Source organism: Agrobacterium sp. ST15.13.013, from assembly GCF_027956525.1.
GTDB lineage: Bacteria > Pseudomonadota > Alphaproteobacteria > Rhizobiales > Rhizobiaceae > Agrobacterium > Agrobacterium salinitolerans.
Genome location: NZ_JAQKGP010000003.1, coordinates 286,944 through 343,423 on the forward strand (window position 1 = coordinate 286,944; position 56,480 = coordinate 343,423).

55 protein-coding genes (1 of these 55 only partly in view) are annotated in these 56,480 nt (G+C 60.0%); 28 read left to right on the plus strand and 27 right to left on the minus strand.

Annotation, left to right across the window (positions count from 1 at the left end; all coding sequences use genetic code 11):
* Positions 1-450, plus strand: partial view of a winged helix-turn-helix domain-containing protein gene (locus PL597_RS05025; RefSeq protein ID WP_271364694.1) — the 3' portion only. Its footprint begins 744 nt before the window's first position; only the last 450 of its 1,194 coding nucleotides appear in the window; its start codon lies beyond the left edge, outside the window; its stop codon occupies positions 448-450.
* A gap of 275 nt (positions 451-725) precedes the next feature.
* Here PL597_RS05025 and ribB read toward each other — a convergent pair whose 3' ends face one another.
* On the minus strand, positions 726-1,826 hold the full coding sequence (ribB, locus tag PL597_RS05030; RefSeq protein WP_077982825.1) for a 3,4-dihydroxy-2-butanone-4-phosphate synthase: 1,101 nt from the start codon (positions 1,824-1,826) through the stop codon (positions 726-728).
* An 11-nt stretch (positions 1,827-1,837) separates the two neighbouring features.
* Positions 1,838-2,935 carry a chorismate synthase gene (aroC, locus tag PL597_RS05035; protein ID WP_271364695.1) on the minus strand — a complete coding sequence of 366 codons (1,098 nt, stop codon included), beginning with the start codon at positions 2,933-2,935 and terminating at the stop codon, positions 1,838-1,840.
* Between the two features lie 436 nt (positions 2,936-3,371).
* Here aroC and PL597_RS05040 point away from each other — a divergent pair, with 436 nt between their 5' ends.
* The gene (locus tag PL597_RS05040) at positions 3,372-3,632 is read left to right on the plus strand and encodes a DUF1344 domain-containing protein (RefSeq protein ID WP_162520615.1); all 261 of its coding nucleotides are present in this window, start codon (positions 3,372-3,374) and stop codon (positions 3,630-3,632) included.
* 218 nt (positions 3,633-3,850) lie between these two features.
* Here PL597_RS05040 and PL597_RS05045 read toward each other — a convergent pair whose 3' ends face one another.
* The 4 genes from PL597_RS05045 to PL597_RS05060 form a co-directional block, all read right to left on the minus strand.
* Positions 3,851-4,444: a histidine phosphatase family protein gene (locus tag PL597_RS05045; RefSeq protein WP_271364696.1), complete on the minus strand. Its 594-nt coding sequence runs from the start codon at positions 4,442-4,444 to the stop codon at positions 3,851-3,853.
* 30 nt (positions 4,445-4,474) lie between these two features.
* Positions 4,475-5,293: an enoyl-ACP reductase FabI gene (gene fabI / locus PL597_RS05050; protein WP_077982821.1), complete on the minus strand. Its 819-nt coding sequence runs from the start codon at positions 5,291-5,293 to the stop codon at positions 4,475-4,477.
* A 131-nt stretch (positions 5,294-5,424) separates the two neighbouring features.
* Positions 5,425-6,525, minus strand: a complete 1,101-nt coding sequence (locus tag PL597_RS05055; protein WP_271364697.1) for a DnaJ C-terminal domain-containing protein — start codon at positions 6,523-6,525, stop codon at positions 5,425-5,427.
* Between the two features lie 212 nt (positions 6,526-6,737).
* Positions 6,738-7,187, minus strand: coding sequence for an RT0821/Lpp0805 family surface protein (locus PL597_RS05060; protein WP_077982819.1), 450 nt, complete (start codon positions 7,185-7,187; stop codon positions 6,738-6,740).
* Between the two features lie 56 nt (positions 7,188-7,243).
* On the opposite strand from PL597_RS05060, the gene pdxH reads away from it, so the two are divergent.
* Positions 7,244-7,864, plus strand: a complete 621-nt coding sequence (pdxH, locus tag PL597_RS05065) for a pyridoxamine 5'-phosphate oxidase (protein WP_271364698.1) — start codon at positions 7,244-7,246, stop codon at positions 7,862-7,864.
* Positions 7,865-7,893: 29 nt separating this feature from the next.
* Here the strand turns inward: pdxH and PL597_RS05070 are convergent, their stop codons facing one another.
* On the minus strand, positions 7,894-8,673 hold the full coding sequence (locus tag PL597_RS05070) for a sulfite exporter TauE/SafE family protein (protein ID WP_271364699.1): 780 nt from the start codon (positions 8,671-8,673) through the stop codon (positions 7,894-7,896).
* A 154-nt stretch (positions 8,674-8,827) separates the two neighbouring features.
* Between PL597_RS05070 and PL597_RS05075 the strand changes: the two genes are divergently transcribed.
* Positions 8,828-9,136, plus strand: coding sequence for a MazG nucleotide pyrophosphohydrolase domain-containing protein (locus PL597_RS05075; RefSeq protein ID WP_077982817.1), 309 nt, complete (start codon positions 8,828-8,830; stop codon positions 9,134-9,136).
* Here PL597_RS05075 and PL597_RS05080 read toward each other — a convergent pair.
* From PL597_RS05080 to PL597_RS05095, 4 genes are all read right to left on the minus strand, one after another.
* Positions 9,125-9,799: an HAD family hydrolase gene (locus tag PL597_RS05080; protein ID WP_142914137.1), complete on the minus strand. Its 675-nt coding sequence runs from the start codon at positions 9,797-9,799 to the stop codon at positions 9,125-9,127. The two genes, PL597_RS05075 and PL597_RS05080, sit on opposite strands and share 12 nt — an antisense overlap.
* Positions 9,800-9,805: 6 nt before the next feature.
* Complete coding sequence (locus PL597_RS05085) at positions 9,806-10,243, minus strand: bleomycin resistance protein (RefSeq protein ID WP_077982815.1); 438 nt, start codon at positions 10,241-10,243, stop codon at positions 9,806-9,808.
* A 199-nt stretch (positions 10,244-10,442) separates the two neighbouring features.
* Positions 10,443-11,858 (minus strand): metalloprotease TldD, encoded by a 1,416-nt coding sequence (gene tldD, locus PL597_RS05090; protein ID WP_077982814.1) that lies wholly within the window; start codon positions 11,856-11,858, stop codon positions 10,443-10,445.
* A gap of 82 nt (positions 11,859-11,940) precedes the next feature.
* Positions 11,941-12,465: an invasion associated locus B family protein gene (locus PL597_RS05095; protein WP_003521101.1), complete on the minus strand. Its 525-nt coding sequence runs from the start codon at positions 12,463-12,465 to the stop codon at positions 11,941-11,943.
* 432 nt (positions 12,466-12,897) lie between these two features.
* Between PL597_RS05095 and coxB the strand changes: the two genes are divergently transcribed.
* From coxB to PL597_RS05155, 12 genes are all read left to right on the plus strand, one after another.
* Positions 12,898-13,761, plus strand: coding sequence for a cytochrome c oxidase subunit II (gene coxB / locus PL597_RS05100; protein WP_416171984.1), 864 nt, complete (start codon positions 12,898-12,900; stop codon positions 13,759-13,761).
* 14 nt (positions 13,762-13,775) lie between these two features.
* The gene (ctaD, locus tag PL597_RS05105; RefSeq protein ID WP_269823260.1) at positions 13,776-15,476 is read left to right on the plus strand and encodes a cytochrome c oxidase subunit I; all 1,701 of its coding nucleotides are present in this window, start codon (positions 13,776-13,778) and stop codon (positions 15,474-15,476) included.
* A gap of 497 nt (positions 15,477-15,973) precedes the next feature.
* On the plus strand, positions 15,974-16,927 hold the full coding sequence (locus tag PL597_RS05110) for a heme o synthase (protein ID WP_077982811.1): 954 nt from the start codon (positions 15,974-15,976) through the stop codon (positions 16,925-16,927).
* A complete protein-coding gene (locus PL597_RS05115) occupies positions 16,927-17,058 on the plus strand; it encodes a hypothetical protein (protein WP_077982810.1) in 132 nt (43 codons plus the stop codon). The genes PL597_RS05110 and PL597_RS05115 overlap by 1 nt, the downstream gene beginning before the upstream one ends.
* 29 nt (positions 17,059-17,087) lie before the next feature.
* On the plus strand, positions 17,088-17,705 hold the full coding sequence (locus PL597_RS05120; RefSeq protein ID WP_137409883.1) for a cytochrome c oxidase assembly protein: 618 nt from the start codon (positions 17,088-17,090) through the stop codon (positions 17,703-17,705).
* Between the two features lie 61 nt (positions 17,706-17,766).
* Positions 17,767-18,642, plus strand: a complete 876-nt coding sequence (locus tag PL597_RS05125; protein ID WP_077982808.1) for a cytochrome c oxidase subunit 3 — start codon at positions 17,767-17,769, stop codon at positions 18,640-18,642.
* A 292-nt stretch (positions 18,643-18,934) separates the two neighbouring features.
* Positions 18,935-19,321, plus strand: coding sequence for a DUF983 domain-containing protein (locus PL597_RS05130; protein ID WP_077982807.1), 387 nt, complete (start codon positions 18,935-18,937; stop codon positions 19,319-19,321).
* Between the two features lie 10 nt (positions 19,322-19,331).
* Positions 19,332-20,066: an SURF1 family protein gene (locus PL597_RS05135; protein WP_137410965.1), complete on the plus strand. Its 735-nt coding sequence runs from the start codon at positions 19,332-19,334 to the stop codon at positions 20,064-20,066.
* Positions 20,067-20,143: 77 nt separating this feature from the next.
* Positions 20,144-21,190: a 4-hydroxy-3-methylbut-2-enyl diphosphate reductase gene (gene ispH / locus PL597_RS05140; RefSeq protein WP_077982806.1), complete on the plus strand. Its 1,047-nt coding sequence runs from the start codon at positions 20,144-20,146 to the stop codon at positions 21,188-21,190.
* Between the two features lie 92 nt (positions 21,191-21,282).
* Positions 21,283-22,251: a homoserine kinase gene (locus PL597_RS05145; RefSeq protein WP_173988304.1), complete on the plus strand. Its 969-nt coding sequence runs from the start codon at positions 21,283-21,285 to the stop codon at positions 22,249-22,251.
* The gene (gene rnhA / locus PL597_RS05150) at positions 22,248-22,688 is read left to right on the plus strand and encodes a ribonuclease HI (protein WP_060723001.1); all 441 of its coding nucleotides are present in this window, start codon (positions 22,248-22,250) and stop codon (positions 22,686-22,688) included. The genes PL597_RS05145 and rnhA overlap by 4 nt, the downstream gene beginning before the upstream one ends.
* 135 nt (positions 22,689-22,823) lie before the next feature.
* Complete coding sequence (locus PL597_RS05155; RefSeq protein WP_077982804.1) at positions 22,824-23,132, plus strand: Dabb family protein; 309 nt, start codon at positions 22,824-22,826, stop codon at positions 23,130-23,132.
* 89 nt (positions 23,133-23,221) lie between these two features.
* Here the strand turns inward: PL597_RS05155 and PL597_RS05160 are convergent, their stop codons facing one another.
* From PL597_RS05160 to PL597_RS05170, 3 genes are all read right to left on the minus strand, one after another.
* On the minus strand, positions 23,222-25,633 hold the full coding sequence (locus PL597_RS05160; RefSeq protein WP_271364700.1) for an autotransporter domain-containing protein: 2,412 nt from the start codon (positions 25,631-25,633) through the stop codon (positions 23,222-23,224).
* Between the two features lie 493 nt (positions 25,634-26,126).
* A complete protein-coding gene (locus PL597_RS05165) occupies positions 26,127-26,612 on the minus strand; it encodes a peroxiredoxin (protein ID WP_077982802.1) in 486 nt (161 codons plus the stop codon).
* A 100-nt stretch (positions 26,613-26,712) separates the two neighbouring features.
* Positions 26,713-27,564, minus strand: coding sequence for a protein-disulfide reductase DsbD domain-containing protein (locus PL597_RS05170; protein ID WP_269835335.1), 852 nt, complete (start codon positions 27,562-27,564; stop codon positions 26,713-26,715).
* A gap of 161 nt (positions 27,565-27,725) precedes the next feature.
* On the opposite strand from PL597_RS05170, the gene PL597_RS05175 reads away from it, so the two are divergent.
* The 3 genes from PL597_RS05175 to PL597_RS05185 all read left to right on the plus strand — a co-directional run bounded on the left by PL597_RS05175 (position 27,726) and on the right by PL597_RS05185 (position 29,881).
* Positions 27,726-28,331: a YqgE/AlgH family protein gene (locus PL597_RS05175; RefSeq protein ID WP_077983033.1), complete on the plus strand. Its 606-nt coding sequence runs from the start codon at positions 27,726-27,728 to the stop codon at positions 28,329-28,331.
* Positions 28,332-28,437: 106 nt separating this feature from the next.
* On the plus strand, positions 28,438-28,629 hold the full coding sequence (locus tag PL597_RS05180) for a CsbD family protein (protein WP_173988309.1): 192 nt from the start codon (positions 28,438-28,440) through the stop codon (positions 28,627-28,629).
* Between the two features lie 157 nt (positions 28,630-28,786).
* Positions 28,787-29,881 (plus strand): zinc-binding metallopeptidase family protein, encoded by a 1,095-nt coding sequence (locus PL597_RS05185; protein ID WP_271364701.1) that lies wholly within the window; start codon positions 28,787-28,789, stop codon positions 29,879-29,881.
* A 144-nt stretch (positions 29,882-30,025) separates the two neighbouring features.
* Here the strand turns inward: PL597_RS05185 and PL597_RS05190 are convergent, their stop codons facing one another.
* The 4 genes from PL597_RS05190 to thrC form a co-directional block, all read right to left on the minus strand.
* Entirely contained in the window at positions 30,026-32,941 is a 2,916-nt protein-coding gene (locus PL597_RS05190) for a sensor domain-containing phosphodiesterase (RefSeq protein WP_137409890.1), read from the minus strand.
* Positions 32,938-33,537 carry a GNAT family N-acetyltransferase gene (locus tag PL597_RS05195; protein WP_077982798.1) on the minus strand — a complete coding sequence of 200 codons (600 nt, stop codon included), beginning with the start codon at positions 33,535-33,537 and terminating at the stop codon, positions 32,938-32,940. The genes PL597_RS05190 and PL597_RS05195 overlap by 4 nt, the downstream gene beginning before the upstream one ends.
* Positions 33,538-33,630: 93 nt before the next feature.
* Positions 33,631-34,929 carry a M16 family metallopeptidase gene (locus tag PL597_RS05200; RefSeq protein ID WP_077982797.1) on the minus strand — a complete coding sequence of 433 codons (1,299 nt, stop codon included), beginning with the start codon at positions 34,927-34,929 and terminating at the stop codon, positions 33,631-33,633.
* 21 nt (positions 34,930-34,950) lie between these two features.
* Complete coding sequence (thrC, locus tag PL597_RS05205) at positions 34,951-36,348, minus strand: threonine synthase (protein ID WP_271364702.1); 1,398 nt, start codon at positions 36,346-36,348, stop codon at positions 34,951-34,953.
* A 275-nt stretch (positions 36,349-36,623) separates the two neighbouring features.
* Between thrC and PL597_RS05210 the strand changes: the two genes are divergently transcribed.
* Positions 36,624-37,163, plus strand: a complete 540-nt coding sequence (locus tag PL597_RS05210) for a PilZ domain-containing protein (protein ID WP_165691208.1) — start codon at positions 36,624-36,626, stop codon at positions 37,161-37,163.
* 71 nt (positions 37,164-37,234) lie between these two features.
* Here the strand turns inward: PL597_RS05210 and PL597_RS05215 are convergent, their stop codons facing one another.
* The 3 genes from PL597_RS05215 to PL597_RS05225 all read right to left on the minus strand — a co-directional run bounded on the left by PL597_RS05215 (position 37,235) and on the right by PL597_RS05225 (position 38,566).
* Entirely contained in the window at positions 37,235-37,549 is a 315-nt protein-coding gene (locus PL597_RS05215) for a BrnA antitoxin family protein (protein ID WP_269823250.1), read from the minus strand.
* Complete coding sequence (locus PL597_RS05220; RefSeq protein ID WP_271364703.1) at positions 37,528-37,806, minus strand: BrnT family toxin; 279 nt, start codon at positions 37,804-37,806, stop codon at positions 37,528-37,530. The genes PL597_RS05215 and PL597_RS05220 overlap by 22 nt, the downstream gene beginning before the upstream one ends.
* 70 nt (positions 37,807-37,876) lie before the next feature.
* Entirely contained in the window at positions 37,877-38,566 is a 690-nt protein-coding gene (locus PL597_RS05225) for an HAD family hydrolase (protein WP_271364704.1), read from the minus strand.
* 222 nt (positions 38,567-38,788) lie between these two features.
* On the opposite strand from PL597_RS05225, the gene PL597_RS05230 reads away from it, so the two are divergent.
* Together PL597_RS05230 and PL597_RS05235 are read left to right on the plus strand one after the other, a co-directional pair.
* The gene (locus PL597_RS05230; protein ID WP_077982793.1) at positions 38,789-39,469 is read left to right on the plus strand and encodes a GntR family transcriptional regulator; all 681 of its coding nucleotides are present in this window, start codon (positions 38,789-38,791) and stop codon (positions 39,467-39,469) included.
* A gap of 45 nt (positions 39,470-39,514) precedes the next feature.
* On the plus strand, positions 39,515-39,988 hold the full coding sequence (locus PL597_RS05235; protein ID WP_271364716.1) for a DUF1284 domain-containing protein: 474 nt from the start codon (positions 39,515-39,517) through the stop codon (positions 39,986-39,988).
* A gap of 84 nt (positions 39,989-40,072) precedes the next feature.
* Here the strand turns inward: PL597_RS05235 and PL597_RS05240 are convergent, their stop codons facing one another.
* Positions 40,073-41,173 (minus strand): hypothetical protein, encoded by a 1,101-nt coding sequence (locus tag PL597_RS05240; RefSeq protein WP_271364705.1) that lies wholly within the window; start codon positions 41,171-41,173, stop codon positions 40,073-40,075.
* A gap of 236 nt (positions 41,174-41,409) precedes the next feature.
* Between PL597_RS05240 and PL597_RS05245 the strand changes: the two genes are divergently transcribed.
* Entirely contained in the window at positions 41,410-42,555 is a 1,146-nt protein-coding gene (locus PL597_RS05245) for a site-specific DNA-methyltransferase (protein ID WP_077982790.1), read from the plus strand.
* A 333-nt stretch (positions 42,556-42,888) separates the two neighbouring features.
* On the opposite strand, the gene PL597_RS05250 is transcribed toward PL597_RS05245, so the two are convergent.
* A complete protein-coding gene (locus PL597_RS05250; protein WP_269825985.1) occupies positions 42,889-43,500 on the minus strand; it encodes an HAD family hydrolase in 612 nt (203 codons plus the stop codon).
* A 46-nt stretch (positions 43,501-43,546) separates the two neighbouring features.
* On the minus strand, positions 43,547-44,683 hold the full coding sequence (mutY, locus tag PL597_RS05255) for an A/G-specific adenine glycosylase (RefSeq protein WP_271364706.1): 1,137 nt from the start codon (positions 44,681-44,683) through the stop codon (positions 43,547-43,549).
* 98 nt (positions 44,684-44,781) lie between these two features.
* On the opposite strand from mutY, the gene PL597_RS05260 reads away from it, so the two are divergent.
* The 4 genes from PL597_RS05260 (at position 44,782) to PL597_RS05275 (ending at position 50,092) form a co-directional block, all read left to right on the plus strand.
* Positions 44,782-45,297: a DUF721 domain-containing protein gene (locus PL597_RS05260; RefSeq protein ID WP_142914153.1), complete on the plus strand. Its 516-nt coding sequence runs from the start codon at positions 44,782-44,784 to the stop codon at positions 45,295-45,297.
* A 101-nt stretch (positions 45,298-45,398) separates the two neighbouring features.
* Positions 45,399-45,713, plus strand: coding sequence for a hypothetical protein (locus PL597_RS05265; protein WP_271364707.1), 315 nt, complete (start codon positions 45,399-45,401; stop codon positions 45,711-45,713).
* Between the two features lie 146 nt (positions 45,714-45,859).
* Positions 45,860-46,540 carry a DsbA family protein gene (locus tag PL597_RS05270; RefSeq protein ID WP_271364708.1) on the plus strand — a complete coding sequence of 227 codons (681 nt, stop codon included), beginning with the start codon at positions 45,860-45,862 and terminating at the stop codon, positions 46,538-46,540.
* Positions 46,541-46,624: 84 nt separating this feature from the next.
* On the plus strand, positions 46,625-50,092 hold the full coding sequence (locus PL597_RS05275; RefSeq protein ID WP_271364709.1) for a chromosome segregation SMC family protein: 3,468 nt from the start codon (positions 46,625-46,627) through the stop codon (positions 50,090-50,092).
* 435 nt (positions 50,093-50,527) lie between these two features.
* Here PL597_RS05275 and PL597_RS05280 read toward each other — a convergent pair whose 3' ends face one another.
* Positions 50,528-51,499: a VOC family protein gene (locus tag PL597_RS05280; protein WP_271364710.1), complete on the minus strand. Its 972-nt coding sequence runs from the start codon at positions 51,497-51,499 to the stop codon at positions 50,528-50,530.
* 226 nt (positions 51,500-51,725) lie between these two features.
* On the opposite strand from PL597_RS05280, the gene ppdK reads away from it, so the two are divergent.
* Positions 51,726-54,452: a pyruvate, phosphate dikinase gene (ppdK, locus tag PL597_RS05285; RefSeq protein WP_271364711.1), complete on the plus strand. Its 2,727-nt coding sequence runs from the start codon at positions 51,726-51,728 to the stop codon at positions 54,450-54,452.
* Here the strand turns inward: ppdK and PL597_RS05290 are convergent.
* Complete coding sequence (locus tag PL597_RS05290) at positions 54,430-54,702, minus strand: hypothetical protein (protein ID WP_077982781.1); 273 nt, start codon at positions 54,700-54,702, stop codon at positions 54,430-54,432. The genes ppdK and PL597_RS05290 overlap by 23 nt on opposite strands.
* 151 nt (positions 54,703-54,853) lie before the next feature.
* The gene (locus PL597_RS05295; RefSeq protein WP_077982780.1) at positions 54,854-56,218 is read right to left on the minus strand and encodes a dicarboxylate/amino acid:cation symporter; all 1,365 of its coding nucleotides are present in this window, start codon (positions 56,216-56,218) and stop codon (positions 54,854-54,856) included.
* Positions 56,219-56,480 lie beyond the last annotated feature (262 nt).

Genomic DNA, 56,480 nt, shown 5'->3' on the forward strand with positions numbered 1-56,480 from the left:
GAGCTATGCGAGGTGTCGCTTCTCGCCCGCGACGGCACGGCCCGCCCGTCCTATGCCTTTGCCGGTTTTACCGCTGACCTGACTGACGTGCCAGAACCCTCCGCCCGCGTTCGTGTGCTGAGCCCCTTCGATCCCCTGTTGCGAGACCGCAACCGTATGGAACGGTTGTTCGGATTTTATTACCGCATTGAGGTCTTTGTGCCGGAGCCGAAGCGGCAATACGGCTATTACGTTTTCCCGCTTCTGGAGGGTGACAGGCTTATCGGCCGCATCGACATGAAGGCGGATCGCAAGCGCAGCACGCTGGATGTACGCCGCCTGTGGCTGGAGCCGGGCGTGCGCGCCTCGGCTGGACGGCTGGAGAAGCTGGATGCGGAACTGGTGAGGCTGGCGCGGTTTACGGGGGTGGAGAGCGTGAATTATCTGGAGGGCTGGCGGGCGGAGAAATGAAGTCGGTCGATTGAGAATATTGTCAGACCAGTGCGTTTTCAAACGCAACGTATTCTCGCGCTTTGGGCAATATTGTAGCAAGGCGTTGCGGCATATTTCTTCTCCCCGCCGGGGAGAAGGTGGCCCGAAGGGTCGGATGAGGGGGCAACGCTAGCGATATGCGGAGAGCTCGCCCCCTCATCCCGCTGCCGCGGACTTCTCCCCGGCGGGGAGAAGAAACAAACGGAACACGCTCGCCTCACAATTGCGCTGTGAAGCTAGACTGAATCTTAAAATCAGCAGATATCCGTCGCCGAAATCTGGATGCCGAACCCTTCCAGCCCGACATAATGCCGCTCGCGCGTCGTCAGCAGCTTGATGGAGCTGATGCCAAGGTCTTTGAGAATCTGCGCGCCGAGGCCGATTTCCAGCCATTCGTTTTCGCGAGAACGGGCCTGTGCATGCGCTTCATCCGGGTCGCGCGCCTTGCGGCGTCCAGCTACCTGGCCGACGCCAACGGAGCCTTCGCGCAGATAAACGATGACACCGCGGCCTTCTTCGGCAATCTTCTGCATATAGTGCCGCACCGGCTGGCGGTCGCCGAAGACGTCATCGGCAACGTTTTCCGGATGCAGGCGCACGGGGATGTCGACGCCGTCGCGGATATCGCCAAAAATCACCGCCATATGCTGCATCGGGTCCCAGGGCAGCGAATAGGTCTGCGCTTTCGCCGGCCCGAAGGGCGTCTCGATGGTGAAGGAGGATTCCATCTCCACCAGCGTTTCCTTGCGCTGGCGATAGGCGATGAGATCGGCGACCGATACGTGCTTCATGCCGTGTTTTTCGGCAAAATCCAGAACCTGCGGGCCGCGCATCACGCTGCCATCGTCATTCACCAGCTCGCTGATGACGCCGATGGGCGGCAGGCCGGCGAGCCGGCAGAGATCGACGGCCGCTTCGGTATGGCCGGAGCGCATCAGCACGCCGCCTTCGCGGGAAATCAGCGGGAAGATGTGGCCTGGCCGCGTGAAATCCGACGCGCCGACATTCGGGTTGGCGAGATTGCGCACGGTCAGGGTACGGTCATCCGCTGAAATACCGGTCGTGGTGCCGTGCTTGAAATCGACGCTGACGGTGAAGGCCGTCGTATGCGCGCTGTCGTTTTCCGCCACCATGGCGTTGAGGTTCAGCCGCTTGGCCTCCTCGCGCGGCATGGGCGCGCAGACGATGCCGGAGGTGTGGCGCACGATCAGCGCCATTTTTTCCGGCGTGCAGTGAACCGCCGAAATGATCAGGTCGCCTTCGTTCTCACGGTCGTCATCATCGGTCACGACGACGATTTCGCCGGCTTCGAAAGCGCGGATGGCGTCGACAACGCGTTTCTGGTCATAGGCCATGGCGGTTCCCTCTATTTCAAGCGGCCGGTCTGGCCGCGGTCTCGCAGATAATGGTCGGCAACGGTGCAGGCGATCATCGCTTCACCGATCGGAACGGCGCGGATGCCGACGCAGGGGTCGTGGCGGCCCTTGGTGCGCACATCGACATTGTTGCCATCGGTATCGATGGACAGGCGCTCCGTCAGAATGGAGGAGGTGGGCTTGATGGCGAAGCGGGCGATGACAGGCTCGCCGGTCGCAATGCCGCCCAGAATGCCGCCGGCATGGTTGGACAGGAAGATCGGCTTGCCGTCATTGCCCATGCGCATCTCGTCGGCATTTTCCTCGCCGGAAAGCTCGGCCGACGCAAAACCTTCGCCGATCTCCACGCCCTTGACGGCGTTGATCGACATCAGGTTGGAGGCGATATCCTGATCGAGCTTGGCATAGATCGGCGCGCCGATGCCGGCCGGAACGCCTTCCGCCACCACCTCGATCACAGCCCCGATGGAAGAGCCAGCCTTGCGGATGCCATCGAGATATTCTTCCCAGACGGGCACCATCTCGACATCGGGGCAGAAGAATGGGTTCTGGTCGACCTGATCCCAATCCCAATTGTCGCGGTTGATCTTGTGCTTGCCGATCTGCACCAGCGCGCCGCGAACGTTGAGGCTGGGCACCACCTTGCGAGCGATTGCGCCGGCGGCAACACGCGCCGCCGTTTCGCGTGCGGAGGAGCGACCGCCGCCACGATAATCGCGAATGCCGTATTTCAGGTCATAGGTGAAATCCGCATGGCCGGGGCGGAAACGTTTGGCGATCTCGCCGTAATCCTTGGAGCGCTGGTCGGTATTTTCGATCAGCATGGAGATCGGCGTGCCTGTCGTCGTCATCGTCTCGCCGTCCTCATCCAGCATGACGCCGGACAGAACTTTCACGATGTCGTCCTCGCGGCGCTGGGTCACGAAACGGCTTTGGCCCGGTTTGCGTTTGTCCATCCAGTGCTGCAGCTCGGCAAGGGTAAAGCGGATGCCGGGCGGGCAACCATCCACCACACAGCCGAGCGACGGCCCGTGGCTTTCTCCCCAGGTGGTAACGCGAAAAAGGTGACCGAAACTGTTATGCGACATCGTTCTCAAGACCGGAAACAGGGCGCCTGTGGACGGCGCCGTTTAAAACAAGCGGATTTGTCTTAGTGGAAAATCCGGGCAAGGCAAAAGCCTTTCTTTCATCGCAAACGGGATATGGAGGTGACGTACCGTTCACGACTGGTGAAATGACGAAAAACGACACTCCCCGGGATGGGCGGCGCAAAGCGATTCGACGGTTTCAACGGATTTCCGAGATGACGAAATTGTAAAGGGACGGAGGTTTTCCACCTTAAACCGGAGTTTTCCAATATTGCCGGAAAATGCGGTGTAAAAACCACTAACGGCTTGAACAGGATTTGAAATCCGTTCATCAATTGGGCTGAAAATGTCATGGTTGCGGGCAATTTCCGCCACATTCGAAAGGCAATTCTTCATGCATGTAAGGTTTTCACGCAAATCCACGAAAGCTAGATCGATGCGTATGATGATTGCCGCCCTTCTGGCCACCGCCAACCTCCTGATGCCTATTAACGGCTACGCCCAGAGCGTCGATGTGGAAGGCACGATCAGCAAGATCGATGCCAATGGGCTGAGCATTACCTTGAACGACGGCAAGACCTACCGCGTGCCGGAGGAGTTCAATTTTGAAGGTTTGAAAGCGGGCGTGAAGGTCGTGGTTTTCTACACGGAAGTGGATGGAAAACGCGTGGTCGACGACCTTCAGGTCGTTGAGTAAGCTCCTGGCCTTATGCCAAACCTTCGTTGCGAGACGAGCGGGTGTCGCGTGTTTCTTCTCCCCGCCGGGGAGAAGTCCGCGGCAGCGGGATGAGGGGGCACGGCTAGAGGGATTCGGCGACGTCGCCCCCTCATCCGACCCTTCGGCCCACCTTCTCCCCGGCGGGGAGAAGAAACGAGCCGCGATGTCCTGCCAGTCTTAGCAAACCTTGACAGCCCTCAAGAAATCCACTCCGCACTATTACTGTCGATCTGAACCTTCAAGATCTGGTCCTGCGGGATCTGCGTTCTCGACGCCTCGTCCTTGTCCATGCCAGAAACCAGCCGGAAGATCGAGCGGATCACACCGCCGTGGCAGACGCAGACGGTTTGCCTCTCAACCGAAGAAAGCCATGCGCCGATGCGCCAGGAGAGGATTTCGTAACTTTCCGCGTCCTGACCGGGCGGAATGAAATCCCATTTATTGGCCTTGCGCGCCTTCACCCGGTCGGGAAATTCTTTTTTCAGCTCCGGCAGGGTCTGTCCCTCCCAGTCACCGAAAGAAACTTCGATCAGGCGATCGTCGGTGCGATAGGCCTTGGGATCGAGGCCCATCGCGCCGCGCATCAGTTCCATGGTCTCGCGCGTGCGCCCGAGCGGGCTCGCCACATAGTCGAAATCCGTGGCCTGTTCTCCCAGAAGCTGCGCGAGGAGCCTGCCGTTTCCGACCGCCTGCTGGCGGCCGAAATCGTTGAGCGGAATGTCTTTCTGGCCCTGAAGCCGGCGTATCGCATTCCAGTCCGTTTGTCCGTGCCGGATCACATAGACGAGCAAGGCGATACCCCGTTCTTACACTTTTCAGGCTTAGTCCTTCACCACCGAGATGTCAGGCGCATCCACGGCCTTCATGCCGATGGTGTGGTAACCGGAATCGACATGGTGGATTTCGCCGGTCACGCCGGTCGAAAGATCGGACAGCAGGTACAGCGCCGACTTGCCGACTTCCTCGATGGAAACGGTGCGCTTCAGCGGCGCATTGTATTCGTTCCACTTCAGAATATAGCGGAAGTCGCCGATGCCGGAAGCTGCAAGCGTCTTGATCGGGCCGGCGGAAACGGCGTTGACGCGGATGCCGCGATTGCCGAGGTCGACGGCGAGATAACGCACGCTGGCCTCGAGAGCAGCCTTGGCCACACCCATGACGTTGTAATTCGGCATGACCTTTTCGGCGCCGTAATAGGTCAGCGTGATGATCGAGCCGCCGTCATTCATGACCGGCTCGGCGCGCTTGGCAATGGCGGCCAGCGAGAACACGGAAATATCCATGGTGCGGTTGAAGTTGTCGCGGCTGGTGTCGAGGTAACGGCCGGTCAGCTCGTCCTTGTCGGAGAACGCAATAGCGTGCACGACGAAGTCGATCTTGCCCCAATGCTTTTCCAGCGAGGCAAAAACGGCGTCGATCGTCTCGAGATCGGTCACATCGCAATGACCGGCCATGAAGGCGCCGAGTTCCTGCGCCAGCGGCTCTACACGCTTCTTCAGCGCATCGCCCTGCCAGGTCAACGCAACTTCCGCGCCCGCGTCGGCACAGGCCTTGGCGATGCCCCAAGCGATGGAACGATTATTGGCGACACCCATGATGAGGCCGCGTTTGCCAGCCATGAGGCCGGATGCCTGAGCCATTTTGTGCTCCCTAGTACTTATGATCGGTCCTGCCTATGGCATAGGCTGCAATCCTGTTCAAGATTGCCAAAGATCATCAACTGTTAGGGAGCGTAACAAAGGGTGCGTTGTCCCGGCTATTCGCAAAACTTTCACAAATAAAGGCCTTCGCGCATGTGCCGCATCAGGTCGGTCACCTTTTCATCGGGCTTTTCCAAGAGGACGATGCGCAATTCGACGACGAGATCGCCGGAGCCGCCCTTGCCGTCGGCAAGGCCCTTGCCGGCAAGCCTCAGCACACGGTCTGAGCCGGACCAGGCCGGAATGGTGATGTTTTCTTCGCCGAGCGGTGTCTTGACTTTCGTTTCACACCCCAGAACCGCGTCGCTGAGCGATATCGGCAGGGTCGTGTGAATATCGAAGCCACGAAGGGAGAAAGCGTCCTCTCGGTCGGTCAGCAATGTCACGGCAAGATCGCTGCGCGCGATGTTGGGAAGCTTCAGCCCCTGTCCCTTCAGCCGCACCACATGTCCGTCGGTCATGCCGGGCTCGAGCTGAAACCGAACTTCCCGCTCATCGGCAAGAGAAACGGTAATCCATTTTTTCTCCAGCAGATCGGCGACCGTGACGGTGGCCTCAGCGGTGATGTCAGGCGCTTTTTCCGGAGTCGGCTGCGGCGCACGGAACCGCCGCACCAGCGCGCTGAAAAGATTGGCGGCAAGCGAGGCGGGTGACGTCTTGTCATCGCCGGTGGCGGTGGCTGCGGGTATATCGCCTTTTGCAGCGCTCGCGGCCGCCTTTGCGGCTTCCGCCGCCTGCTGCACCTTGGGATCGTTCTGGGCGTCGGCGCCAAAAATGCGCTCGACGATGTCTTCGGCGCTTTCCGGTTTGCTATCGGCTTTCTGGCCGGTCTGCGCCCGGTTGCGGGCGTCCGCACGGGCCAGTTCCTCCATCAGCTTTTCGGCGGCCTTGGCGCGCTCGGCAGCCTCGCGCGCGGCTTCTCGCTGCTGCATGATGGTTTCGCCGCGCTGTTTCTTTTCGGCCGCCTTGCGGGCTTGATCGTAGAGATCGCGCTTTTTCGGGTCTTTGAGAAGATCGTAAGCCTGCCCGATCTCGGCAAAGCGCGCCGAGGCGTCGGGATCGTCGCGATTGGCGTCTGGATGGACGGTTTTCGCCTTCGTGCGCCAGGCGGCCTTGATGTCCTCGTGGCGGGCGTCACGTTTCACGCCGAGGATGGAATATGGATCGCGCATGCGAAACACCAGTTACGTTGGCTCAGGCGCGTGCTGCCGCTCATGGCGCAATCCTGAAACTAACCCCTCCGAAAAGGGATGCCCGCGATCATTCGCCAGCACGCCCTCGGTTTAATCAACGTCGACTGTTGCAATAAGTTGCTAATCACTCCTTTACGGAGGAGACGTGCCGCACCCGGGCGGGCTCTATTCCATATTTAAGGGTAAACAGATTATTTCTGCTCGAAGCGCGTCAGCAGCCATTCGCCGGTTTCCGACAGGCAGGCCTGTCCCGAATAGCTCGCCACACCCTCGAAGGAATGGCGTGTCGTCCTGAAATTGCGGCAGACGAAGCCGCTGGACTTGTCTTCGTGAATGGCGGTGACGACGCCGGCGCTGCCGGTGGCGGCATTGGCCCAGGGCAGAGGCTGGTCGGCGAGCTTGGCGAGGTCGGCCGATGTGACCGCATTGCGGATCGTCGCATCGTCCGTCTGCGGCGCATTGTTCGGCTGGTTGGGAACGGAGGCCGTGGAAAGCGAGCGGTCAACCTTGTCTCCGCCGAACAGGTCGAGGCTGACGCAGCCGCTCAGCACCGCGAGCATTGACACGACGGCGGAAACTTCCGCTATCGACGAAAGGAGGCTCTTTGTTCGACTGTTCGACTTTGCTATGACGGTCACCATCTTTCACCGGAGATCATCTCTGGCGTCCAAATCAGCTCGGGAGCATTTTATTCAATATGTCGGAAATGGGGTTAACATCCAGTGACTTCACGGAAGAAAATGAACCGTTCACACTTTTTGCCGAATGGCTGAAGGACGCGACGGCTTCCGAAATCAACGATCCGAACGCGGTGGCGCTCGCCACCGTGGACGAAAATGGCCTGCCGAACGTGCGCATGGTGCTTCTGAAAGGCGTCGATGATCGCGGTTTCGTTTTCTATACGAATTTCGAAAGCCAGAAGGGTCAGGAGATCCTCGGCCAGAAAAAAGCGGCCATGTGCTTCCACTGGAAAAGCCTGCGGCGGCAGGTGCGTCTGCGCGGCGAGGTGGAGATCGTGAGCGACGAGGAGGCGGATATCTATTACGCCTCTCGCCCGCGCGGCAGCCGCATTGGCGCCTGGGCATCCAAGCAGTCTCGGCCGCTGGAAGGACGTTTTGCGCTGGAAAAAGCGGTAGCCGAATATACCGCCAGATATGCGATTGGCGATATTCCGCGCCCATCCCACTGGTCCGGCTTCCGCATCCGGCCACTCAGCATCGAATTCTGGCACGACCGCAAGTTCCGCCTGCATGATCGCATCGAATTCCGCCGCGACACCCCTGACGGTGCCTGGTCCAAGGTCCGTATGTATCCGTAACGCCATCCGGGCAGGCCGTCTCGGCCTGCCTATTTCAGCAACTGGTCAAACAGCGGCAGGCCGATGACGGCGGAAATCGCGATCAGGCCGTAGCAGATGCGCCGGAACGCCGCCTCATCGGCAAGCCCGTGCAGTCGCGCACCGGCATAAAGACCGAGCCCATAAAAGGGCAGGGCCAGCAGGAAAAACACGAAGACATCGACGGTAAACAGGCCGCCAAGAAAGTAGCTGGCGATGGAAAACACCGTTGAAACCGCGAAATAAAGAATGACATTGGCGCGCACGAAAGCGCCTTTCAGAGCGCCGCCCAGCCAATAGGCGACGACGGGCGGGCCACCCAGCTGCGCGGCCCCTGAAAACAGCCCGGCCAGCAGCCCTGTAAAAAGGGTGAGCGGCGTCTTTGGCCGGCCGCTGTAACGCCAGCCGGACACCAGAAATACCAGCAGCACCACGACCACGCCCGAGATGAGCCAGCGTAGCGTCAGTGGATCACCCTTGGAAAGCAGCATTGTGCCGACGGGCACGCCGACAAAGGCGCCGGCCGCCATGGTGAAGACTTCGCGCCGGTCCGCCATGCGAAAGGCGGGCGGTATCATGCCGAGCGTCAGCACGCTGTCCACCACCAGCAATACCGCCGAAGCGATACGCGGCCCGACGATGGCGCTGGCCAGGGGAACGAAGATGAGTGCCGCACCGAAGCCGGAAAATCCGCGCGCAAGGCCGGCAAGAAAGGCGGCACCCGCAAACATGGCGAGCAGCGCCGGGCTGTGCGCGGTGACGAGTGACGACAGGAAGTCGAGATGGGGCATGGGCGATGGCACGTTTGTTCGAATATCTTTTCTCTATCTCGCTTGCATGCGCATGTCTCGGAAATTTCCGTTTAGGGCTGCATGACGCACTGACGGGTCGACGCGGTCAGAGAATCATGATTAGAGTTGTGGCGCGTGAACAAAGGATGAACAAATGTTTGCTGACATGATGCGTCGGTTTGAAGAGGCGTCGCAAAAATATGCCGCTGAAAACGGAATATTCCGCGACCCGGACTGGTACATGCTGAAGCTTCAGGAAGAGGTTGGCGAGATGACGCAGGCCTGGAACCGGCTGACGGGACGGGCACGCGTTAAGGGCAGGAGCAAAGAGGAGATGAAGCGGGATCTGGCCGACGAAACCGCCGATCTCCTCGGCCATGTGCTGTTGCTGGCCCATTATAACGGTCTCGATATTGAAGGAGCGATCGAGCGTAAGTGGCGCTTTACGCCGTCAAAACCCTGAAGGCTCCAGCTTTTCCAACATGGCCGCCACGTCGTGAAGGTCGATTGCGACGGCGATGCATCTTTCCCGCATTTCCTCAGTCGGTGGCGCGACATCGGGCACCATGATCGTCATCATGCCCGCCGATGTCGCCGAGCGGACGCCGGAATAGGAATCCTCGAGCGCAAGGCAACGGCCCGGATCGAGAGAAAGCCGTCGTGCTGCGGTGAGATAGGGCATGGGCGCGGGCTTCGGCTCGGTATAGTCGCCGCGTGCGACGATGGTGTCGAAACGTCCGAGAAGATCGTAAGGACCGAGATGGCGCGTCACTGAATCGTGCCGCGACGAGGTGGCGATGGCGCGGCGGATATCGAGCCGGTCGAGAAGATCGAGGATTTCGATGACGCCGGGTTTCAGCGCCACTCCCTCCGCCATCATCAGGCCGAGATGCCGGAGCCAGGCATCACGGAAGGTCGCCATCGGAAAATCGGCACCATAATCGGCAAAGATGGTGCCGGTGATGACATCCCAGGGGCTGCCGCAGACCTTTTGATAGGTCTCGACCTTCATGCCATGGCCGCCTTCATCCGAGGCCGCCAGAAACGAATCGCGATAGAGCGCCTCGCTTTCGATCAGCAATCCGTCCATGTCGAAAACCACGGCGTGCGGCAGAAAAGGCAGCATGGTCGCTCAGCCGAACCGGAAGGGGCGCTCGCCAAGGCTTTCGAACGGGCGGATCAGATAGCCATCGGGATCTGCGACGATAAATTGCCGGTTGCCTACTTCGACCGTGCCGCGCCTGTACCATTTTTCCTCCAGCGGCATGACGAGGTCAATCGAGGATCGCTCCAGCCGGGAAAGAATGGGTTGCAGGGAAGGAACGGCGAGCTGCAGGTTCATGCCGCGGCCAAACGGCGTATCGAGCGAGGCATTGCCCGCCACGAAGGTCCGTGTTGCGCCGATCTGGTCGATCATCAGTTCTGCGTCGCCTAGCGCCAGATAGGTGAAACCCTCTTCGGGGCGCTCATAGACCACATGAAAACCGATCAGGTCACAATAAAAAGCGCGGCTTTTCTGCCAGTCGCTGACGGCAAGTTCAGGAACGAGGGCATTTCGTATGATGGTCATGGTCTCCTTTGCCGCGCAGGCCCGGGATGGGAGGAGGGGCCTGCCATAAGGGGTGATCTTAACGTCTTCCCGGCCGCACGCCAGAGGAAACCTCATCATGGCAGCCATGTGCGGGGTCATGGGCTGGGATGGCGACGCTATGGGTGAGGACTGTCGCGGCAGGTTCGATGTTTCCCGCAACCGACCATGCGCCGCGGAACTAGGCCTTGGTACCGCCGACGGTGATCTGATCCATGCGCAGATGCGGCTGACCGACGCCGACAGGCACCCATTGTCCGGCCTTGCCGCAATTGCCGATGCCGGTATCGAGCTTGGAATCGTTACCGATCATCGAGACGCGCTTCATCGCATCCGGCCCGTTGCCGATCAGCATCGCGCCCTTCACCGGCGCGCCGATCTTCCCGTTTTCAATGAGATAGGCCTCGGTGCAGCCGAACACGAATTTGCCGGAGGTGATATCCACCTGGCCGCCACCGAAGGAAACGGCGTAGATGCCCTTCTTGACGGAGGCGATGATCTCTTCCGGCGTTTTATCGCCCGAGAGCATGTAAGTATTTGTCATGCGCGGCATCGGCACATAGGCGTAACCCTGCCGACGGCCATTACCCGTGGGCGTCGCACCCATCAGCCGAGCGTTTTGCCGGTCCTGCATGTAACCGACCAGCCTGCCGTTCTCGATCAGCACGTTATAGCCGGAAGGCGTACCTTCATCGTCGATGGTCAGCGACCCACGCCGGCTGTCGATGGTGCCGTCATCGACGACGGTGACACCGGGTGCTGCGACCATTTCGCCCATCAGACCAGCGAAGGCAGAGGTCTTCTTGCGGTTGAAATCGCCTTCCAGACCGTGCCCCACAGCCTCATGCAGCATGACGCCCGGCCAGCCGGAGCCGAGCACCACATCCATGGTGCCAGCCGGCGCATCGATGGCGGTGAGGTTGACGAGCGCCTGGCGCAGCGCTTCATCCGCGCCGCGCTGCCAGTTTTCCGTGGTGATGAAATCGCCAAAGCCGACGCGGCCGCCGATGCCATAGGAGCCGCTTTCCTGCCGGTCGCCTTCACCCGCCACCACCGAAATGTTGATGCGCGTCATCGGCCTGACGTCGCTGACACGGTGGCCGTCGGCGCGCAGAATATCCACCACCTGCCAGCTTGCGGAAATCGTCGCCGTCACCTGCCGGACATTCGGATCCTTATCGCGCAGATAGGCGTCGATATCGGTGAGGAGCTTCACCTTCTCCTCGAAGCTTGGGCTGCCGATCGGATTCTCGTCGCCGTAAAGCTTCTTGTTGGTGCGCTGGGGTGCTGCGGCATAGGAGCCGGAATAACCCTTGGTCACCGCGCCCACCGCATCCGAAGCGCGCTTCAACGCGCCTTGCGAAAGCTCGCCCGCATGGGCGTAGCCCACCGTCTCCCCGGCAACGGCGCGCAGGCCGAAACCTTGGTCGGTATTGAAGGAGCCGCCCTTGAGCCGGCCATTGTCGAATGTCAGCGATTCGGCCTGGGCATGTTCGATGAAGAGCTCGCCATCGTCAGCGCCGGCGAGCGCCTCGCCGACGAGCTTGCGCAATTGCGTCTCGTCGCAATCGAAGAGTTTTACAAGATCGTCGGTCATGGGAGGCTCCAGTCATTATCGTTCAGTGACCGATTTAGGCACTAGAGCGGACGGACGCAAGGCTGTCCGGCAATGGCGGGCTTTAAGGAAGCGCGTCGTAGCCCTCGGCAAAGCCGGAAAGCTCGATCGGAATACCGACGCGATCCTGATCCACGGCTTCACGCAGCGCGAAAACCGCATTCTTGCCGGCGCGCAGAACCTTCAGCAGCTCGTCGTCAATATCCACTTCCACATAGCAGCCTTCGGAGAAGCAGCGGGTGAAATAGGCGCGGCCGATATTATTATTGTCGATATAAAGCTCCATGCCATCCTTCAAAAGCACGCCAAGCGGCGCGAGGATGCGCAGGATGCGCGACTTGCGGTCGGCCGTCTTCAGCACCACCACCGAAAGCCCCACTTCCGGGCGGTCGTCGGCGATCACGTTCTGCATCAGCGCGCATTGTTCTTCGGATGCGCCTGCCGGCTTGTCGCAGATGACCGACCATGCTCCGTGCGTCGACTTCGGCGTGCCGGGCGGCTGCTGTTGCGCCAGCGCCGCGGCAGCGGGAGCGATGATTGCAAGACCGGCGGCGGCAAGAAAAGTGCGCGCGAGCGGGGAAAGACGCATGGATACCTCTGGGATTCGAATCAGTGCGGCTATTTTGACGCCATAATCCGGAAAAAAAAGCCTCAGGGTTTCAATTCCAGCGGAGTTGGGCGGAAATAGGACCTGTTGGCGCTCATAGCCGTCTGATTTGTCCCGCGCGTCATTCGTTATCCGGCATTCAAACCGGCTGGAAGACGGGGCTTTGTCGCATTTGGGCTGCTCGAAATCGCGCTCAGTGGGTCAGCTCGGACACAGGGTGCGGGAAAGTCGGTCGTGGATTGATCAATGGCAAAATTGGGGCGCATCCGTGTCCCGACGCATATTGCGGCAGAGGGCAAACTGTGGTTTTAAGTTAGTACCATAAGCATGGATTCTGCGTCTGTGATTGATCTGGATCAGACGCGTGAGGGAGAGGGTACCGTGACGAATAGGATTTACGCAGCACTGGCGGGGATGACCTGTCTGCTCACGGCTGTCGGCGCCCGCGCCGATCAGCCGGTGCATTGGCAAATGGGCATGCAGGAGGCCGCCACGCCGATCATGCACGAAATACGCTGGTTTGAACAATATACGCTCTGGTTCATTGTTCCGGTTACGCTTTTCGTTCTCGCGCTGCTCATCGTCGTCGCCCTGAAATTCCGCGCCGCGAAAAATCCGGTGGCTTCCAAGACCAGCCACAACACGGCGATTGAGGTTGTCTGGACGCTGGCGCCGGTGCTCATTCTCCTGTTCCTCGCTTTCCCCTCGTTCAATCTTTTGAACGCGCAGCTGACGCAGCCGGAAAACCCTGACCTGACGCTGAAGGCGACCGCCACGCAATGGCTGTGGAGCTATGAATATGCCGCAGCCGAAGGCGCCGAACCGCTTTCCTTCGACAGCTATCTGCTGAAGGATCAGGATCGCGCTGCTGCCGGCAAGGAAGACAAGGCCCGCTATCCACGTCTTCTCGCGGTTGACAACGAAATGGTCGTCCCCGTCGGCAAGACCGTTCGCCTTCTGGTGACGGCGGCGCCGACGGATGTCATCCACGCTTTCGCCATGCCCGCTTTCGGCGTCAAGATCGACGCTGTTCCGGGCCGCCTCAACGAAACCTGGTTCAAGCCGGAAAAGGAAGGCCTTTATTACGGCCAATGTTCCGAGCTTTGCGGCAAGGACCACGCCTTCATGCCGATCGCCATTCGGGTGGTTTCCGAACAACAGTACAATGCCTGGCACGCCGCCGCCGCTTCCGATCTGAACGGCGCGAACCGGGCGCTGATGGCCTCCGTCGATGGCGCTCCGCGCACGGTTGACGTTGCCGCCAACGAAACCAACTGACTGGAGTGACGACAATGGCTGGACCTTCCGCACACGACGATCATCACTCGCATGGTCATTCCGCTCATGACGATCATTCGCATGATGCGCATCATTCCCATACACCGGGCTTCTTCGCCCGCTGGTTCCTGTCGACCAACCACAAGGACATCGGCACGCTTTACCTGATCTTCGCGATCATCGCCGGCATCGTCGGCGGCGGGCTTTCGGTTGTCATGCGCATGGAGCTGCAGGAGCCGGGCATCCAGATTTTCCACGGTCTGGCATCGATGGTTTACGGCTTCGAGGGCGACGCTGCCATCGACGGCGGCAAGCACATGTTCAACGTGTTCACCACGGCGCACGCGCTGATCATGATCTTCTTTATGGTCATGCCCGCGATGATCGGCGGTTTTGCCAACTGGATGATCCCGATCATGATCGGCGCGCCTGACATGGCTTTCCCGCGCCTCAACAATATTTCCTTCTGGCTGATCGTTCCCGCCTTCATCCTGCTGCTTCTGTCGCTCTTCGTCGAAGGCCCGGCGGGTGCTTATGGCGTGGGCGGCGGCTGGACCATGTATCCGCCGCTATCGACGAGCGGCATGCCTGGGCCGGCGGTCGATCTTGCGATCTTCTCGCTGCACGTCGCCGGTGCATCCTCGATCCTCGGCGCGATCAACTTCATCACCACGATCCTCAACATGCGCGCGCCGGGCATGACGCTGCACAAGATGCCGCTTTTTGCCTGGTCGGTTCTGGTCACCGCATTTCTGCTGCTGCTGTCCCTGCCAGTTCTGGCGGGTGGCATCACCATGCTTCTGACCGACCGTAACTTCGGCACGGCATTCTTCTCGCCGGAAGGCGGCGGTGACCCGATCCTCTACCAGCACCTGTTCTGGTTCTTCGGCCACCCGGAAGTGTACATCCTGATCCTGCCCGGTTTCGGCATCATCAGCCACATCGTGTCCACCTTCTCCAAGAAGCCGGTTTTCGGTTATCTCGGCATGGCCTACGCCATGGTCGCCATCGGCGCCGTCGGCTTCATCGTCTGGGCCCACCACATGTACACGGTCGGCCTTTCGCTCGAAGCGCAGCGCTACTTTGTTTTCGCCACCATGGTGATCGCGGTGCCGACGGGTATCAAGATCTTCTCGTGGATCGCGACGATGTGGGGCGGTTCGCTGACCTTCTCGACACCGATGGTGTGGGCAATCGGCTTCATCTTCCTGTTCACGGTCGGCGGTGTCACCGGCGTCCAGCTCGCCAATGCCGGTCTCGACCGTTCGCTGCACGACACCTATTACGTGGTGGCGCATTTCCATTACGTTCTGTCGCTCGGCGCCGTCTTTGCGATCTTCGCCGGCTGGTATTACTGGTTCCCGAAGATCACCGGCTATATGTACAGCGAGTTCGTCGGAAAGCTGCATTTCTGGGTCATGTTCGTCGGCGTGAACCTGATCTTCTTCCCGCAGCACTTCCTCGGTCTTGCCGGCATGCCGCGCCGCTACATCGATTATCCCGATGCCTATGCCGGCTGGAACATGGTATCGTCTTACGGTTCCTATATCTCGGCCGTTGCCGTGGGCATCTTCCTCTTCGGCGTCTGGGAAGCCTTCGCCAAGAAGCGGATTGCCGGTAACAACCCGTGGGGTGAAGGTGCGACGACGCTCGAATGGCAGCTGTCTTCGCCGCCGCCCTACCACCAGTGGGAACAGCTGCCGCGCATTCGCTGATGCGCGGGCCGGAAGGCGCGGGCAGGGTTCGCGAATTCCGGACGCTCAGAACAAGGAACGGTGCGGCCTTGGCCAGCGCCGTTTCCCTTGGAGCATTTCCAGGAAAAGTGGAATCCGGTTTTCCGTCCGGAAATGCCTCGAAACAAAGAGTTGGAGTGTTTTCGTGTTTCGAAGAAACGCGAAAAAGCTCTAGGCAGGCAATGCCCGCTGCCGCGTGACATTTTGTCCAAGCGAAGCATATCGTCCGACATGATACATGCCCGGACGTGATAAATGCCAAGTCTGGCCTTTATGTATGAGCAGCGCAGACGAATGGCGGGATGGGCGCGGTCACAGGCCGGGCAAATGAATGGTATCGGTTCTTCCGGATATCGCCCATGCCGGGACGTTCGGGCCAATGAATTGACGCATCGCGCATGCCGGAAATCACATTCGTTTTTCGGGCCGGTGCAGGGGATGTCGCGACAGGCGGCACCTGAAGGAAAACAGGACAGGAAATGAGCATTATCGACAATCGCGACATGCTGGGCGTGAAGGGCTCCGAACTTTCGGAAGCCGGCGCGCGCGATTATTTCGAATTGCTGAAGCCGCGCGTCATGTCGCTCGTCGTCTTCACGGCCTTTGCCGGCCTCGTGCTGGCGCCGGGTGAAATCAATCCCATCCTCGGCATCATCGCCATTCTCTGTATCGCCGTTGGCGCCGGTGCATCCGGCGCGCTCAACATGTGGTACGATGCCGATATCGATGCCGTGATGAGCCGCACCGCCAGACGGCCGATCCCGTCCGGCCGCATCGCGCCGCGCGAGGCGCTGGCCTTCGGACTGACGCTCTCGGCCTTTTCGGTGGTCATCCTCGGCCTTGCGGTCAACTGGTTCTCGGCAGGTCTGCTCGCCTTCACCATCTTCTTTTACGCCGTCGTCTATACGATGTGGCTGAAACGCTCGACGCCGCAGAACATCGTCATCGGCGGCGCCGCCGGCGCTTTCCCGCCCATGCTTGGCTGGGCCTGCGTCACCGGCGGCGTTTCGCTGGACAGCATCATCCTGTTCCTCATCATCTTCCTGTGGACACCGGCGCATTTCTGGGCGCTGGCGCTGTTCAAGATGCGCGATTACGGCGCCGTCGGTATTCCGATGATGCCGAACGTGGCCGGCGAACGCTCCACCAAGAACCAGATGATCGTTTATGCGGTGCTGACCGCGGCGGCGGCCGTCGCCCCCTATTTCACGGGTCTGGCGAGCGCCGGCTACGGCATTTTCGCCGCCGTCCTGAGCGCCATCTTCATTTACTGTTCGCTCGATGTCCGTCGCATGCCTGAAGGCGACGAGAAGATGCTGCCGGCCAAGAAGATGTTCGCCTATTCGGTGCTTTACCTTTTTGCGATTTTTTCCGGCCTTCTGGCCGATCATTTCGCGCCGGCCCTGAAGGCCGCCATGTCGGGAGTCCTGTGATGGAAACGGTGGAACTAAGCACGGCGCAGAAAAAATCGAGACGCGGGCGCAACATCGCTCTCGGCGTCCTGCTCGCCGGTCTGGTGGTGCTGTTCTATATCATCACCATCATCAAGATCGGCTCGCATTGATGCGCTGATTGAGGGGAGAGGAGGAGGACATGGCGAATATGGAAGCGCAGACAGCAGAAACCGGCAGACAGAAGGTGAGCAATCGCTCTATCCTCGTGCTTTGTCTCGTGTTCTTCTGCGCCATGATCGGCATGGCCTATGCCGCCGTGCCGCTTTATACGCTGTTTTGCCGTGTCACCGGCTATAACGGCACCACCCAGCGCGTCGAGCAATATTCCGACGTCATCCTTGACAAGACCATCAACGTGACCTTCGACGCCAACACCTCGAACGGCCTCAATTGGGATTTCCAGCCGATCGACAGGAAGGTCTCGCCGAAGATCGGTGAAACGGTGCAGGTCATGTTCAAGGCGACGAACCGCTCATCCGTGGCGACCACGGGCACGGCCGTCTTCAATGTCACACCGATGGAAGCGGGCGCCTATTTCAACAAGGTGGAGTGCTTCTGCTTCACCGAAACGACGCTGCAGCCGGGTGAAACGCTGGAGATGCCGGTGGTTTTCTTCGTCGATCCTGACATCGCCACGGCGCGCGAAACCAAGAGCATTCATACTTTAACGCTGTCCTATACGTTTTATCCGGCGAAAACCGAAAAACCGGTTGCGTCCTTGCCGGTAAAGACTTCATCTGGCGAAAGTAAATTGTGAGAGGAGATCTGGCCTTTTATCCGAGGCCGGATCAGGGAAGAGACATTCGGGGATTGTCGCAATGGCAGATACGCATCAGAAGAACCACGACTACCACATTATCGATCCAAGCCCCTGGCCGCTTCTGGCCTCGATCGGCGCCTTCATCCTGACATTCGGTGGCGTCTGTTACATGCGTTACCTGTCGGGCGGCTCTTTCAAGCTGTTCGGCGCGGAACTGGCCAATCCCTGGCTGTTCTATATCGGCCTCGTCATCGTGCTTTACACCATGTACGCATGGTGGTCCGACACGATCAAGGAAGCCCATGAGGGCAGCCACACCCGCGTCGTCTCGCTTCACCTGCGTTACGGCATGATCATGTTCATCGCCTCGGAGGTGATGTTCTTCGTGGCGTGGTTCTGGGCCTATTTCGATGCCAGCCTCTTCCCGCACGAGGCCATTCAGGCGTCGCGCCTCGAATATACCGGAGGGCAATGGCCGCCCAAGGGCATCGAGGTGATCGATCCCTGGCACCTGCCGCTCTACAATACCGTCATCCTGCTTTTGTCGGGCACCTGCGTCACCTGGGCGCACCATGCCCTGCTGCACAATGACCGCAAGGGCCTGATCAGCGGTCTGCTGCTCACCGTCGCGCTCGGCGTCCTGTTCTCCACCGTGCAGGTTTATGAATACATGCACGCGCCGTTCGACTTCAAGAATTCGATCTATGGCGCGACCTTCTTCATGGCCACCGGTTTCCACGGTTTCCACGTCTTTGTCGGCACGGTTTTCCTGCTGGTCTGCCTGTTCCGCGCCATTGGCGGCGGTTTCACACCCAAGCAGCATTTCGGCTTCGAAGCGGCTGCCTGGTACTGGCACTTCGTTGACGTCGTCTGGCTGTTCCTGTTCTTCGCCATCTATATCTGGGGTGGGTGGGGCGCGCCGCTGCACGGCTGATTGGATCGGATAGAGCCTCGACCCAGGCAGGGCATGGCTTGTCGAGCGAGCGGGTCTCACTTGTTTCTTCTCCCCGCCGGGGAGAAGTCCGCAGCAGCGGGACGAGGGGGGCAAGGGTAGAGATTGACCGATAGCTAGCCCCCTCATCCGACCCTTCGGGCCACCTTCTCCCCGGCGGGGAGAAGAAATACGAGGCGCCGTCGAGCAACAAACAAGTGCCCGGGTTTTGAGGCAAGCTTCCAAGAGACTCGACGTCACCCTCGGGCTTTGGCCAGCTTCGCAGGAGGTCATCATGTCTGAACCATCAAACGGCAACTTCGCGCCGGTGGACCCTATCAAGGTGGGCTTGAAGGGTTGCTGCCCGCGTTGCGGAAACGGCCGGCTGTTCGATGGCTTTCTGACCCTAAAACCCGCCTGCAGCGCCTGCGGACTGGATTACGGTTTTGCCGATGCGGGCGATGGCCCGGCGGTTTTCGTCATGCTGATCGTCGGTTTTCTGGTCGTTGGGCTGGCGCTCTGGTTCGATCAGCGTTTTTCGCCCCCCGTTTGGGTGCATATCCTGCTGTGGTTGCCGTTTACGGTGATTGTCTCCCTGGTGCTGCTGCGCAAACTCAAGGGCATCATGATCGCGCTGCAATACCGTAACAATGCAAGCGAAGGCAGGCTTGATCGTGAATGACGTTTCCCACATGAAGGCGGCGGAAAGGCGGGTCTGGTTCGCTGCGCCGCTGGTGCTGCTGGCGCTTGCCATTCTTCTCGGGCTCGGCACGTGGCAGGTGAAGCGTCTCTACTGGAAAGAGGCGCTGATTGCCGATATCGAGGAGCGGCGGAGCGCGAGCCCGGTGCCGCTCTCCGACATAGAGGCGATCGCGAAAAGCGGCGGCGATATCGAATACCGCACGGTCAGACTTTCCGGCACCTTCGATCACGCCCGCGAGCGACATTTCTTCGCCACCCATCAGGGGCGAACCGGCTATTACATCTATACGCCGCTGACGCTTGCCGATGGCCGCATTCTCTTTGTCAATCGCGGCTTCGTGCCCTTTGAGATGAAGGAACCGTCAAAACGGCCCGACGGGCAGGTTGCCGGTGAGGTGACGATCACCGGGCTTGCGCGCGCGCCGCTGGTCGCAAAACCGTCCTCGATGCTGCCTGATAACGATATCGCCAAGAACATTTTCTATTGGAAGGATCTGGCGGCCATGGCCTCCAGCGCCGATATCCCGCCCGAGCGGCTGGTCAACCTCTTCGTGGATGCTGACAGCGCGCCTAATCCGGGCGGTTGGCCGCAGGGCGGCGTGACGCTGATAGATTTGCCCAACAATCACCTGCAATATGCGATAACGTGGTATGGGTTGGCGGCGGCCCTTGTCATCGTCGCCGGTTTTGCCTATTTCCGGAACGGCAAGGCGCAGGGTGAATAAAGCGCAGCCCGCCCGGTAAGGCAGCTTGTCGGGCAAGGCCATGACGTACGGCCCAAGGAACAGGCCAAGGAGCTGGAATGAACATCGCCGTTTCCAAACCCCCTTTGACGATAAGGCTGTGCGGACCGCGCGGCTTTTGCGCGGGCGTGGACCGGGCGATCCAGATCGTCGTGCTGGCCCTGAAGGCCTATGGCGCGCCGGTCTATGTTCGCCACGAAATCGTGCATAACCGCTATGTGGTGGAAGGGCTGGAAGCCAAGGGCGCGGTTTTCGTCGAGGAACTGCATGAAATTCCCGCCGAGCATCGCGAGCAGCCGGTGGTTTTCTCTGCCCATGGCGTGCCGAAATCCGTGCCGGAAGATGCGCAGGCGCGCAACCTGTTTTATCTCGATGCGACATGCCCGCTGGTCTCCAAGGTCCACAAGCAGGCCATGCGCCACCAGCGACTTGGCCGCCATGTGGTGCTGATCGGCCATGCCGGCCACCCCGAGGTCATCGGCACCATGGGCCAGCTTCCCGAAGGCGCTGTCTCGCTCATCGAGACGGTGGAAGATGCGGACCGCTACGAGCCACTGGACCGCGAAAATCTCGGCTTCGTCACCCAAACGACACTTTCGGTCGATGACACGGCCGGCGTCATCGCCAGGCTGCAGGAACGTTTCCCGGCCATGCAGGCACCCGCCGCCGACAGCATCTGTTACGCAACCACCAACCGTCAGGACGCGGTGAAACAGGCGGCCCCCGGCTGCGATCTCTTCATCGTCGTCGGCGCGCCCAATTCCTCCAATTCAAAGCGGCTTGTGGAAGTGGCGCTGCGGGCCGGTGCCAAGCGTTCCGTGCTGGTGCAGCGGGCTTCGGAAATCGACTGGAATGAAATCGGCGATATCCGCACCGTCGGCCTTTCGGCCGGCGCATCCGCACCGGAGGTCATCGTCGATGAGATCATCGAAGCCTTCAAGGCGCGCTTCGATACGACGCTCGATCTCGCCGTGACGGTTGAGGAAACGGAACATTTCCTCGTCAATCGCGAGCTGCGCAGCATCGAGCTGACGACGGACGACATGGCTTTCGTGAACGGCAACGCCAATGATGCGCTGCCGCCGAAAACCGCCGCCAGTATCTGAAGCGGGATGGCGCGGAATGCGGGCGGTTTCCGTCTCTCCTGCGTCACCTCCTCTCGAGATTTCCACTCCATCCTTCATCAAGAGATTTGAAATTGGCAGTTTATACGGACATCACCGAAGATGATCTGAGGAATTTCCTCACGCAATATGACGTCGGCAGCCTCACCTCCTATAAGGGCATTGCCGAAGGCGTCGAAAACTCCAATTTCCTGCTGCATACCACCAAGGACCCGCTGATTCTCACGCTTTATGAAAAGCGCGTGGAGAAATCCGATTTGCCCTTCTTCCTTGGCCTCATGCAGCATCTGGCCGCCAAGGGCCTGTCCTGCCCCCTGCCGCTGCCGCGCAAGGATGGCGAGTTGCTGGGAGAATTGTCGGGCCGGCCGGCGGCGCTCATCTCCTTTCTCGAGGGCATGTGGCTGAGAAAGCCGGAAGCGAAACATTGCCGCGAAGTCGGCAAGGCGCTGGCCGCCATGCATCTGGCCGGCGAGGGGTTCGAGATCAAGCGGCCGAACGCGCTCTCCGTCGAAGGCTGGAAGGTGCTGTGGGACAAGTCCGAAGCGCGCGCCGACGAGGTGGAGAAGGGCCTGAAGGATGAGATCCGTCCTGAGATCGATTATCTCGCGGCCCATTGGCCGAAAGATTTGCCGGCTGGCGTCATCCATGCGGATCTGTTCCAGGACAATGTGTTTTTCCTCGGTGACGAACTCTCCGGCCTGATCGACTTTTATTTCGCCTGCAACGACCTGCTCGCTTATGATGTGTCGATCTGCCTCAACGCCTGGTGCTTCGAAAAGGATGGCGCTTACAACGTCACCAAAGGCAAGGCGTTGCTGGAAGGTTACCGGTCGGTGCGGCCGCTCAGCGAAGCAGAGCTGGAGGCGCTGCCGCTTCTGGCGCGCGGTTCGGCGCTGCGTTTCTTCCTCACCCGCCTTTATGACTGGCTGACGACGCCGGAGGGCGCGCTGGTGGTCAAGAAGGACCCGCTGGAATATCTGCGCAAGCTGCGGTTCCACCGTTCCATCGCCACTGTCGCCGAATATGGGCTGGCGGGCGAATGAAGCACGTCGATATTTTCACCGATGGCGCCTGCTCCGGCAATCCCGGTCCGGGCGGCTGGGGTGCGGTGCTGCGCTACGGCGAGGTAGAGAAGGAACTCTCTGGCGGCGAGGCGGAAACCACCAACAACCGCATGGAGCTGATGGCGGCGATTTCGGCGCTCAATGCGCTGAAAAGCCCCTGCGAGGTCGATCTTTATACCGACAGTGCCTATGTGAAAGATGGCATCACCAAGTGGATTTTCGGCTGGAAAAAAAAGGGCTGGAAAACCGCCGATAACAAGCCGGTCAAGAATGTCGAGCTATGGCAGGCGCTGGAGGCGGCGCAGGAACGTCACAAGGTCACCCTGCATTGGGTAAAGGGCCATGCCGGCCACCCGGAAAACGAGCGCGCCGACGAGTTGGCGCGAAAGGGCATGGAGCCCTTCAAACGCCGGTAACGCAGGCCTGCTCTATTTCGGGCCGGGTAAATCCGCGCCAGCGGCCCTTTTCTCGGGGGTTGTGAAAACCGAAACCCGACCTATCTTGTCGTCAAGGGGCGCTCCGTTAGCGCCAAACGGAGGAGAGAAATCCGGATGATCCTGCATTGTGTATTTCTACGCTTCAAGGCTGCAACGGCCTCTTCTGAGAAACAGGCGATATTCGAGGCGATTGCCGCCCTGAAGGATGTGATACCCGGCATCATCGATGTGAAATACGGCCAGAATGTCTCGCCCGAAGGCTTGAATGGCGGTTTCGTCGATGGCTTTATCGTCACCCTGGAAAGCCCCGAGGCCCGCGACGACTATCTCGCCCATCCGCAGCATCTCGAAGTGGGGGAACGTTTGGTGTCGCTGACCGATGGAGGCCTTGCCGGGCTTCTGGTGTTCGACATGAATGTCTAAAGGCAAGCGGCCCGTCAGAAAGTGATTTTCCAACCGGTGCGAACCCACAGGTCTGGATCGCCGCCCTCGCTGGTGACGTTGAGGTTCAGCTACGCTGTGCCGCCCGCCACATCGAATTCCGCGCCAATGCCGCCGCGTAACCAGAAGCGGTCGATATCTTGTCCGGAAAAGGAAAACCCCATCAGCCCGTCAATGGCGCCCGTGGTCGTTGCCGTCTTCTTTTCCAGCCGATAGACCGCCTCGGCGCGTGCCATGATGCGGATTGAGTCGCTGAGATCAGTTACCCCATCGAGACCGGCGCGAATGATGGTGGATTGCTCGCCGCTTGCATCAAAAAGCGCTGGGAACGCGCCACCGGTTTCCGCATAGGCGCCCATCTCGGCTTTGGCATAGGTCGCCCCTGCATAAGGCGTCAGCTTCCATCCGCCGATTGAGAACGCATCCAGCCAGTCGAAGCGTAGTTTCGCCGCCCAGACATTGAGATCGGTTTCGCCCCGCGAATAATCCATCGCGCCGCCATTGAGGTAGCCGCGTTCGATCGACATCCTGCCGGGTGCATAATAGCCGCCAACGGTGGCGTAGAGGCCGCCAGCGAGCGGCATGCTGATTTCGGGTGCGATGTAGAAGCCCCTGTGAATGAAGTCACCGCCGGTGTTTATATCACGCTGGTCGTAGAGGCCGCCGAAGGCGATGCGCGCGGTTGCATCACCTTCAAGCCCGATGCCATAGCCGATATCGGCAACACCGAAACCGCCAGCCGTGTCGCGACCGTCGTTGTGCCCAACATCGCTGACGATGGAAAAAGATTGCCGGCCCGGTTCCAGAAGACTGCGCATCGGCGCGCCATGAGCACCGTCAAGAACGGTATTGGCAATGTCGAGGCCAATACCGGCATTCGGCCTGGCTGCCAGCGTCCGGGCATATTGATCGAGATCGATGATACCGGAACGCGCGGGAAGGACGGAATGGCCAGTCTTGGCGGCGGAATCGGGTGGGGAAACAGAAGATGCAGAAGGTGCAGAAGGTGCAGCAGATGCAGCAGATGCAATAGATGCAGTAGATGCTGGCGCTGCCAAAGATGTCGCGGTTGTGGGAGATGTGGACGCATTGGAAGAGCCGGAGGGCTGGGCGGACGTTGACGACGTAGATGGCGTAGATGGCGTTGACGACGTAGGTGACGTAGATGACGTAGACGACGTAGACGATGGAGAGGAGGCGCCGGACGATGTCGAAGGAGTAGTCGAGGTGCCCGACCCGCCGGTGAGATTGATTCCCCGCGGTTGTCTGCCGCTACTCCCTGAATCTGTCGATGTTACCGTATCCACGTCACTCAGATTGGTGCGCGGTTCCATCGTGCCGGTGTCCGCAAGCACGATACGGGCGATGTAAGGCGTGTTGTTTTTCGTCTGGCCGACAATGATATTGCCGTCGGCACTGACGCCGGTGGCATTGTGGGTGAAATCGGCAACGACGGTGACGCCGTTGCCGCGCAGCCAGTCCTCGACGGAAACCATGCCTGTCGCCTCCGTCCAGCGGAAGCCGCGCTGCCGGCTGCCGGCCTGCGAAGCGCCGACGATGACGGAGCCGTCGGCGTTCATGGCATAGGGGCTGGAACCGCCGCGGCCGCCAATCGCGCCGAGGGGCTGCATGACGCCGGTGGTTGCGTTCCAGCGGAAGCCGCGCCATTCGTCGACGGAAATTATATCGCTTCCGAACGAAAAATCGTCCCGGGAAAATGGGAAAGACGATGAGGTATAGCCGTCGCTCATCCTGTCTTCCAATTCATCGAAAGGGGTATCAACGACGAATCGCGACTCTCCTGCGACAAGAGAACCATCGGCGCTGACGGCGACGGCACGGGCGTCGAATGAGCCAGGCAGGGTTCCCATGTCGTGTGCGACGCCGGTTGCCGCAGTCCAGCGGAAAGCATGGGTGCCGATCGCCGTATAATACTGGCCGACGATGACTGAACCGTCAGCATTGACGGCATGGGCAACGGATGAAACCGTATAAGGGGGCATGTCGAGCGCGGTCATGGCGCCTGTCGCCGCCGACCAGCGAAACGCTTTCTGCGTCTCGTTTGCCCCCGACCCGCCGACAACAACGGAACCATCGTCACTGACGTCCCTTGCGGTGGATTGGCGGTCCCCACCGAGTGCGCCGAGGTTCCACGCTCCCGTTGACGCGCTCCAGCGAAAAGCCTGGCCGCTGCTCAGGGTGCCGATAAAGACCGAACCATCGGCATTCACCTTCTCGGCGCGGCCTCGGCTTGTCCCGATCATGTCGTTGACATAGAACAGGCCGCCGCTCGCGGTATCCCAGCGGAAAGAGCGTGGTCCGCTGCTGGTACTGGAGTATCCAACCGCGATAGACCCATTGGCGCTGATGTCGCTGACCGTGAAACTTCCAGTTTCACTCAGCCGGCGCACATAGGGATAATCCTCGGGATCGCCGGCATTTGCCGTCTGGCTCCATCCGGCTGCGATCAGTATTGCGATCATACCGGAAAGATATCGCGAAAGATCGATTTCGCTGGTCGGACAGGATCGAGCCCCACTTTGTGCAAATGCCCTCCAGTGGGCAGCAAAGCGACCGCGATTTTTGCGCGCAAATATGCGTCGATGTGCAGAAAAACGATTTTTCCGGGTCAGATCGCCAAGTCTACGGCTGAAAGAAGGGGCCGATCCGGGGCGTTTCTCAGACATGGTTGCTCCGCGCCACCGGTGCTGTAATCCGTCGCATCAATACCCCTGAAGATTTTTATCTACGTGATGCGGGTGGATATTAAAGTAAGTATAATGCGCATCAGTTCAGATATATGAATATAATAAAAGCAAAATATTCTTATTAACTAAAATTCAACATGTAAATATTTGCTTTTTTCCAAGTATAATTTTCATTATTGGCACATGATTCGTCAAGGCCCGCGAAAGATAAGTTCGCGGGCCTGCTTAATATTTGATGTATGAATTTGTGTATTTAAGAATAAGCTTCTTAAAGCTGCTCGATCATTGCAGCGGCGGCCGATACAGTCGCCTGGCCGGGGTTTTCTTCGACGTTCAGCGACTTCACCACGCCGTCGTCTACGAGCATGGAATATCGCTTGGAGCGAACGCCGAGACCGCCGCCGGAAAGGTCGGCATCGAGGCCGAGCGCCTTGGTGAAGGAAGCGTCCCAGTCGGCGAGGAAGTGGATCTTGCCCTGGCCGCCCGACGCTTGCGCCCAGGCGCCCATGACGTGCCAGTCATTGACGGCGACGACGGCGATATCGTCCACGCCCTTGGAGAGAATGGCGTCGCGGTTTTCGAGATAACCCGGCAGATGGTTCAGCGAGCAGGTGGGGGTGAAAGCGCCGGGAACGGCAAAGAGTACCACCTTCTTGCCGCCAAAAAGCGCGTCAGTGGTGGTTTCCACCGGGCCATCGGCCGTCTTTTCCTTGAAGGTTGCGGAAGGCAGTTTATCGCCGATCTTGATCGTCATGTCCGTGCTCCTGTGGCCGTTCGGTTTGCGCGACTATAGAGCAGGGACATGAAATCTGTCATGCGGTTTTCAATTGAAATGTCGACTGTCGGACATCCGCTCAGGGCTTGGGAAAATTCAGTATCGTTTCCATTGCCCGGTCGCCGGATTTGACCAGGATTGGCCAGCTGTTGCCCGGCACCTGATAGGTTTTCGGCAGGCCCTTTATGTTCATGTAGAAAGAGAGCTTGCGCTTGTCGCGCACTAGGTTCTGCGGCTCGTAATAGGCAAAACCGGAAGGGCCGGCGATGAAAATCTCGGTCTCCTTGGGTGCATTTTCCGGGAGCTGCAGCTGCACACCGAGCATGGTCTTGTCGGGCGTGATGTGAAAATCAATGACCTTAAAATCGTCGGAGGCCGCTTCGGGCAGGGTCTCGCGTGCCTCTTCGAGAAGACGACGTTCCTCGCTGTCATCATCAGCAGAAGCATTGCCGCGGTTGATTGAAAATTTCGCCTCGAACGGAATACAGATATTCTGACACACGCCGATGAAGGCGGTCAGGTTGATCGTTCCGCTCGCCGCCGGGTCCGTGGCCTTCAGCTGAAAGGGCAGGCTGACCGCGTGGTCATAACCGATATCGGTGATACCGCCGTTTTCGATCAGTTTCGGGACAGGATAGGCCATCGTTGTCAAGCTGACGCCGCTTGCCGGGTCGGGCGTGATCTGCGGCGGTATGCCGGCTTCGCCCGGTTCGCGCCAATAGGTAATCCAGCCGTCCTTCGGCTCGATTTGCAGCACGCCGCGCACCACGCCGTCCGCATCCATGGCAAGGCTTGCCACGCGCATCTGGCCGCCCTCGCTTCGCGCCCAGTCGGTAATTTCGGCCCGGGCGGCTTGCGCGCCGCCGAGGAAGGCGGCGAATGCGGCCGCAATGCGAAGATGTGAAAATCGAAAGAATAGGCTGAGGCTCATGCTTCCCGTCTAACCCAACATGGCACTCCGGACCAGTTACGAATTCGTGCGGTTCATCATTTTCGGTTGATTGATCGGATACTATGTCGCATCCTATCCCTTGTCGAAGTGCGAATACCGTTTTTCGTTCAATGACGAAATGCGGTCTGCTGGAGGCACCTGTGAGCTTTTCTACCCTGATGGACAAACGCGAACGTGGCTTTCTCGATGGTCAGTTCCTCATGGCGATGCCGGGACTGGAGGACGGCAATTTTGCCCGTTCGGTGATCTATATCTGCGCCCATTCGGATGCCGGCGCCATGGGTTTCATCATCAATCGCCCGCAGCAGATCACCTTCACGGATATCCTGCTGCATCTGAAGCTGGTTGACAGCAACGATGCCATCATGCTGCCCAACCGCACCCGCGAATTTCCGATCCAGTGCGGCGGCCCGGTCGAATCCGGTCGGGGTTTCGTGCTGCATTCGGACGATTACTTAAGCGAATCGTCCATTCCGGTCAGCGATGATATTTCGCTGACGGCGACGCTCGATATCGTCCGTGCCATCTCCAACGGCCGCGGCCCGCAAAAGGCGACCATGATGCTCGGTTATGCCGGCTGGGGGCCGGGCCAGCTGGAAAACGAGATCGCCAATAATGGCTGGCTGAATTGCCCCGCTGCGGAAGAGCTGATCTTCGACCGCGGCCTGGACGATAAATACGAACGGGCGCTGGCGCTCATGGGCGTCGATCCACGTATGCTTTCCACGGATGCCGGGCACGCCTGAGCCCACTTTGTTCTCGATAGTTTTTTACTGGAACCAAATCCTGATCCCCCACGTTACTCACCCGAAAAGCCGAACAGAAAGTACGGCCTAACTAGGGAGAAGTAATATGGGTAGCACATCTGATAAGATCGCCGGTAAAGCCAATGAAGTTGCTGGCAAGGTGAAGAAGAGCGTCGGCGAAGCCACGGGCAACGATGAATTGCGTGCCAAGGGTGCCGCCCAGGAAACCAAGGGCAAGGTTCAGTCCTCCGTTGGCAAGGCGAAAGACGCTGTCAAGGGCGCCGTCGACCGCATGTAATATTGCATGAAATGATGCGCCCCTCCCACAACCGGGCGCGTGGAGCGCATGTGTTTCCGCACATGCGCTCTTGTCGTGCGTGGGCCAAGGCTGACTCGTTCGTCACGCCGGTATTTATGTCTGCCTTCCTCCTCCGACCATAGCAAGGGTGTCACCCGTGAAGCTTTTCTCCTGCGCGTCCTGCGGCCAGCCTGTTCATTTCGACAATCGCTTCTGTGTCGCCTGCGGCCATCGTCTGGCTTTTGTGCCGGAACGGCTGTCCATGGAGGCGCTCGCACCTGCGGGTGAACCGAACTGGCAGATAATTGCGGAGCCACAAAAGCTGGTGCGGTTCTGCGCCAATGAGGTGAACGATATCTGCAACTGGTCGGTGCCGGCGGAAAGCGCCAGCGCCTTTTGCCCGGCCTGTAGCCATAATCGCCTGGTGCCAGACATTGCCACGGAAGAGGGGGTCGAGCAGTGGCGCGGTCTCAGCCAGGCCCAGCGGCATCTGTTTTATTCGATCCTGAAACTTGGCCTGCCACATCCCAACCGCGATGCTGATCCCGCCGGCGGTCTCGTTTTCGACTTTCTGGTGGATGAGGTGGCGCCCGATGGCTCCATCATTCCCGCCATGACCGGTCACGACGAAGGCCTGATCGCCATCCGCGCCGCAGAAGCGGATGATGCGACGCGCGAACAGGTGCGCGCCAATATGAATGAGCCCTATCGCACCATGCTCGGCCATTTCCGTCACGAGGTCGGGCATTTCATCTGGAACAAGCTGGTGCGCGACGCAAACCGGCTGGAAGCCTGCCGCGCAGTTTTCGGTGACGACCGCGAGGATTACGCCGCCGCCCTGCAACGCAATTACGAACAGGGACCGCGTCCCGACTGGCGGGAGAATTTCATCAGCTCCTATGCCTCGGTCCATCCGTGGGAAGATTTCGCCGAATGTTTTGCCCATTATCTGCATATCGTCGATACGCTGGAGACCGCACGCGCCTTCGGTGTGGCGATAGACCCCGACGGACACGAGGAAATGGCGGCGGAGGTCACCTTCGATCCCTACAATGCCCGCAATGCCTCGCAGCTAGTCAAGGCCTGGATACCGCTCAGCGTTGCCATCAATTCCATCCAGCGCAGCATGGGGGAGGCGGACCTCTATCCCTTCGTGCTGACACCGCCTGTGGTGGCGAAGATGGAGTTCGTTCATGACCTGCTGCACGGGAACGTGGCGGTTGATGCGCCGCAGATGGCGATGGGTCAGTGACCGTTTGGCGTGAGATCCAAGACTTTTGAAGAGAAGGAATAATCTCTCCAATGGTCATTTTAGGATGCGTGATTAGATCCTCGGGACGAGCCCGAGGATGACGTCGCACTCGTCCAGGGTAGACACATCACCGCCCCCCTTCGCTCAGGAAGCCCGCTTCGTCGGCTGGAACCGCTCGCGCAGCAACTTCAGCGCCGCATCGCCCGAAACCGGGGTGCCGAACAGGAAGCTCTGGCCGAAATGACAGTTCATGCGTGCCAGTTCGGCCGCATCTTCAGGTGTTTCGATGCCTTCCGCCACGACCTGCATGTCGAGCGCCCGCGCCATGGCGATGACGGAGCGCAAGAGAACGTTGCGCTTGTCGCTGGTATTGGCGACCAGCGCCTTGTCGAGCTTGATCGTGTCGAAGGGGAAGCGGGTGAGATAGGCGAGCGACGAATAGCCGGTGCCGAAATCGTCCATGGCGAGGCTGATGCCCGTTTCCTTGAGCTTGGAGAGCACCAACCGCGCCTGCTCCGGGTTCTCCATCACGACGGATTCGGTCAGTTCCAGCTTCAGCTGTTGCGGATTGCAGCGCGTGCGGGTCAGCATGCCGCGGACGTCGTTATAGAGTTCGTTGTTCAGCAACTGCGCACTGGAAATATTGACGGAAATGAAGATCGGCATCTTGTCGATGGCATGCTGCCAGTCCATCAGGTCGGTCGCGGCGCGCTCCAGCGCAAACATGCCGAGCGGTTCGATCAGTCCGGACGCCTCGGCAATCGGAATGAACTCGCTTGGCGGAATATTGCCGCGCTTGGGATGCTCCCAGCGCATCAACGCCTCGAAACCGGCCAGTTCGCCATCGTCAAGCTTGACGATCGGCTGATAGGCGAGCGACAGTTCCTTGCGTTCAATAGCCCGGCGAAGGTCGCTTTCCATCTGCAGGCGGTCGGTGCCGGACGTGCGGAAAGCGGGGCGGAACGGCTCGACGCGGTTGCCGCCGGCGCGCTTGGCGCGATACATGGCGAGTTCCGCATCGCTGAGCAATCCGGCCGCACTTTCCTGCTGGTCGATCCACGAGACGAGACCGATGGAGGCGGTGAGGATGATTTCGCGGTTGGCGAAGTTGATCGGCACCATGATCGCCTTGTTCACCGCATCGGCAAAATCCGCGACACGCTGCGGATCACGCTCCGAGGTCAGGATCAGGCCGAATTCATCGCCGCCGAGACGCGCCAGCGTATCCTGCGGTTTCAGCAGGCGGCGCAAGCGCCGGGTGAGCGCGATGAGGATATTGTCACCGGCGGCGATGCCCAGCGTATCGTTGACCAGCTTGTAGCGGTCGATATCGATCGCCATCACGGTCGGGCGCACGCCCTCGCTATCGGGGGAGAGGTTGAGGATAGATTGCAGCCGGTCGAGAAAGACCTGCCGGTTCGGAAGCCCGGTCAGATTGTCGTTCATCGCATCCTGCAACAGCCGCTCGACCGAGTTCTTCTGCTCGGTAATGTCGGTAATGGTGCCGACGCAGCGGATGATCTCGCCGTTGGAGCCAAGAACCGGACGGGCGCGGATTTGCAGCCAGTGGAAATGCCCGTCTTCGGCGCGAATGCGGAATTCGTGGTTCAGACGGCCCTTGCGATGGTCGAGCAGCACGTCGAGCGTCGCCTTGAACCGGTCGCGGTCATCAGGGTGCAGACGCGGCAGCCAGTTGCGCGCGGCACCGTGCATGGTGCCCGGCTCCAGCCCAAGCCGGTTGGAAATGTCAGGTGTAGTGACGATGCGGTCGCGCGTCACATCCCAGTCCCAGACCGTGTCGCCGCTGCCCGTCAGCGCCAGTGACTGGCGTTCGAGATCGGAGAACAGCCCCTGCTGATAGGCGCTGCCGGCAAAGGCGTGCTGAATGACGGTGAAGCCGATGAGAAGCACGATCAGCACCAGCCCGCCGCCAAGCGCCGGCTGCACGATGTCATTGTCGAGCTGCCCGGTCACCGTCAGCCAGCTGCCGAACAGCCAGACGAGGATCAACGCCCAGGATGGAACGAGCAGGATCGCCCGATCATATTTGTTGAAGCCGAGATAGATGATGAGCGCGATGCCCGCAGTTGCCGTCAGCGCGAAGGAAACGCGCGCAATACCCGACGCAACCGATGGATCGTAGATCGCCACGCCGAACAGCAGCGCCAGTCCCACCACCCAGGCAAAGGTCGCATAACCCAGATGCGCGTGCCATCGGTTGAGGTTGAGGTAGGTAAAGAGGAAGACGACGAAGCTGGAGGCGAGCGCCACTTCGGCGCCCGCCCTCCATATTCGCTGATCGCTTGAGGTGACCGTGATGAGCTTTTCGAGAAAGCCGAAATCGACGCAGATATAGGCCAGAACCGCCCAGGCGAGCGCTGCCGAGGCTGGCAGAACCGAAGTACCCTTGACCACGAACAGGATGGTCAGAAGCACGGCCAGTAGACCGGCGATGCCGAGCACGATGCCGCGATAGAGCGTAAACGCGTTGATCGTGTCCTTGTAGGCTTCCGGTTCCCAAAGATAAATCTGCGGCAACTGCGGCGTCGAAAGCTCGGCGACGAAGGTGATGACGGAGCCGGGATTGAGCGTGATGCGGAACACGTCGGCATCCGGGCTGGGCTGCCGGTCGAGCGCAAAGCCCTCGCTCGGCGTGATCGCGATGATGCGCTGCGAGCCGAGATCGGGCCAGAACAGCTTGGAATTGACAAGGCGGAAATGCGGCGCGACGATCACGCGCTCCAGCTGCTCTTCGGAGACATTGGCAAGCGCAAAGACCGCCCAGTCACCCTGATGGTCTTCGGAGCTGGCGCGCACTTCGATACGGCGGCGGATACCGTCAGGGCCGGGTGCGGTCGAGACCTGAAAGGCTTCGCCCTGATTGGCATAGATATCGGTCGTTGCGGTAAGATCGAGCGCCGTGTCGTCACGGGAAATCTTCACCGGTTCGAAGGCGTAGGAATAGGAAGAGAAAAGCAGGAAAAGCAGGAAAATCGGCGCAGCCAGCACGATTGCCGCCAGACGTTTCGCAAGGCGAGGCGCAGTGTGATTGTAGGTCATGTATCGTACTTCGTTCCGCCGGAGCTTTGCTTGTCGGCAAGAAGGGAAAACATCATATGATCCCGCCATTGGCCATTGATTTTCAGATATTCCCGCAAGAGGCCTTCCCGCTGGAACCCGGCGTTTTCGAGAAGCCGGATGCTTTTGAAGTTTTCCGGAATACAGGCTGCCTCGATACGGTGCAACTGAAGTCCGTTAAAGATGTATGGTATTACCAATTTTAATGCGGCAGACATATGGCCTTGGGCGGCGTGCCGCTCGCCGATCCAGTATCCGATCATGCAGCTTTGCGCCGCACCCCGGCGGATGTAACCGATGGTGATGCCGCCGACGAGCAGCGTCTCTTTCTCGAACAGCAAAAAGGAAACGGCGGTGCCGGAGGAAAATTCCTGGCCGTTGCGCACCACGCGCGTGCGGAAAGCGCTTTCCGTCAGCTCGTCCGGCCGCCAGGTCGGCTCCCATGGCTGCAGAAAGTGGCGGCTTTCCGAGCGCAGCACATGCCACTGCTTGAAATCGCCATAACGCGGCAGTCTGAGAAGGTGATTGGCGCTGCGCAGTTCGGGCGTGTCGCTATGTCGGGAAAGAAAACGCAGCATTCACGATCCCTGTTCGGCAGATTTCGCCACCCGCGGGCGGGGTGGCGAATGATGTGAGCGGTCTCCGCCTTTAAGTCCCGCTCTCATAGTGGTTTATCCGTTCGCCTTTATCCTTGCAGGCTGCTGCGCGGAAAGCGCGGCAGTCATGTCTGAGAGAGGCGGCAGATGTTCGAGCGGACCAATGGCGGAGAGTGTCGGTACTGTCTCGAAAAACAGCCGTCCTGCAAGATCGGTCAGGCGTTCACGGGTAATGTCCTCCAGGCGCGTCATCATCTCCTCATTGGGGATGGGGCGGCCATAAAGCATCATCTGCCGGGCAATCTGGCCGGCGCGGGCTGCCGGGCTTTCCTGTCCCATCAGCAACTGTGCCCGAATCTGCGCGCGGGCACGGTTGATTTCGTCCTGATGGATGATCTCCGACGACTTGCGCAATTCGTCGATGATGACGGGCATCAGTTCCGGCAGGTCGTTGCCTCCGGTCGCCGCATGAACGCCGAAGACACCGGTATCGGAAAATCCCCAATGGAAGGCGTAAACGGAGTAACACAGGCCACGGGACTCGCGCACTTCCTGGAACAGGCGCGATGACATGCCGCCGCCGAGAATATTGGCGAGGATTTGCGAACAGTAGAAGTCGCGGGCGTGATAGGCCTTGCCCTCGAAACCCAGCAGCACCTGCGCATCCATGAGATCGCGCGTCTCGCGGATTTCGCCGCCGGTATAGATCGCCTTTTCCATGACAGGCGTTGCCGCTGGCACGAGCGGCAGCGAGGCGAAACGCTCTTCGACCTGCTTCACGAAGCTTTCGTGATCGACTGCGCCGGCCGCCACGACGAAGATGCGGTCCGTCGTGTAGTTGCGGGCGAGATAGTGCCTGATCTGGCCGGTGGTGAAGGATTGGACGGTGTCCGGCGTGCCGAGGATCGGGCGGCCGATGGTCTGGTCGCGATAGGCGATACCGGAGAAATTGTCGAAGATCACGTCGTCGGGCGTATCGGTGGCGGCACCGATTTCCTGCAGAATGACGTTTTTTTCCCGCTCCAACTCGTCTTCGTCGAACAGCGATTCCGTCAGAATGTCGGCAAGGATATCGACGGCGAGGGGGACGTGGTCTTTCAGGACGCGGGCGTAGTAGGAGGTCGTTTCCGTCGATGTCGCGGCGTTGACTTCGCCGCCGACATTTTCGATCTCTTCGGCGATCTGCCGGGCGGTGCGGCGGGCGGTGCCCTTGAACGCCATATGTTCGAGAAGATGGGCGATGCCGTGTTCGGCAGTCGTCTCGTTGCGGGACCCGGATTTGATCCACACCCCAAGAGCAACGCTTTCGAGATGTGGCATTCTTTCCGTAACAACGGTCAACCCGGACGAAAGCCGGGTCACATTAACTTTCATACTCAACGTCTTTCCGCGTCTCTATTTGCCGGCGCGTGCATGTTGGCCGATGAAGGTTTCCACGGCTTTCAGCTCTGCGTCCAGAATGTCGAAACGCTCCTCCCGGTTCATAATATCGGCTAGCCATACTGGAAGCGCAGGCTCGATTGCGCAAGCGGATTTTACAGCGGCCGGGAATTTTGCCGGGTGGGCGGTAGACAGAACCACCATCGGGCTTCCCGCTTTTTCGTGCTTTTCGGCCACGAAAACGCCTGTCGCCGTATGCGGATCGATCAGGTAGCCGGTCTTTGCAAGCGTGTCGCGAATGGTCGCCGCCACCTGCTTTTCGGTCGCGCGGCCGGCGCGGAAATCCTTTTTGATGAACTTCAGCGCATGCGGCGGAATTTCAAAGGCTCCCGACTGCTTAAGGCCGTCCATCGACGCCTTTACCGCAGCGGAATCACGGCCGTAGGCTTCAAACAGCAGACGCTCGAAGTTGGACGAAATCTGGATGTCCATGGAGGGCGAGGTGGTCGGCTTGACGCCGCGCATCTCGTATCGGCCGGTCTTCAGCGTGCGCGCCAGAATATCGTTGTCATTGGTGGCGATGACAAGCTTGTCGATCGGCAGACCCATCTTCTTGGCGACGTAACCGGCGAAGATATCGCCGAAATTGCCTGTTGGAACCGTGAAGGAAATCTTCCGGTCGGGACCGCCGAGCGAGAGAGACGCGGTGAAATAATAGACCACCTGCGCCATGATGCGCGCCCAGTTGATGGAGTTGACGCCGGAAAGCTTCACGCCGTCGCGGAACTTCACGTCGTTGAACATCTCCTTCACCAGCGTCTGGCAATCGTCGAAATTGCCGTTGATCGCCAGCGCGTGCACGTTCGACGCGGTCGACGTGGTCATCTGGCGCTGCTGCACCGGAGAGACCTTGCCATTGGGGAAAAGGATGAAGATATCGGTGCGCTCGCGCCCGGCAAAGGCGTCGATCGCCGCACCGCCCGTGTCGCCCGAGGTGGCGCCGACGATGGTGGCGCGCTCGCCGCGCTCAGCCAGCGTGTAATCCATCAGACGGGCAAGAAGCTGCATCGCCACATCCTTGAAGGCGAGCGTGGTGCCGTGGAAAAGCTCCAGCACGAAGGTGTTCGGCCCGGTCTGCGTCAGGGGTGCTACGGCCGGATGGCGGAACGTCGCATAGGCGTCGGCGATCATTGCCTTGAACTTGTCGGCCGGAATTTCGCCGCCGGTGAAACGGTAGAGAACCTCGAAGGCGACGTCCTGATAGGATTTTCCGCGCAGGTTGCGGATTTCCTTTTTCGACATGGAGGGCCATTCGCGCGGCACGTAAAGCCCGCCATCACGGCCAAGGCCTGCCAGCAGCGCGTCGCAGAAACCAAGCGAAGGGGCCGCACCCCTGGTCGATACATATTTCACGAGATAGTCCCTTGTCGTTTACCGGTCTGTCCGTGCCGTTGCCGGCTCTTTATCAGCAGCATCCCGCCGGAATGAGGCGATTGGCGAGGTAATGAAGGGCTTTTTTGAAAATTCAAGCAAAACCGAACATGCCAATCGATTTTTTCCGGCGTCGCTGCTATAGACCATCGCCAACCTGCGTGAAAGGTCAATAAACAGCGTCTCCGGTTCGGTTCCGGGACAATGGAGAGGGAATTAGAAGAGTGTCAGGGAATTTCTTGCGTTTGTCCGCCGCGATGTCGCTTCTGGCCGTCGTTGCAGGATGCAATTCATCCAACCCGTCGGACTCGCTTGCCGTCAATCCTCCAGCCGCGCAGGCCAATGCCGTGACCCCGGTTGTGCAGGCAAACTGCCCGACGGTGACGGTTCTCGACGCCAATGCCGTCCATCGCGTTTACGCCGGTGGCGCCAAGGACGATCCGCAGAAACTCGCCTATCAGGTCTCGCTGTCAGACACGACACGCTCCTGCACCGCCAATGAATCGACACTGACTGTGAACGTCTTGGCGCAGGGCCGCCTCGTTCCCGGCCCGATGGGCAAGCCCGGCCGCGTGACCGTGCCGATCCGCGTGACGGTGAAGGACGGCGACGGCGAGATTTTCGGCGAAACGACCAACTTCGCCATCGATCTCCCCGCAGGCGGTGCTGGCACGCAGTTCATCTTCAACAACGACCACGTCGCCATCCCCAACGGACCGGGCGGCGCGCCGCGGTCTGTCAGCGTCTATATCGGATTTGCCGAGCAGGGTGCGAAGGCCAAGACCAAACGCCGGTGATTTGACGGGCTAGATGTGAAAAACCGGGGCTGCTTTTGCGGGCTCCGGTTTCTTTTTGAATGGCAACGAATTTAAATGCCTGCTGCCTTTCGCAAGGCCTCGTTGATGCGGCTCTGCCATCCTTTGCCACCTTCGCGAAAACGCTCCACCACGTCTTCATCGAGGCGTAACGTCACCTGTTTCTTCGGCTTATCCACCGGCGGGCGGCCACGCGTCTTTCTATATTTATCAATTGCTTCGAAGAAAGCAGGAGGCAAAACGTCTCGGGCGGGGCGTGCATTTGCCAGTTCCTGATCCGTCATTTCCGGGAAGTCGACGGCGTCCCAGTCCGCTTCGGTATAGCCGCGTCCGGGTTTGAATTCTTTTAGTTTTGCAACTTTGGCCATGGCAACCTCCTTCTTTCCCTGGAACTCGCCCGTCGGAAGCTGATGATGGATATTGCTTCTGTCCCGACAGTCGCAAAAACAACGGCCATAGTCCCGTCCCGGAAATATCCGATCGCTTTGAAGCGCGAACTTCCCGGTTCGGTCAGGCTTTCCTCGATGATGGCATTCTCCCAATCAAACCCATCGATATCTTCAAAATCGAAGCCGTGCTTCTCGATATTGGCGAGCCGCTTGTGCTCATCCCATATGATTTTCATGAATTAATGTAGCTACATTTATTAAAATATCAATGCTGCCACTCAGATCACGAAAGAAGCCCCTTCACAACTAAAAAGCGCCTTCCCACTCCGCCATCGCCGCAATCACGGCCGGCAGGTCCTGCATGCGCGAAATCACCGTTTCCGCACCCGCATCCGTCAGCCGGTCGGCGTGGCTCGGATAGGTGTGGGATGCGCCGGTAAAGCCGATGACGCGCATGCCGGCGGCCTTAGCGCCGTGGATGCCGTGCACGGAATCCTCGACCACGACGACCTGATCGGGAGAAACGCCGAATTGCGCCGCACCGTGCAGGAAGATGTCAGGCTTGGGCTTCACGCGGTCGGCCCCAAGGTCCTTGGCGGAATAGATATGCGGCGCGAAATAGGGCTTCAGACCCACCTTCGTCAGCATCATGTCGAGGCGGTGGCTCGATGAGTTCGAGCAGATGCAGCGCGGCGTCGTCAGGCGCGATAGCGCGAACTTCACACCGTCGATGATCTTCACGTCGCGTTCCAGCCGCATGTCGAGCAGCTTTTCCGACTTGTCGAGCAGCGATGCCGACAGCGGAATGCTGGCTTCGCTTTCCACCTGCAGGAGAATATTCTTCCAGGTCATGCCGGCGAAACGCTCGCCCATTTCCTCGACGGAGATCGGATATCCGGCTTCGGTCAGGAGACGCGATTCCACCTGCGCCGCGATGATTTCGGAATCGACCAGAACGCCGTCACAGTCGAAAATAATGAGGTCGAAGCCGCTCATGGGCGCTCCCTGTATCGGATTTGGCTGGAAGAAGATGATGCCGGGCTTTTAGACCATGTCCGCGCCAAGCTCAACCGGCTCGCCCGCAGAGGTCGGTCCCATCAGGCTCATAGCTCGGTCGGCCTGTGTAAGCGACTGCGTCGCCTCGAATATTTGGTTTGGCGTTCCTCTTTCGCGCAAAAACCGCTACACACGGTCGCGCCATATGCGTTATGGGATGTTATGCCCAAGACAGTGAAGAATACGCCTGAAGACACCATTGCCGCGCGCATCAGCCGCACGCTTGCCGAGCGTATCGTTCGCGGTGAGCTGTCACCGGGCGAAAGGTTGCGGCAGGACCACATTGCCGCCGAATTCGGCGCCTCGCATGTGCCGGTGCGCGAGGCATTCCGGCGGCTGGAAGCGCAGGGACTGGCGGCCAGCATTCCGCGCCGGGGTGTCCGGGTGGCGGATTTCGGCCTTGACGATGTGCGCGAGGTGGCGGAAATGCGCGCCGCCCTTGAAGTTCTGGCGCTTCGCCACGCCATTCCCAACATGACTTCAGCCATTCTCGACCAGGCGGAGGCCGCAACGCTCGAAGGCGACAGCGCCGTCGATGTGCAGCATTGGGAGGAGGCCAATCGTCGTTTCCATCGCCTCATCACCGCGCCCTGCAACATGCCACGTTTGATGGAGGCGATCGACGGATTGCATGCGGCGAGCGCCCGCTTCCTGTTTTCCGCTTGGCGCGCCGGCTGGGAGCGTCGTACCGATACCGATCACCGCGCGATCATCGACGCGCTGCGCGGCGGCCGCGCCGAAGAGGCGGTGCGTATCCTCGACGGGCATGTGCAATGGATCGGCCGCAAGGCGATCCGCACCTCGTCCGGCTCGGTGCGCGACGCCTTCGCCATCGTCGGATAGGACGGGCCCGTGACCGTCCGTCTCCGCCCCCACCATCTTCTCTGTATGCTGACCTATGTGGGCAAGGGATATACGTCCGGCTTCGTCGAGAATTATGACCGTGTCGCCGCCCGGCTGAATGCGGGCGAGGATATCGAACTGGTGGAAGGGGCGGACGATATCTGCGAAGGTCTGCTCTGCGAAAGCCACGCCCACTGTTTCAACGACGGTATTGTGCAGCGGGACGAGACGGCCCGTCTGTCGGTGTCGGCGCTTCTGGGCGAAACATTGATCGCCGGTAAAAGGCTGCGGGTGACGCCGGATTTTCTGGCAAAGATGCGCGCGGCTTTTGCCGCGGGAGACATCCGGCAGGCCTGTCGCGGCTGCCAGTGGACCAGGCTGTGCGACCGCATCGCGGCCTCAGGATTTGCCGGCGTGAAAATCGGCGCGCCGTTGCAGGTGGTGCCGAAGGATGCGGCGCGTCTTTCCAGCCATCCGATGCTCAGGCCCAAATATGGGCCGTCCGGCCGGAAATCGTGATGTTCTAAATTCCGCCGGCCCTCATCCCTGTGCTTGTCACAGGGATGAGGTGAGAGAGAGCAGGGAACAACCGCCCCGCCGCAATTACTCCGCCACCGTCGTCTCGGTCCGCTCCGCCGCCTTGACCGTCGCCGTGATCTCCTTCGGGTCGCGACCGGATTTCTTGTCGTAGCTTACCTTCACCGAATAATCGCCCGGATGCAGGGTTTCCTGATGTTTCGTGCCGTAACGACCGGAAATCTCCTTCTGCGTGCCCTGAAGATCCTTGGTCGTTTCGACGATATCGATCCGTTCAGCACCAGGGGCGGTGATGGCGAGAACGCCCGCATCGAGATTGACGGTGATTTCCGTGCGTTGTCCGGCAGTCATGGTGAAGGGCTGTTCCACCGTCACCTTGCCGAGACGGGCGCGCATGACGAAATCCCCGGCCGGCATTTCCATCATCTTGCCGGTGCCGTAAGTGCCGTTGATGGTCTGGCGCGTGCCATCGAGTGTTTCCTTGGCCGACATGGCCTCGAAGCGGATATCATCCGTTTCGACGGCCCTGCCGCCTTCCGCATAAACCGCCTTGGCAACGACAACGCCGCTTGGAATCACCAGCTCGTGGCTGATCTTATCGCCGGCCTTGATGGCAAGCGTCTCCTCAGCCCGCGCCGGGCCGATGCTGCCGGTGAGGGTGATTTCGCCGGCCGGCACGAAGACAGTATTCTGCCCATAGACACTGTCCTTGAAGTCGCCCTTGGTGATTTCGGTTTTCGCCTGCGTCTCCACATCGCCGCCGGCGCTGCGCTTCGGCACGACGGTTAATTCGGCCGCATCGAAATTTACTTTCGGCCTCGCGACGCTTCCGTCCTTGACCTCGAACGACACTTCGCGGGTCACATTGCCGAGCGCCGCGACACCGACATATTTGCCCGCCGGCAGTTTCGCCTCGAAGGTGGCGTCATAGGACCCGCCGGCATTGTCGTCGGTGCGGCCGCCGGAGCGGTCTGCCTTGTAGAAATCCCAACGCACCCTGTCGCTGTTGCCGAGCGAGGGGCCGCCATCGAACAGGACCGCATCGGTGACGACGTTATATTGCGGGGCCGGTTGCTGCGCCTGCGAGGCCGCCGGCAGCGCCGTTGCGAAAAGTGCAGCGCAGGCGACACTCATGGAAAAAGAAGCCATTTTCATCACGGACCCCATTGCGGATTACCCCCTGCCATCATGGCTCCTCCCGCCGCGCCGATATGCGGGGACAGGAGAACCCATTGTGCACAACGTTTTTGCCCGGCTTCGGGTTCCCCGCCGGCCGCCGCAAATCGCGCCTGCGTGCCGCGACAGCGATTTATTTCGCATTTTCCGTGACTTGTTCAGGCTTTGATAACCATCTTCGGTAACCATAAGCATCAGTAGAGAGTAAGCGTATGGAGCGAGTACCAATGGCAGCAGTTTTTCCGCTGGCCGATTTTCGGCGTGCCGGTTTTGATCGTGCGGGTGAGAGTGACGCCTGGAAAGACAGCATCATCAAAGGTGATTGTGTCGCTGCCTTGGATGCCCTACCGAGCCAGTCGGTGGATGCGATTTTCGCCGATCCGCCCTATAATCTGCAGCTTGGCGGCACGCTGCACCGTCCCGACCAGTCGCTGGTCGACGCCGTCGATGACGAATGGGACCAGTTCGCCTCCTTCGAGGCCTATGACGCCTTCACCCGCGCCTGGCTGCTCGCCTGCCGCCGTGTGCTGAAGCCCAATGGCACCATCTGGGTCATCGGCTCCTATCACAATATTTTCCGCGTTGGCGCCATGCTCCAGAACCTCGATTTCTGGATCCTCAACGATATCGTCTGGCGCAAGACCAACCCCATGCCCAATTTCAAGGGCCGCCGTTTCCAGAACGCCCATGAGACGATGATCTGGGCGAGCCGCGATCCGAAAGCCAAGAGCTATACCTTTAATTACGATGCGCTGAAGGCTTCCAACGACGATGTGCAGATGCGCTCGGACTGGCTGTTCCCGATCTGCAGCGGCAATGAGCGGCTGAAGGGCGAGGACGGCAAGAAGGTGCATCCCACCCAGAAGCCGGAAGCTTTGCTGGCGCGCATCATCATGGCGTCCACCAAGCCGGGCGATGTCGTGCTCGATCCGTTCTTCGGCTCCGGCACCACGGGTGCTGTTGCAAAACGTCTCGGCCGTCACTTTGTCGGCATTGAGCGCGAGCAGGATTATATCGACGCGGCGTCCGCCCGCATCGCCGCCGTCGAGCCGCTCGGCAAGGCGGAACTGACCGTCATGACCGGCAAGAAGGCCGAGCCCCGCGTTGCCTTCAACACCTTGCTGGAAAGCGGCCTCGTCCGCCCCGGCCAGGTGCTGACGGATGCGAAGCGCCGTTATAGCGCCATTATTCGTGCGGATGGTACGCTTGCATCCGCCGGAACCGCCGGCTCCATCCACCGCCTCGGCGCGAAGGTGCAGGGTCTCGACGCATGCAACGGATGGACGTTCTGGCACTTCGAAGACGGCGACGACCTGAAGCCGATCGACGATCTCAGAGCCATCATCCGCAGTGAAATGGCAAAGGCCGAATAGTCGAAAGCCCAAAAGGCTGAAGACGGACGATCCACCGCCCGCCCTTGCCAGCATACGTCTCCGTCCGGTTTAGTACCTTCAGTCCCGGATGGAGAACGACCAACGCCCGGCACCTCGGTGTCGGGCGTTGGTATTTTCGAATATATTATTTTAGTCAGGCAAGTTTCGCGCAAGAGACGAACAATACTGTCTCAAATCAGAGCAATGGTTGTGAAAATCCGATCCGGAAAGCTCACAAAAACATTGCGTCCGATGCCGCTTGCGGCAGGACTGGCGCAGGCCGGAGACCGCCATTTCCGCCTGCGCCAATTTCTTTTCCTGATCTGTGGATGATTAAACTTCCACCCCAAAAGCATGCAAATCCTGCTTCAGTTTCTCGGCGCCGGTAAAATGAACCGCCTGCCAGCCGGCTTCTTTTGCGCCTTCGACATTTGCGAGCGTATCGTCAATGAAGATGCTAGCGGCGGGGTTAAGGCCGAATTCCCTGGCGTGCAGCTCATAGATCGCCACGTCAGGCTTCAGCAGCTTCACATCGCCAGAGACGGTGACGCCGCGCGGCAAGGTGAGGAAGGGAAACATCTTCTGCGCCTCGCGAAAAGTGTCGGAGGCGAAGTTGGTGAGCATCGTCACGTCATGGCCGCTGTTGATCAGCCCGACCATGATTGCGACGCTGTCGTCGTAGGAATGCGAGACCATCTCATGCCAGAACTTGCGGAAGGAGCGGATGTGCTCTTCCCGGTCCGGGAATTTCTCAACCAACAAGGCCTCGGCGTCCTCCCAGCGGCGGCCGCGATCCTGCTCGAGGTTCCAGTCATGGGTGCAGACATTGTCGAAGAACCATTGGCGCTCGTCGGCATCGGGGATGAGGCGGCTATAGGGAATATGCGGATCGTAGTGGATCAGCACCTTGCCGATGTCGAATACGATATGCTCAATCTTGGTCATCGAAATTTCCTGCTTTCATCGGACATTAGAGCGTCTGAAAGACGCTCTAAAACTTTGAGTTGCGCATCGTTCCTGTCGAAAATCGATTCCGATTTTCGGGCCGATGCGTGGATGGAATAGCCTGCGCGATGACTTTCTTCATCACCGTTGGCAGCGCCTGCGCGTCAAGATTTGTAACCGGCTCCCACCATCCGTCATCCGGTCCGGTTTGAAGGCCATCCGGAACCTGTGCGCGATAGACGGTGAGCCGCAGTTCGAAATGGGTGAAGACATGCACGATCACGCCCGCCGCCTGCCAGTCCGCTGAAAAAGGCGCGTGGCTCACCTCAGTGCCGCCATCCAGACGGGCGGTCCATGCCGTTGTCGGCACCTCGGTCATGCCGCCCAGAAGCCCGCTGTCGATGCGCCGCCGCAGCAGAATTTCGCCCTCTGTATTCACTGCGACGAAAGCAGCCCCGAGCCGCACCGGTTTTGCCTTTTTCGCGGCTTTCGCCGGAAACCGTTCCGGCTCGTCTTCCGCAAGCGCCAGACAGACGCCATTGAACGGACAGAGCGCGCAGGCCGGCCGCTTCGGCGTGCAGATCGTTGCGCCGAGGTCCATCATCGCCTGGGCAAAATCGCCGGGTCGGTCTGCGGGCGTCAGTGCGGCGACCTTCATTTTCATCGCTGGCTTGGAGCCGGGCAGGGGCGCATCGATGACAAAGAGGCGCGAGATGACGCGCTCCACATTGCCGTCCATGACAGCAGCCTGCCGGTTAAAGGCGATGGCCGCCACCGCGGCGGACGTATAATCGCCGATGCCGGGCAACTGCTTCAGGCCCTCTTCCGTATCCGGAAAGACGCCGCCATGTTCGCGCGCGACGGCTTCCGCGCATTTCTTCAGGTTGCGGGCGCGGGCGTAATAACCGAGCCCCGCCCATGCGGCCATGACATCCTCGACCGGTGCCGCCGCGAGATCGTCAACACGCGGCCAGGCGGCGAGAAACTTCAGGAAATAGGGTTTGACCGCCTGCACCGTCGTCTGCTGTAGCATCACTTCGGAAAGCCAGACGTGATAGGGATCGGCACGTTTTCCCTGCGCCGCCATGGCCGGGGAGGTGCGCCAGGGCAATTCGCGATGATGCCGGTCGTACCATGCGAGCAGCATCTGCGCATAAGACGACGAGGCGGTTTTTTGAAGCATGGTTTGCCGTTTCTGTTCGATTTGGCCTATAGTTGGGACATAAGAAGCGGGCGATCAAGAACATGCGGATTCGCCGGCTCCCAAATCGCGAGTGAAACATGCGTTATCCCCAGAGCGGTGCCGGTAAGAAAAAGGGCGTTGTCCAGATCGCCGAAGTCGCCAATGGCATCATGGACCCCGTGCTGTCGAAGCGGGCGGGCATCAATACCGCGCTGCTCGGCTCCTGGGACGAGATTGCCGGCGACGATTTTGCCGATTGCACGCGGCCCGAAAAGATCACCTGGCCGCGCCGCGACGAAGGGCCGGATCGCGGCGGTTATCAGCCCGGCGTGCTGACGATCGCCTGCGAAGGCGCGCGCGCCCTGTTTCTCACCCATGCGCAGGGCGAACTGATTGCCCGCATCAACGGCTTTTTCGGCTTTCCGGCGGTGCGCCAGATCAGGATCGTGCAGAAGCCGGTGTCGCAGGCCATCACCCGCCGGCGCAAACCGCAGCCCCTGCGCGGCGATGCGGCAAAACGTCTCGATGACATGATGGAAGGCATCGAGAGCGAGGCATTGCGCAAGGCGGTGGAACGGCTCGGCACGGCGGTCTTGCAGAAGAAGCCGCGCTAAATAAGAAGCATTTTTATTCGTCGTTGAAATAAATTGAAATTATAATTCAACAGAATATATTGAGTTATGGTGTTGTTATTTTTTAAAAATGAATATTATTAATGGTAAAGAGCATAAAAATATTATTGTCGTATGTTGTGGTAATGTCGGCTTGCCTGTTCGCTATATTTTTTCTTGAGCCGGATCCGCATGGAAAAGAAGCGTTATTAGTCGATTTGTTTGGCGTTGCGGCTGTGAAGTGGTTTTTTCGCGTGGTGGCGCTCGCCGTTCTTGTCTTCGCCATCTGTACCATATTTTGCGGCAAGAAGGTCGATCGGATGCTTGACCACTCGGTAGCACAGCGACATTCCATAGACAAAGCCATTCGCTATGAGGATAAATCCCGCGGTTCAGATGAAGTGAGGCGGCGCGATTAAGGTGTATCGCCCAGTATAGCTGCCATCGCGATGTCACGATTGTTTGACAAGGAAGTTTCAGACCCCGCTTGTCGCGCTGCCGGTCCTGATGATATCGGGTTAGCGAATTGCGCATCAGGCAGTTTCAAATCAACACGGGTGTTTCCATGCCGATTTCCGAATTGAATTTTACCAGACGCAGCCTTCTCGGCGGTGTTGCCCTTGCCGCCATTGCCACGGCTCTGCCGTTTGCCTTCACGCCCGGTATTGCCGAGGCGCAGGAATTGCCTGAATCCACCGGTGATGTGGATATGGCTGCTGTCATGAAGCCCGGCCCGCTGCCGGAAGCAGCGCTCGGTGATGCCAACGCACCCGTCAAGATCGTCGAATATATGTCGATGACCTGCCCGCACTGCGCTAACTTCCACAACAAGACCTTCGAAGAAATCAAGAAGAAGTACATCGATACCGGCAAGGTCTATTTCGTGCTGCGCGAATTCCCGTTCGATCCGCGCGCCGCTGCCGCCTTCATGCTGGCGCGCTGCGCACCGGAAGGTCAGTATTTCCCCTTCGTTTCCATGCTGTTCAAGCAGCAGCAGAGCTGGGCAACCGCCCAGGATGCACGTGCCGCCCTGCTGCAAATGTCGAAAATGGCCGGTTTCTCACAGGAGTCTTTCGAGGCCTGCTTGACGAACCAGAAACTTCTGGATGATGTGAACGCAACCATGCAACGCGGTGCGACGGAATTCGGCGTCAACTCCACGCCGACTTTCATCATCAACGGCAAAAAATACGCAGGAGACATGTCGGTTGAAACCATGTCGGCTGTCATCGACAAGCTGCTCTGATCACCGAAGCCTGAAAGAGACGGGCGGCGGAAATTTCCGCACGCCCGTTTTTTATTGCCGTTTTTATATCCGGAGCATGGCGGCATGAAGTTCAACAAGCTCCGCGTCGTCGGTTTCAAGTCCTTCGTTGAACCATCGGAATTCATCATCGAGCCCGGTCTGACAGGCGTTGTCGGTCCGAATGGCTGCGGCAAGTCCAATCTGGTCGAAGCGCTGCGCTGGGTGATGGGCGAAAACTCCTACAAGAACATGCGCGCATCCGGCATGGATGACGTCATCTTCTCCGGCTCCGGCAACCGCCCGGCCAGAAACACCGCCGAAGTCGGCCTTTATCTCGACAATTCCGACCGCACCGCGCCCGCCGCCTTCAACGATGCCGATGAAATTCAGGTGACGCGCCGCATCGAACGTGAAAACGGCTCCGTTTATCGTATCAATGGCAAGGAAGCGCGCGCCAAGGATGTGCAACTGCTGTTTGCCGATGCCTCCACCGGCGCACGCTCGCCCTCCATGGTGGGGCAGGGCCGCATCGGCGAACTTATCAACGCCAAGCCGCAGGCTCGTCGCCAGCTGCTGGAAGAGGCGGCCGGCATTTCCGGCCTGCATTCCCGCCGCCACGAGGCCGAGCTTCGCCTGCGCGCCGCCGAAACCAATCTGGAGCGGCTGGAAGATGTGACCGCCCAGCTGGAAAGCCAGATCGAAAGCCTGAAACGCCAGGCGCGTCAGGCCAACCGTTTCAAGATGCTGTCGGCGGATATCCGCGCCCGCGAGGCGACGCTTCTGCACATCCGCTGGGTGGAAGCAAAGGAAGCGGAAGGCGAGGCGGAAAGCGCCCTCAATCAGGCGACCAACATCGTCGCCGAAAAGGCGCAAGCCCAGATGGAAGCGGCCAAGCAGCAGGGCATCGCCAGCCTGAAATTGCCGGAACTGCGCGAGGACGAGGCCCGCGTCGCCGCCGCCCTGCAACGCCTGCAGATCGCCCGCACCCAGCTGGATGACGAGGCGAACCGCCTGCTGCGCCGCCGCGACGAGCTGGCCCGCCGTCTCTCGCAGCTTGGCGAAGATATCGTCCGCGAGGAACGGCTGGTCGCCGATAATGCCCAGATACTCGCGCGGCTTGATGAAGAAGAGGCCGAGCTTCTGGAAATCCTCTCCGATTCCGGTCGCCACGCGGACGAGATGCGCGAGGCCTTCGAGGCTGCGGCCATCAAGCTGTCGGAAAGCGAAGCCATCTTCACATCAATCACCGCCGAACGCGCGGAAGCCGCTGCCGGCCGCCAGCAGCTGGAGCGGGCGATCCGCGATCTTTCCGACCGCAAGCTGAGGCTCGAGCGGCAATCGCAGGAAGCATCCACCGAGGTTGACGCCATCGACGAAAAGCTCTCCGGCCTTCCCGATCCTGCGGAGCGGCGCGAAGCTGTAGAGGCGGCTGAGATCGCGGTCGAGGACGCTTTGATTGTCGTGGAAGAGGCCGAGGCCGCCGTTGCCGAGGCGCGTTCCGCCGAAGCACTGGCGCGCGGGCCGCTGGAAGCCGCGAAGAACCGGCTGAATGCGCTGGATACCGAAGCACGCACCATTACCAAAATCCTCGCCTCCAGTGCTGCTGCCAATGGCAGTTTCACGCCGGTGGCGGAAGAAATGACGGTGGAGCGCGGTTATGAGGCCGCACTGGGCGCGGCGCTGGGCGACGATCTCGAAAGCCCGCTCGATGCGAGCGCCCCCGCCTATTGGGGCGGCAATGGCGACGGTGCTGGCGATCCCGCCCTGCCGCAGGGTGCCGAACCGCTTCTGGATTATGCGCAGGCGCCTGATGCGCTTAGACGTGCCCTTGCGCAGATTGGCGTCGTCGCAGACGTTTCGGAGGCCCGTCGCCTTCTGCCTTTGTTGAAAGCTGGCCAGCGACTGGTCACGCGCGAGGGCGCGCTGTTCCGCTGGGACGGGCATATCGCCAGCGCCGATGCACCGGGTGCAGCAGCCCTTCGCCTGTCGCAGAAGAACCGCCTTGCCGAAATCGAGACGGAACTGGATGAGGCCCGCTCCATTATGGAAGACGCCGAAGACCAGCTTGCCGCGAAAACCGAGGACATCAGAAGCAGCGAATTGCGGCTTTCGGACGTGCGTGACCGGAGCCGGCTTGCGACCCGACAGCTTGCCGAGGCGCGTGAGGCGCTGACTTCAGCCGAACGGGCTTCGGGCGATCTGCTGCGCCGCCGGGATATCGTCTCCGAAGCATTGAACCAGATTGGCGCGCAGATCGACGAAATCGCCGTCCAGGAAGAAAATGCCCGTATCGAAATGGAAGATGCGCCGGACCTTTCCGTGCTTGATCTCAAGCTGCGCGAAAGCCAGCTCGAAGTCGCCACCGACCGCGGGCTCTTGGCGGAAGCGCGCGCCCGCCATGAGGGCGTGAGCCGCGAGGCGGAAAGCCGCCAGCGCAGAATCCAGGCGATAGGGCAGGAGCGTTCCACTTGGCAATCGCGGGCGGCAAGTGCGGCCGATCACATCGCCACACTGCGCGAGCGTGAGGAAGAGGCGCGCGAGGAAATCGCCGAACTGGACATTGCACCCGAGGAATTCGACGAGAAACGCCGCAACCTCCTCAACGAACTGCAAAAGACCGAAGACGCCCGCCGCGCCGCCGCCGACCGACTGGCCGAGGCGGAAAACGTGCAGCGCGTCGCCGACCGGGTGGCGGCAACGGCGCTTTCGGAACTCGCCGAAGCCCGCGAGAAGGGCGGCCGCGCCGAAGAGCGGCTGGTTTCCGCCCGCGAAAAACGGCAGGAGGCGGAACATCGCATCCGCGAAACGCTGAATACCGAGCCACATATGGCATTTCGCCTGACCGGCCTTGGCCCAGACCAGCCGAAGCCGGATATACGCGATGTCGAGCGCGATCTCGACCGGCTGAAGATCGAGCGCGAAAGGCTTGGCGCCGTCAATCTGCGCGCCGAGGAAGAACAGGCCGAGCTTTCCGCCAAGCTCGAGGCGCTCATCAAGGAGCGGGATGACATCATCGACGCCGTGCGCAAGTTGCGCGCCGGTATCCAGAACCTCAATCGCGAGGGCCGCGAAAGGCTGATCGCCGCCTTCGACGTGGTCAATTCGCAGTTCCAGCGACTGTTCACCCATCTCTTCGGCGGCGGCACAGCGGAATTGCAGCTGATCGAATCCGACGATCCGCTGGAAGCCGGCCTCGAAATCCTCGCCCGCCCGCCCGGCAAGAAGCCGCAGACCATGACATTGCTTTCGGGCGGCGAGCAGGCGCTGACGGCCATGGCGCTGATCTTCGCGGTCTTCCTGACCAACCCCGCACCAATCTGCGTGCTGGACGAGGTGGACGCGCCGTTGGACGACCACAATGTCGAGCGATACTGCAACCTGATGGATGAAATGGTGGCTTCTACGGAAACCCGCTTCGTCATCATCACCCACAATCCCATCACCATGGCGCGCATGAACCGCCTGTTCGGTGTCACCATGGCCGAACAGGGCGTCTCGCAACTCGTCTCCGTGGATTTACAGACTGCCGAACAGCTGCGCGAAGCCGTCTGAGGCGGCTTGTTGGGGGATACGTTCCCGACTTTTGCTCAATGGGAATTTATCGCGCTGTCTCACCCATTCGGGTGAGCGACTTCGCGCGGCTTTTTGCTATGTATTGGTCACAAGCTTAGGGCTCTCTCCAGACCCCACCATCCGGTTTCCTGTACCGGATGGAATGCCTTGCGAGGCCGCTGCCGTGGCCTCGCAAGGCTTTCTTTCTAGGGGCCACACGCCCCTTTTTCGCTCATTCCTGTGCTCGTCACAGGAATCCAGCCGGCGCGCGTCTGCGCGGCGACAGGAGCCCTTCCAGCCTAAGGACTTGGGCTGGCTAGATTCCTGTGACGAGGGCAGGAATGGGGGAATGCGGATGCTGTGCTTTGCGGAATTCGAACGATATGGCGCAGGCTTTCTCGGCATCTGCTCGCATCAAAATTTAAGCCTCAAACCTCACCCCGGCACCAGCCGCAGCCGCGTGCCCCAGGGGTCGATCGCTTCCACGACGTTATTCTCCATCTCCACCAGCACGCAACCGGCGGCCCGCAGCCGCGTCTTCTGCGCTTCCAGATCGGCGGAATTGCGAACGGTAATTGAAAACCAGTCGAGGCCGGTTTCGGAAGCGTTGCGTGCCTTCGCACCCCTGCTGTTCCATGTATTCACCGCCAGATGATGGTGATAACCGCCGGAAGAAAGGAAAGACGCGTCCGAGCGCGCATCCTGCGTCGGTCGCAGGCCGATGGCCTCTTCGTAAAAGGCGCGGGCGGCGGCGATTTCGCCGACCCGCAGGTGAACATGCCCGATACGCATCCCCGCCGGGGCAGCCTCATAATCGCTTTTTCTGGTATCGGTCAGCGTCACGAGATCATCGACATCGAGCGGTTCCGTGCCCATTTTCACCACGTTACCGTTCCAGACCCATGTGTCCTTCGGCCGGTCGCTGTAAACCTCGATACCGTTGCCCTCGGGATCGTTGAGATAGATCGCCTCGCTGACATTGTGATCGGCAAAACCCGTTAGCGGCACCTGCTTCAGCGCTGCATGCACTAGCCAGCGGGCCAGATCCTTGCGGGAGGGCATCAGATAGGCGATGTGGAACAGGCCGGCGGAAGTGGGGCTCTCGAAATCCGCCGCCGGCTTGTGCACGAGATCGAGCAGCGGCACGTTGCCGATACCGAGCGTCACACCCCTTGCCGTGCGTTCCACCTCGTTCATACCGAGCACCGAACGGTAGTACTCGATCATCTGATCGAGATCGCGCACACGCAGCGCCGCCTGACCCACATGCATCGGTGTCGTTAAGGCGAAGGGCAGGGTGGCATTTGCGGGAGTTGCACCCCCTTCCGCTTTGAGCGCCCCGGCAAGAGCGGTGGCGGCACAGGAAATTCCGGCAAATTTCAACGTATGGCGGCGGGTAAATTGCATGAATAATCTCTTTGCAGCGATTTGAATGGCTTAGGCAACACTCCGTTTCAGCGCACTACACGAATGCGTCAATCATGCCGTATTTGGCCTTTGCGGCAATTCTTGCGCGCAATTCGCCGCAATTATGCTGCACTGCGATGTAAACTGCACGTTGCGGCGTTCCCAACATGCTGGCAATGCTGTAGATGATAGAAAAATGACAACGCTTCTGGGTGGAGAGCGTGGAATGAAAAAATGGGTTTATACCTTCGGCAATGGTGCTGCCGAAGGCAGGGCAGGTGACGTTGCTATATTGGGCGGCAAGGGCGCGAACCTTGCCGAAATGGCAAGTCTCGGCCTACCCGTTCCCCCCGGCCTCACGATTATCGCCGATGCCTGCGCGCTTTATCACAAGAATGGTCGCGATCTTCCCGAAGAGCTGAAACTGCAGGTCATGGCCGGGCTGCACGGCATGGAGATCGTCACCGGCAAGACCTTCGGCGGCAGCCAGTCGCCACTGCTCATTTCCGTCCGCTCCGGCGCCCGCGCCTCCATGCCCGGCATGATGGACACCGTCCTCAACCTCGGGCTCAACGACCGCACGGTCGAGGCGCTTGGCCACGATGCGGGCGACGCCCGTTTCGCCTGGGACAGCTACCGCCGTTTCATCCAGATGTATGGCGACGTCGTCATGGGCCTCGATCATGAAATGTTCGAGGAAATCCTGGAGGACGAAAAAGGCCGGCTTGGCCATGAATACGATACCGACATGTCGGCAGTCGAATGGCAGCACGTCGTTTCGCTCTATAAAAAGCTGATCGAGGACGAGCTTGGCGAAGCCTTCCCGCAGGATTGTCATGTCCAGCTCTGGGGTGCCATCGGCGCGGTTTTCGCCAGCTGGACCAACCACCGCGCCGTGACCTATCGTCACCTGCATAATATTCCCGGCGACTGGGGTACGGCGGTCAACGTTCAGGCGATGGTCTTCGGCAATCTTGGCTCGTCCTCGGCAACCGGCGTCGCTTTCACCCGTAATCCCTCGACCGGCGAGGCGGAGCTTTACGGCGAATTCCTCGTTAATGCGCAAGGGGAAGACGTGGTTGCAGGCATCCGCACGCCGCAATCCATCACCGAGGCTGCGCGGCTGGTATCGGGTTCCGACAAGCCTTCCATGGAAAAGCTGATGCCGGAGGCGTTTTCCGAATTTCTGGCGATCTGCAAGCGGCTGGAAACCCACTATCGTGACATGCAGGATCTGGAATTCACCATCGAGCGCGGCAAGCTCTGGATGTTGCAGACCCGTTCCGGAAAGCGCACCACCCGCGCCGCCATGAAGATCGCCGTCGATATGGTGGAGGAGGGGCTGATCTCGCAGGAGGAAGCCGTCTGCCGCATCGAGCCCTCATCGCTCGACCAGCTGCTGCACCCCACCATCGATCCCGGTATTTCCCGCCCCATCATCGGCTCCGGCCTGCCGGCTTCACCGGGTGCGGCAACCGGCGAGATCGTTTTTACGGCGGAAGAGGCGGTTGCGGCGGAGGCCGAAGGCCGCCGCGTCATTCTAGTGCGCATCGAAACCAGCCCGGAAGATATTCACGGCATGCATGCCGCCGAAGGCATTCTGACGACGCGTGGCGGCATGACAAGCCACGCCGCCGTGGTGGCGCGCGGCATGGGCATTCCCTGCGTCACCGGCGCCGGCTCCATGCGCGTCGATATGCGCAACAAGGTGCTGATCGGCGTCGGCTGCATGCTGAAACGCGGCGACATCATCACCATCGACGGTTCTTCCGGCCGGGTGCTGAAGGGCGAAGTGCCGATGACACAGCCGGAACTGTCAGGCGATTTCGGCAAGCTGATGCAATGGGCTGATAGCCTGCGCCGCATGACGGTGCGCACCAATGCCGATACGCCTGCCGACGCCCGTGCCGCCCGCGCCTTCGGTGCCGAGGGTATCGGCCTCTGCCGCACCGAGCACATGTTCTTCGAGGGCGACCGCATCCATGTGATGCGCGAAATGATCCTCGCCGAAAGCGAAAAGGGCAGGCGGGCAGCGCTTGACGAGCTTCTGCCCATGCAGCGATCGGATTTTACCGAGCTGTTCCAGATCATGCACGGCCTGCCGGTAACGATCCGCCTGCTCGACCCGCCGCTGCACGAATTCCTGCCGAAGACCGATGGTGAGATCGTCGAGGTCGCCGCCGCCATGGGCATGCCGCAGACGGTGTTCCGCCAGCGGCTGGATGCGCTGCACGAATTCAACCCCATGCTCGGCCATCGCGGCTGCCGTCTGGCCATTTCCTATCCGGAAATCGCCGAAATGCAGGCACGCGCCATTTTTGAAGCGGCTGTCGCTGCGGCGCGCATTACCGGCGCACCCGTCGTGCCCGAAATCATGGTGCCGCTGGTCGGCCTCCGCTCCGAGCTGGATTACGTGACTGCGGTCATCGATGGTGTTGCCGCAGCCGTGGCGCAGGAAACCGGCATGGAGATCGAATATCTCACCGGCACCATGATCGAACTGCCGCGTGCGGCACTACGCGCCCATGTCATTGCGGAAGCCGCGGAATTCTTCTCCTTCGGCACCAACGACCTGACACAGACGACCTTCGGCATTTCGCGTGACGATGCGGCGCGGTTCATCAATACCTATCAGCGCAAGGGGATCATCGAACGCGATCCGTTCATCTCGCTCGATTTCGACGGTGTGGGGGAACTGATCCGCATCGCCGCCGAACGCGGCCGCCAGACGCGGCCGGAACTGAAACTCGGCATCTGCGGCGAACATGGCGGCGATCCGGCCTCGATCCATTTCTGCGAAGATGCGGATCTCGATTACGTGTCCTGCTCACCCTTCCGCGTGCCCATCGCCCGGCTTGCGGCGGCGCAGGCGACGCTGGCTGCAAAGGCGAGAGAGGGCGAGACGCCAAGCAATGTCGCCTTCATTCCCGTCAGGGGTTCTGTTGGACGATGATGCGCCGCTCCACCACCACGGGGCGGTAGAACATGTCGCGGTTCATCTGCGCCTGCCAGGCGCGGTTATCGGCGCGGCGGTCCATCTCCAGATCGAGAAGGCAACCGGCCATCGGGTCCGTGCCGGGGCGGAAACCATAACCCCGGCATGTCGCCTCATCCCGCGCCCGGCGCTCTTCCGGTGTCAGCGTCTGGCAGGCGGTGAGCGCCAGCATGGCGGCAAGCGAACCGAGGACGATGGAAACACGCATCTTGTTTCTCCCTGATATGACAGCCGTACGGCACTTTTATTGCCGCGATTGATACGCCTGTTTGCATTTTGGGAAAAGCCGCATCGGGGTGGAAAGTTGCATTGCAACGGTAGCGATCGCGCGTGACGACCGCTACCGCCGGCAGATGTTCTCAGGCCGCCGCCACTTCCCGGTCATCGAGCGCGTCGATGTCCTTGGCGTTGTTATAAACGGCCTCGTTGAGAATGCCCTCACGCTTGGCGACGATGGTCGGCACCAGTGCCTGTCCGGCGACGTTGACCGCCGTGCGGCCCATATCGAGGATCGGGTCTATGGCGAGCAGCAGGCCCACGCCTTCGAGCGGCAGGCCGAGTGTGGAGAGTGTCAGCGTCAGCATCACCACAGCACCCGTCAGGCCGGCCGTTGCAGCGGAACCGAGCACGGAAACGAAGACGATCAGAACATATTCCTGAATGCCGAGCGGCACCTGGAAGAACTGCGCGATGAAGATCGCCGAGATTGCCGGATAGATCGCGGCGCAGCCATCCATCTTGGTGGTGGCGCCGAGCGGCACGGAGAAGGCGGCATATTCGCGCGGCACGCCGAGGCTCTTTTCCGTCACGGTTTCGGTGACGGGCAGCGTACCGATGGAGGAACGTGAGACGAAGGCAAGCTGGATGGCTGGCCATGCGCCTGCAAAGAACCGCGACGGCTTCAGGCCATGCGCCAGAAGCAGCGCCGGATAGACCACGAAGAGTACCAGCGCCAGACCGATATACACGGCCGCCGCATACCAGCCGAGCTGCGACAGCGTCGTCCAGCCATATTGGTCAACCGCGCGGCCGAGCAGGCCGATGGTGCCGATGGGGGTGAGGCGGATGACCCACCACAGGATTTTGCGCACGATGGCGAGCAGCGACTGGTTGAAGGCGAGGAATGGCTCCGCCGCCTTGCCGGCTTTTAGCGCCGCCACACCAAAGGCGATCGATACGACGAGCAACTGCAACACGTTGAAGTTCAGCGAGGTGCTGCCGGCGCCGTTGTTGATTTTGGTGGACGCTTCAAGGCCGAAGACGTTGGCAGGAACCAGACCCTTGAGGAAGTCCAGCCAGGAGCCGGTGGAGGAGGGTGCGGCCGCTGCCGTATTGGCAATCGCCGTGTTGACACCCGGCTGAATGACGAGGCCGAGCACGATACCGATGACGACGGCGATCAGTGCTGTGATGGCAAACCACAAAAGCGTCTGCCAGACGAGCTTCGCCGCATTGGAGAGGTTCTTGAGATTGGCGATTGAAGCGACGATGGCCGTGAAGATCAGCGGCGGCACCAGCGCGCGCAAAAGCTGCACGAAAATGCTGCCGATGGTCTGCAGCGTCACCGAAAGCCAGTTCGGGCTGCCGGCGGCATCGGGGCCGATGTTGCGCGCAACGAGCCCGAGCAGCAGGCCGATGACCATGGCGATCAGAACCTGAAAGCCGAAATTGCGGTAAAAGGGTTTAGGCCCGGAGGGGCCGGCGGACGTCGTTGCCTGTGACATGAGATGTCTCTTTATTGTGCAAAAAACGAGAATGTTGCACTTTTTACACGCATTCTCGAGGGAGGTCGCCGACAATACGCCGATTTCCTCAGCAATTAAGAGATGGACTTGCGTATTTGTTTCATTGTCGGGGAATTATTCCCTGGAACATGTGCGATGCGGAAAATTATTCCAGGCTCTCGCCGTCGTAGCGCGGATCGCCATTGTCCTTTGTTTTCCTCGTCGCAAATCCGGTCTATGACATCATATGCAGGTGATTCCC

Excerpts from the sequence above, each read along its gene's own strand:
- PL597_RS05195 (WP_077982798.1), bottom strand. The coding sequence starts at position 33,537 with ATGCTGCGTTTTCTTTCCCGACATAGCGACACGCCCGAACTGCGCAGC.
- PL597_RS05055 (WP_271364697.1), bottom strand. The coding sequence starts at position 6,525 with ATGCGCGATCCATATTCCATCCTCGGCGTGAAACGTGACGCCCGCCAC.
- PL597_RS05115 (WP_077982810.1), top strand. The coding sequence starts at position 16,927 with ATGGAAACGGTGGAACTAAGCACGGCGCAGAAAAAATCGAGACGCGGG.
- pdxH (WP_271364698.1), top strand. The coding sequence starts at position 7,244 with ATGTCGGAAATGGGGTTAACATCCAGTGACTTCACGGAAGAAAATGAA.
- mutY (WP_271364706.1), bottom strand. The coding sequence starts at position 44,683 with ATGCTTCAAAAAACCGCCTCGTCGTCTTATGCGCAGATGCTGCTCGCA.
- PL597_RS05280 (WP_271364710.1), bottom strand. The coding sequence starts at position 51,499 with ATGCAATTTACCCGCCGCCATACGTTGAAATTTGCCGGAATTTCCTGT.
- ispH (WP_077982806.1), top strand. The coding sequence starts at position 20,144 with ATGAACATCGCCGTTTCCAAACCCCCTTTGACGATAAGGCTGTGCGGA.
- PL597_RS05160 (WP_271364700.1), bottom strand. The coding sequence starts at position 25,633 with ATGATCGCAATACTGATCGCAGCCGGATGGAGCCAGACGGCAAATGCC.
- PL597_RS05215 (WP_269823250.1), bottom strand. The coding sequence starts at position 37,549 with ATGGCCAAAGTTGCAAAACTAAAAGAATTCAAACCCGGACGCGGCTAT.
- ppdK (WP_271364711.1), top strand. The coding sequence starts at position 51,726 with ATGAAAAAATGGGTTTATACCTTCGGCAATGGTGCTGCCGAAGGCAGG.
- PL597_RS05165 (WP_077982802.1), bottom strand. The coding sequence starts at position 26,612 with ATGACGATCAAGATCGGCGATAAACTGCCTTCCGCAACCTTCAAGGAA.
- PL597_RS05135 (WP_137410965.1), top strand. The coding sequence starts at position 19,332 with ATGAAGGCGGCGGAAAGGCGGGTCTGGTTCGCTGCGCCGCTGGTGCTG.
- ribB (WP_077982825.1), bottom strand. The coding sequence starts at position 1,826 with ATGGCCTATGACCAGAAACGCGTTGTCGACGCCATCCGCGCTTTCGAA.
- ctaD (WP_269823260.1), top strand. The coding sequence starts at position 13,776 with ATGGCTGGACCTTCCGCACACGACGATCATCACTCGCATGGTCATTCC.
- fabI (WP_077982821.1), bottom strand. The coding sequence starts at position 5,293 with ATGGCTCAGGCATCCGGCCTCATGGCTGGCAAACGCGGCCTCATCATG.
- PL597_RS05220 (WP_271364703.1), bottom strand. The coding sequence starts at position 37,806 with ATGAAAATCATATGGGATGAGCACAAGCGGCTCGCCAATATCGAGAAG.
- tldD (WP_077982814.1), bottom strand. The coding sequence starts at position 11,858 with ATGACCGACGATCTTGTAAAACTCTTCGATTGCGACGAGACGCAATTG.
- PL597_RS05080 (WP_142914137.1), bottom strand. The coding sequence starts at position 9,799 with ATGCTGCCTTTTCTGCCGCACGCCGTGGTTTTCGACATGGACGGATTG.
- PL597_RS05095 (WP_003521101.1), bottom strand. The coding sequence starts at position 12,465 with ATGCGTCTTTCCCCGCTCGCGCGCACTTTTCTTGCCGCCGCCGGTCTT.
- PL597_RS05295 (WP_077982780.1), bottom strand. The coding sequence starts at position 56,218 with ATGTCACAGGCAACGACGTCCGCCGGCCCCTCCGGGCCTAAACCCTTT.
- PL597_RS05275 (WP_271364709.1), top strand. The coding sequence starts at position 46,625 with ATGAAGTTCAACAAGCTCCGCGTCGTCGGTTTCAAGTCCTTCGTTGAA.
- PL597_RS05060 (WP_077982819.1), bottom strand. The coding sequence starts at position 7,187 with ATGGTGACCGTCATAGCAAAGTCGAACAGTCGAACAAAGAGCCTCCTT.
- aroC (WP_271364695.1), bottom strand. The coding sequence starts at position 2,935 with ATGTCGCATAACAGTTTCGGTCACCTTTTTCGCGTTACCACCTGGGGA.
- PL597_RS05040 (WP_162520615.1), top strand. The coding sequence starts at position 3,372 with ATGCGTATGATGATTGCCGCCCTTCTGGCCACCGCCAACCTCCTGATG.
- PL597_RS05260 (WP_142914153.1), top strand. The coding sequence starts at position 44,782 with ATGCGTTATCCCCAGAGCGGTGCCGGTAAGAAAAAGGGCGTTGTCCAG.
- PL597_RS05225 (WP_271364704.1), bottom strand. The coding sequence starts at position 38,566 with ATGAGCGGCTTCGACCTCATTATTTTCGACTGTGACGGCGTTCTGGTC.
- PL597_RS05110 (WP_077982811.1), top strand. The coding sequence starts at position 15,974 with ATGAGCATTATCGACAATCGCGACATGCTGGGCGTGAAGGGCTCCGAA.
- PL597_RS05070 (WP_271364699.1), bottom strand. The coding sequence starts at position 8,673 with ATGCCCCATCTCGACTTCCTGTCGTCACTCGTCACCGCGCACAGCCCG.
- PL597_RS05085 (WP_077982815.1), bottom strand. The coding sequence starts at position 10,243 with ATGACCATCATACGAAATGCCCTCGTTCCTGAACTTGCCGTCAGCGAC.
- PL597_RS05200 (WP_077982797.1), bottom strand. The coding sequence starts at position 34,929 with ATGAAAGTTAATGTGACCCGGCTTTCGTCCGGGTTGACCGTTGTTACG.
- rnhA (WP_060723001.1), top strand. The coding sequence starts at position 22,248 with ATGAAGCACGTCGATATTTTCACCGATGGCGCCTGCTCCGGCAATCCC.
- PL597_RS05245 (WP_077982790.1), top strand. The coding sequence starts at position 41,410 with ATGGCAGCAGTTTTTCCGCTGGCCGATTTTCGGCGTGCCGGTTTTGAT.
- PL597_RS05130 (WP_077982807.1), top strand. The coding sequence starts at position 18,935 with ATGTCTGAACCATCAAACGGCAACTTCGCGCCGGTGGACCCTATCAAG.
- PL597_RS05180 (WP_173988309.1), top strand. The coding sequence starts at position 28,438 with ATGGGTAGCACATCTGATAAGATCGCCGGTAAAGCCAATGAAGTTGCT.
- PL597_RS05250 (WP_269825985.1), bottom strand. The coding sequence starts at position 43,500 with ATGACCAAGATTGAGCATATCGTATTCGACATCGGCAAGGTGCTGATC.
- PL597_RS05240 (WP_271364705.1), bottom strand. The coding sequence starts at position 41,173 with ATGGGGTCCGTGATGAAAATGGCTTCTTTTTCCATGAGTGTCGCCTGC.
- PL597_RS05270 (WP_271364708.1), top strand. The coding sequence starts at position 45,860 with ATGCCGATTTCCGAATTGAATTTTACCAGACGCAGCCTTCTCGGCGGT.
- PL597_RS05230 (WP_077982793.1), top strand. The coding sequence starts at position 38,789 with ATGCCCAAGACAGTGAAGAATACGCCTGAAGACACCATTGCCGCGCGC.
- PL597_RS05290 (WP_077982781.1), bottom strand. The coding sequence starts at position 54,702 with ATGCGTGTTTCCATCGTCCTCGGTTCGCTTGCCGCCATGCTGGCGCTC.
- PL597_RS05120 (WP_137409883.1), top strand. The coding sequence starts at position 17,088 with ATGGCGAATATGGAAGCGCAGACAGCAGAAACCGGCAGACAGAAGGTG.
- coxB (WP_416171984.1), top strand. The coding sequence starts at position 12,898 with ATGACCTGTCTGCTCACGGCTGTCGGCGCCCGCGCCGATCAGCCGGTG.
- PL597_RS05265 (WP_271364707.1), top strand. The coding sequence starts at position 45,399 with ATGGTAAAGAGCATAAAAATATTATTGTCGTATGTTGTGGTAATGTCG.
- PL597_RS05125 (WP_077982808.1), top strand. The coding sequence starts at position 17,767 with ATGGCAGATACGCATCAGAAGAACCACGACTACCACATTATCGATCCA.
- PL597_RS05075 (WP_077982817.1), top strand. The coding sequence starts at position 8,828 with ATGTTTGCTGACATGATGCGTCGGTTTGAAGAGGCGTCGCAAAAATAT.
- PL597_RS05235 (WP_271364716.1), top strand. The coding sequence starts at position 39,515 with ATGCTGACCTATGTGGGCAAGGGATATACGTCCGGCTTCGTCGAGAAT.
- PL597_RS05155 (WP_077982804.1), top strand. The coding sequence starts at position 22,824 with ATGATCCTGCATTGTGTATTTCTACGCTTCAAGGCTGCAACGGCCTCT.
- PL597_RS05210 (WP_165691208.1), top strand. The coding sequence starts at position 36,624 with ATGTCGCTTCTGGCCGTCGTTGCAGGATGCAATTCATCCAACCCGTCG.
- PL597_RS05190 (WP_137409890.1), bottom strand. The coding sequence starts at position 32,941 with ATGACCTACAATCACACTGCGCCTCGCCTTGCGAAACGTCTGGCGGCA.
- PL597_RS05170 (WP_269835335.1), bottom strand. The coding sequence starts at position 27,564 with ATGAGCCTCAGCCTATTCTTTCGATTTTCACATCTTCGCATTGCGGCC.